The organism is Rhizobium sp. BR 315, from assembly GCF_050577975.1.
Lineage (GTDB): Bacteria > Pseudomonadota > Alphaproteobacteria > Rhizobiales > Rhizobiaceae > Rhizobium > Rhizobium miluonense.
Map to the genome: position 1 here is coordinate 1 of NZ_JARWKZ010000025.1, position 57,428 is coordinate 57,428.

General features: G+C 59.6%; 54 protein-coding genes. 28 read left to right on the plus strand and 26 right to left on the minus strand.

Annotated features, from left to right (window positions below):
- The 3 genes from QD409_RS21595 to QD409_RS21605 all read left to right on the plus strand — a co-directional run.
- Positions 1-451: anti-sigma factor family protein (locus tag QD409_RS21595; RefSeq protein ID WP_430763645.1), on the plus strand; the 451-nt coding region annotated here is incomplete at its 5' end.
- A 100-nt stretch (positions 452-551) separates the two neighbouring features.
- Entirely contained in the window at positions 552-755 is a 204-nt protein-coding gene (locus QD409_RS21600; RefSeq protein ID WP_430763646.1) for a hypothetical protein, read from the plus strand.
- A gap of 85 nt (positions 756-840) precedes the next feature.
- Positions 841-1,302, plus strand: coding sequence for a GNAT family N-acetyltransferase (locus QD409_RS21605; protein ID WP_430763647.1), 462 nt, complete (start codon positions 841-843; stop codon positions 1,300-1,302).
- A gap of 102 nt (positions 1,303-1,404) precedes the next feature.
- On the opposite strand, the gene leuA is transcribed toward QD409_RS21605, so the two are convergent.
- Positions 1,405-3,117, minus strand: coding sequence for a 2-isopropylmalate synthase (gene leuA, locus QD409_RS21610; protein WP_430763648.1), 1,713 nt, complete (start codon positions 3,115-3,117; stop codon positions 1,405-1,407).
- A gap of 328 nt (positions 3,118-3,445) precedes the next feature.
- A complete protein-coding gene (locus QD409_RS21615; RefSeq protein WP_430763649.1) occupies positions 3,446-4,630 on the minus strand; it encodes a benzoate/H(+) symporter BenE family transporter in 1,185 nt (394 codons plus the stop codon).
- Positions 4,631-4,821: 191 nt separating this feature from the next.
- Here QD409_RS21615 and QD409_RS21620 point away from each other — a divergent pair, with 191 nt between their 5' ends.
- Positions 4,822-5,607, plus strand: coding sequence for a DeoR/GlpR family DNA-binding transcription regulator (locus QD409_RS21620; protein ID WP_430763650.1), 786 nt, complete (start codon positions 4,822-4,824; stop codon positions 5,605-5,607).
- A 22-nt stretch (positions 5,608-5,629) separates the two neighbouring features.
- Positions 5,630-6,820, plus strand: coding sequence for an MFS transporter (locus QD409_RS21625; protein WP_430763651.1), 1,191 nt, complete (start codon positions 5,630-5,632; stop codon positions 6,818-6,820).
- Positions 6,821-7,111: 291 nt separating this feature from the next.
- Here the strand turns inward: QD409_RS21625 and QD409_RS21630 are convergent, their stop codons facing one another.
- Positions 7,112-7,699 carry an ATP-dependent Clp protease proteolytic subunit gene (locus tag QD409_RS21630; RefSeq protein ID WP_092853398.1) on the minus strand — a complete coding sequence of 196 codons (588 nt, stop codon included), beginning with the start codon at positions 7,697-7,699 and terminating at the stop codon, positions 7,112-7,114.
- A 232-nt stretch (positions 7,700-7,931) separates the two neighbouring features.
- Between QD409_RS21630 and QD409_RS21635 the strand changes: the two genes are divergently transcribed.
- On the plus strand, positions 7,932-8,747 hold the full coding sequence (locus QD409_RS21635) for a DUF2076 domain-containing protein (RefSeq protein ID WP_092853468.1): 816 nt from the start codon (positions 7,932-7,934) through the stop codon (positions 8,745-8,747).
- A 59-nt stretch (positions 8,748-8,806) separates the two neighbouring features.
- Here the strand turns inward: QD409_RS21635 and queF are convergent, their stop codons facing one another.
- Together queF and QD409_RS21645 are read right to left on the minus strand one after the other, a co-directional pair.
- On the minus strand, positions 8,807-9,271 hold the full coding sequence (queF, locus tag QD409_RS21640; RefSeq protein WP_092853400.1) for a preQ(1) synthase: 465 nt from the start codon (positions 9,269-9,271) through the stop codon (positions 8,807-8,809).
- Position 9,272: 1 nt separating this feature from the next.
- A complete protein-coding gene (locus QD409_RS21645) occupies positions 9,273-10,187 on the minus strand; it encodes a cation diffusion facilitator family transporter (protein ID WP_430763652.1) in 915 nt (304 codons plus the stop codon).
- Between the two features lie 416 nt (positions 10,188-10,603).
- On the opposite strand from QD409_RS21645, the gene bluB reads away from it, so the two are divergent.
- Positions 10,604-11,287, plus strand: coding sequence for a 5,6-dimethylbenzimidazole synthase (gene bluB, locus QD409_RS21650; RefSeq protein ID WP_092853470.1), 684 nt, complete (start codon positions 10,604-10,606; stop codon positions 11,285-11,287).
- 39 nt (positions 11,288-11,326) lie between these two features.
- Here the strand turns inward: bluB and QD409_RS21655 are convergent, their stop codons facing one another.
- The 5 genes from QD409_RS21655 to QD409_RS21675 form a co-directional block, all read right to left on the minus strand.
- Positions 11,327-11,962: a glyoxalase superfamily protein gene (locus QD409_RS21655; RefSeq protein WP_092853404.1), complete on the minus strand. Its 636-nt coding sequence runs from the start codon at positions 11,960-11,962 to the stop codon at positions 11,327-11,329.
- 119 nt (positions 11,963-12,081) lie between these two features.
- Positions 12,082-12,792, minus strand: a complete 711-nt coding sequence (locus QD409_RS21660; RefSeq protein ID WP_245298107.1) for a TIGR02117 family protein — start codon at positions 12,790-12,792, stop codon at positions 12,082-12,084.
- Between the two features lie 128 nt (positions 12,793-12,920).
- Positions 12,921-15,110 carry an anthranilate synthase gene (locus tag QD409_RS21665; protein WP_092853408.1) on the minus strand — a complete coding sequence of 730 codons (2,190 nt, stop codon included), beginning with the start codon at positions 15,108-15,110 and terminating at the stop codon, positions 12,921-12,923.
- Between the two features lie 256 nt (positions 15,111-15,366).
- Entirely contained in the window at positions 15,367-16,890 is a 1,524-nt protein-coding gene (locus QD409_RS21670) for an ABC-F family ATP-binding cassette domain-containing protein (RefSeq protein ID WP_430763653.1), read from the minus strand.
- A 422-nt stretch (positions 16,891-17,312) separates the two neighbouring features.
- Positions 17,313-19,544, minus strand: coding sequence for a TonB-dependent hemoglobin/transferrin/lactoferrin family receptor (locus QD409_RS21675; RefSeq protein WP_430763700.1), 2,232 nt, complete (start codon positions 19,542-19,544; stop codon positions 17,313-17,315).
- Positions 19,545-19,865: 321 nt separating this feature from the next.
- Between QD409_RS21675 and QD409_RS21680 the strand changes: the two genes are divergently transcribed.
- On the plus strand, positions 19,866-20,618 hold the full coding sequence (locus QD409_RS21680) for an extensin family protein (protein ID WP_430763654.1): 753 nt from the start codon (positions 19,866-19,868) through the stop codon (positions 20,616-20,618).
- On the opposite strand, the gene QD409_RS21685 is transcribed toward QD409_RS21680, so the two are convergent.
- Both QD409_RS21685 and QD409_RS21690 read right to left on the minus strand, forming a co-directional pair.
- Entirely contained in the window at positions 20,615-21,454 is an 840-nt protein-coding gene (locus tag QD409_RS21685; RefSeq protein ID WP_092853416.1) for a protein-L-isoaspartate O-methyltransferase family protein, read from the minus strand. The two genes, QD409_RS21680 and QD409_RS21685, sit on opposite strands and share 4 nt — an antisense overlap.
- Positions 21,455-21,638: 184 nt before the next feature.
- Positions 21,639-23,318 (minus strand): formate--tetrahydrofolate ligase, encoded by a 1,680-nt coding sequence (locus QD409_RS21690; RefSeq protein WP_430763655.1) that lies wholly within the window; start codon positions 23,316-23,318, stop codon positions 21,639-21,641.
- Between the two features lie 167 nt (positions 23,319-23,485).
- Here QD409_RS21690 and QD409_RS21695 point away from each other — a divergent pair, with 167 nt between their 5' ends.
- Positions 23,486-23,995, plus strand: a complete 510-nt coding sequence (locus QD409_RS21695; RefSeq protein WP_092853420.1) for a TIGR00645 family protein — start codon at positions 23,486-23,488, stop codon at positions 23,993-23,995.
- A 14-nt stretch (positions 23,996-24,009) separates the two neighbouring features.
- Here the strand turns inward: QD409_RS21695 and QD409_RS21700 are convergent, their stop codons facing one another.
- Complete coding sequence (locus QD409_RS21700; protein WP_245298108.1) at positions 24,010-24,915, minus strand: hypothetical protein; 906 nt, start codon at positions 24,913-24,915, stop codon at positions 24,010-24,012.
- 622 nt (positions 24,916-25,537) lie between these two features.
- Between QD409_RS21700 and QD409_RS21705 the strand changes: the two genes are divergently transcribed.
- Positions 25,538-26,269, plus strand: a complete 732-nt coding sequence (locus QD409_RS21705) for a helix-turn-helix transcriptional regulator (RefSeq protein ID WP_092853424.1) — start codon at positions 25,538-25,540, stop codon at positions 26,267-26,269.
- A gap of 102 nt (positions 26,270-26,371) precedes the next feature.
- On the opposite strand, the gene QD409_RS21710 is transcribed toward QD409_RS21705, so the two are convergent.
- From QD409_RS21710 to QD409_RS21725, 4 genes are all read right to left on the minus strand, one after another.
- Positions 26,372-27,511: a DUF2333 family protein gene (locus QD409_RS21710; RefSeq protein WP_430763656.1), complete on the minus strand. Its 1,140-nt coding sequence runs from the start codon at positions 27,509-27,511 to the stop codon at positions 26,372-26,374.
- A gap of 197 nt (positions 27,512-27,708) precedes the next feature.
- A complete protein-coding gene (locus QD409_RS21715) occupies positions 27,709-28,731 on the minus strand; it encodes a hypothetical protein (protein WP_430763657.1) in 1,023 nt (340 codons plus the stop codon).
- Between the two features lie 72 nt (positions 28,732-28,803).
- Positions 28,804-29,190 (minus strand): c-type cytochrome, encoded by a 387-nt coding sequence (locus tag QD409_RS21720; protein WP_430763658.1) that lies wholly within the window; start codon positions 29,188-29,190, stop codon positions 28,804-28,806.
- 96 nt (positions 29,191-29,286) lie between these two features.
- A complete protein-coding gene (locus QD409_RS21725) occupies positions 29,287-29,868 on the minus strand; it encodes a thymidine kinase (protein ID WP_092853432.1) in 582 nt (193 codons plus the stop codon).
- Here QD409_RS21725 and QD409_RS21730 point away from each other — a divergent pair.
- The 8 genes from QD409_RS21730 (at position 29,861) to ade (ending at position 37,821) form a co-directional block, all read left to right on the plus strand.
- Complete coding sequence (locus QD409_RS21730; protein WP_430763659.1) at positions 29,861-30,067, plus strand: hypothetical protein; 207 nt, start codon at positions 29,861-29,863, stop codon at positions 30,065-30,067. The two genes, QD409_RS21725 and QD409_RS21730, sit on opposite strands and share 8 nt — an antisense overlap.
- 35 nt (positions 30,068-30,102) lie before the next feature.
- Positions 30,103-31,059: a choline ABC transporter substrate-binding protein gene (locus tag QD409_RS21735; protein ID WP_430763660.1), complete on the plus strand. Its 957-nt coding sequence runs from the start codon at positions 30,103-30,105 to the stop codon at positions 31,057-31,059.
- Between the two features lie 184 nt (positions 31,060-31,243).
- Positions 31,244-32,089 carry a choline ABC transporter permease subunit gene (gene choW, locus QD409_RS21740; RefSeq protein WP_430763661.1) on the plus strand — a complete coding sequence of 282 codons (846 nt, stop codon included), beginning with the start codon at positions 31,244-31,246 and terminating at the stop codon, positions 32,087-32,089.
- Positions 32,086-33,135 carry a choline ABC transporter ATP-binding protein gene (choV, locus tag QD409_RS21745; protein WP_430763662.1) on the plus strand — a complete coding sequence of 350 codons (1,050 nt, stop codon included), beginning with the start codon at positions 32,086-32,088 and terminating at the stop codon, positions 33,133-33,135. The genes choW and choV overlap by 4 nt, the downstream gene beginning before the upstream one ends.
- Positions 33,136-33,171: 36 nt before the next feature.
- Positions 33,172-33,663 (plus strand): HugZ family protein, encoded by a 492-nt coding sequence (locus tag QD409_RS21750; RefSeq protein ID WP_430763663.1) that lies wholly within the window; start codon positions 33,172-33,174, stop codon positions 33,661-33,663.
- A gap of 367 nt (positions 33,664-34,030) precedes the next feature.
- Positions 34,031-34,348, plus strand: coding sequence for an ArsR/SmtB family transcription factor (locus QD409_RS21755; RefSeq protein ID WP_004116664.1), 318 nt, complete (start codon positions 34,031-34,033; stop codon positions 34,346-34,348).
- 353 nt (positions 34,349-34,701) lie between these two features.
- Complete coding sequence (locus QD409_RS21760; RefSeq protein WP_430763664.1) at positions 34,702-36,030, plus strand: aspartate aminotransferase family protein; 1,329 nt, start codon at positions 34,702-34,704, stop codon at positions 36,028-36,030.
- A gap of 93 nt (positions 36,031-36,123) precedes the next feature.
- Positions 36,124-37,821, plus strand: coding sequence for an adenine deaminase (gene ade / locus QD409_RS21765; RefSeq protein WP_430763665.1), 1,698 nt, complete (start codon positions 36,124-36,126; stop codon positions 37,819-37,821).
- Here the strand turns inward: ade and QD409_RS21770 are convergent, their stop codons facing one another.
- On the minus strand, positions 37,822-39,468 hold the full coding sequence (locus QD409_RS21770) for an alpha-glucosidase family protein (RefSeq protein ID WP_430763666.1): 1,647 nt from the start codon (positions 39,466-39,468) through the stop codon (positions 37,822-37,824).
- Positions 39,469-39,762: 294 nt separating this feature from the next.
- On the opposite strand from QD409_RS21770, the gene QD409_RS21775 reads away from it, so the two are divergent.
- The 8 genes from QD409_RS21775 to QD409_RS21810 all read left to right on the plus strand — a co-directional run bounded on the left by QD409_RS21775 (position 39,763) and on the right by QD409_RS21810 (position 48,379).
- Positions 39,763-41,343: a peptide ABC transporter substrate-binding protein gene (locus QD409_RS21775; RefSeq protein WP_092853446.1), complete on the plus strand. Its 1,581-nt coding sequence runs from the start codon at positions 39,763-39,765 to the stop codon at positions 41,341-41,343.
- Positions 41,344-41,394: 51 nt separating this feature from the next.
- Positions 41,395-42,318 (plus strand): ABC transporter permease subunit, encoded by a 924-nt coding sequence (locus QD409_RS21780; protein ID WP_430763667.1) that lies wholly within the window; start codon positions 41,395-41,397, stop codon positions 42,316-42,318.
- The gene (locus QD409_RS21785) at positions 42,315-43,232 is read left to right on the plus strand and encodes an ABC transporter permease (protein WP_430763668.1); all 918 of its coding nucleotides are present in this window, start codon (positions 42,315-42,317) and stop codon (positions 43,230-43,232) included. The genes QD409_RS21780 and QD409_RS21785 overlap by 4 nt, the downstream gene beginning before the upstream one ends.
- Position 43,233: 1 nt before the next feature.
- Positions 43,234-44,229, plus strand: a complete 996-nt coding sequence (locus QD409_RS21790; RefSeq protein WP_430763669.1) for an ABC transporter ATP-binding protein — start codon at positions 43,234-43,236, stop codon at positions 44,227-44,229.
- The gene (locus QD409_RS21795) at positions 44,222-45,208 is read left to right on the plus strand and encodes an ABC transporter ATP-binding protein (protein ID WP_430763670.1); all 987 of its coding nucleotides are present in this window, start codon (positions 44,222-44,224) and stop codon (positions 45,206-45,208) included. Before QD409_RS21790 ends, QD409_RS21795 begins: the two co-directional genes overlap by 8 nt.
- Positions 45,209-45,404: 196 nt before the next feature.
- Positions 45,405-46,319: a sugar kinase gene (locus QD409_RS21800; RefSeq protein WP_430763671.1), complete on the plus strand. Its 915-nt coding sequence runs from the start codon at positions 45,405-45,407 to the stop codon at positions 46,317-46,319.
- Positions 46,320-46,557: 238 nt separating this feature from the next.
- The gene (locus tag QD409_RS21805) at positions 46,558-47,670 is read left to right on the plus strand and encodes a glycosyltransferase family 4 protein (protein ID WP_430763672.1); all 1,113 of its coding nucleotides are present in this window, start codon (positions 46,558-46,560) and stop codon (positions 47,668-47,670) included.
- 268 nt (positions 47,671-47,938) lie between these two features.
- Positions 47,939-48,379 (plus strand): MarR family winged helix-turn-helix transcriptional regulator, encoded by a 441-nt coding sequence (locus tag QD409_RS21810; protein WP_092853456.1) that lies wholly within the window; start codon positions 47,939-47,941, stop codon positions 48,377-48,379.
- Between the two features lie 29 nt (positions 48,380-48,408).
- Here the strand turns inward: QD409_RS21810 and der are convergent, their stop codons facing one another.
- From der to QD409_RS21825, 3 genes are all read right to left on the minus strand, one after another.
- Positions 48,409-49,839, minus strand: coding sequence for a ribosome biogenesis GTPase Der (der, locus tag QD409_RS21815; RefSeq protein WP_092853458.1), 1,431 nt, complete (start codon positions 49,837-49,839; stop codon positions 48,409-48,411).
- 11 nt (positions 49,840-49,850) lie between these two features.
- Entirely contained in the window at positions 49,851-50,534 is a 684-nt protein-coding gene (locus tag QD409_RS21820) for a tetratricopeptide repeat protein (protein WP_430763673.1), read from the minus strand.
- 213 nt (positions 50,535-50,747) lie between these two features.
- Positions 50,748-51,329 carry an NnrU family protein gene (locus QD409_RS21825; protein ID WP_430763674.1) on the minus strand — a complete coding sequence of 194 codons (582 nt, stop codon included), beginning with the start codon at positions 51,327-51,329 and terminating at the stop codon, positions 50,748-50,750.
- 174 nt (positions 51,330-51,503) lie between these two features.
- On the opposite strand from QD409_RS21825, the gene QD409_RS21830 reads away from it, so the two are divergent.
- On the plus strand, positions 51,504-52,484 hold the full coding sequence (locus QD409_RS21830; RefSeq protein ID WP_430763675.1) for a polysaccharide deacetylase family protein: 981 nt from the start codon (positions 51,504-51,506) through the stop codon (positions 52,482-52,484).
- A gap of 187 nt (positions 52,485-52,671) precedes the next feature.
- Here QD409_RS21830 and sbmA read toward each other — a convergent pair whose 3' ends face one another.
- Positions 52,672-53,937 carry a peptide antibiotic transporter SbmA gene (gene sbmA / locus QD409_RS21835; RefSeq protein ID WP_092854420.1) on the minus strand — a complete coding sequence of 422 codons (1,266 nt, stop codon included), beginning with the start codon at positions 53,935-53,937 and terminating at the stop codon, positions 52,672-52,674.
- Positions 53,938-54,365: 428 nt separating this feature from the next.
- Between sbmA and QD409_RS21840 the strand changes: the two genes are divergently transcribed.
- Positions 54,366-54,935: a PadR family transcriptional regulator gene (locus QD409_RS21840; protein WP_004116719.1), complete on the plus strand. Its 570-nt coding sequence runs from the start codon at positions 54,366-54,368 to the stop codon at positions 54,933-54,935.
- Between the two features lie 24 nt (positions 54,936-54,959).
- On the opposite strand, the gene map is transcribed toward QD409_RS21840, so the two are convergent.
- From map to QD409_RS21860, 4 genes are all read right to left on the minus strand, one after another.
- Positions 54,960-55,712: a type I methionyl aminopeptidase gene (gene map / locus QD409_RS21845; protein WP_430763676.1), complete on the minus strand. Its 753-nt coding sequence runs from the start codon at positions 55,710-55,712 to the stop codon at positions 54,960-54,962.
- 131 nt (positions 55,713-55,843) lie between these two features.
- On the minus strand, positions 55,844-56,356 hold the full coding sequence (locus QD409_RS21850; RefSeq protein ID WP_430763677.1) for a GNAT family N-acetyltransferase: 513 nt from the start codon (positions 56,354-56,356) through the stop codon (positions 55,844-55,846).
- Positions 56,357-56,409: 53 nt separating this feature from the next.
- On the minus strand, positions 56,410-56,838 hold the full coding sequence (locus tag QD409_RS21855) for a DoxX family protein (protein ID WP_430763678.1): 429 nt from the start codon (positions 56,836-56,838) through the stop codon (positions 56,410-56,412).
- A gap of 30 nt (positions 56,839-56,868) precedes the next feature.
- Positions 56,869-57,339, minus strand: a complete 471-nt coding sequence (locus QD409_RS21860) for an SRPBCC family protein (RefSeq protein WP_430763679.1) — start codon at positions 57,337-57,339, stop codon at positions 56,869-56,871.
- Positions 57,340-57,428 lie beyond the last annotated feature (89 nt).

The following is a 57,428-nucleotide window of genomic DNA, read 5'->3' on the forward strand; positions in this document are numbered from 1 at the left end:
CCCTCCCACCCCGGCACAGGTGGCGATGCGCAATTGGCTTGATGATATCGCAGCATATCATCGCATCTATTCGCGGCAGCCGCGACACATGGTCGAGCTGCAGGCCAGCGAGCAGGATGAGATCAGCAAGTGGCTGTCGAACACCGTCGGCGTGAAATTCAATTTTCCGGACCTCGCTGCCGACGGCCTCGTCTTCCAGGGCGCCCGCCTGTTCATCGCCGGTGGCAAGCCTGTGGGCCAGCTGGTCTACAAAAATCTCGATGGCGAGGTCATTGCCATCTGCTTCACCAAGACCGACGGCGTTGCGAACAGCAACAATTTCGACGAAACCATTCGCGACGATGTCAGCATCGTCTCCTGGTATCGCGATGGCGCGACCTATGCCGTCGTCGGCCCATCCTCGGATGCGATGCTCGACCAGATCGCCAATAGGGTATCCGCCGAGATCTGATAGAACCTCCTCTCGCTTTGCAGCTTGCGGCTATCAGCCAGCCGATGGATAATGCTGCGCGATAATCGCACTGGATAGACATACTCGCTGGAGTTTCAACATGTCGGACGTTTTTCTGACCATTCCGGAAATCGACAGGCGCATAGCGGTGATCAGGGAAAATCTTCGCGAACTGATCGAACAGGCCACCGCCTTTTCCGGCGCGGCCGACGAAGAGCGGACGTCGGAGCGCATCTCGGAACAAGAGGAAGAGCTTGAGCGTCTGACGAAGCAGCGCGATGAGCTTGTCAATCAGAAGCCATGAACGCAGGGAGGACGGTGTCTCCGTCCTTCGGCGACGGCCAGCTTCAGCGCTGGTCGGCGTTCTTCTCTACGTGAACTAAAATGCAATGGCCGACGATTTTCTGATCCGATTCGTGACACAGCAAGACCATGAGCAGTGGCTTATCCTATGGGAAGGCTACAACAGGTTTTACGGGCGCTTCGAGGCAACGGCCCTTCAGGCCAACATCACGCAGATGACGTGGCAGCGCTTCTTCGACGCCTATGAACCCATGCATGCGCTCGTTGCTGAAAGAAATGGCCAGCTGCTCGGCCTGTCGCATTATCTCTTCCACCGCAGCACCATAGCCATCGAGCCAAGCTGCTATTTGCAGGATCTGTTCACCGACGAGGCAGCGCGGGGAACGGGCATCGGATCGGCATTGATCGAAGCCGTTTATGAACAGGCCCAGCAGGCGGGCTCGCATCGCGTCTACTGGCAGACGCATGAAACGAACACCAAGGCGATGCGCGTTTACGACAAGATCGCGGAACGCTCCGGATTTGTCGTCTATCGCAAGTCATTGTGAAACGGCTGACCCGCCTACCAAACTGCTCGCCATAAGCAGAACGAAAAATCCCCTCGACGATATCGAGAGGATCGATCTTCACTGAACTTAGTGGATTGGATTTCAGCCCTTTGCTGCCTTGATATCGAGCACGCGGTTTGCGGCCGAAACGATCGCCTCAAGGGAAGCGGCGACAATGTTCGTATTGATGCCGGCACCGAAGAGCTTGCCGTCCGGATAGGAAACCTCGACGTAGGAAATCGCCGCCGCGTTGGAGCCATGCTGCAGCGAATGCTCGGAATAGTCCTCGACGGACATCGAAACGCCGAGATAGATCGAAAGTGCGTTGATAAAGCCGTCGATCGGGCCATTGCCACGGCCTTCGATGCGCTTCACTTCGCCATTGTCGGAAATCTCGGCGGCAACGATACGCTGCCCCTTATGTTCGGGATCGGCGAAGGTGTGATGATCGCTAAAGCGAATCCGGCCGCCAGTCTGCGTCACATAGCGCTCGATGAAATGCTCATAGATGCGCTTGGACGGCAATTCCTTGCCTTCCTCGTCGGTGATGCGCTGGATCTCTTCGCGATACTCGACCTGGAGATTGCGCGGCAGGTTCAGCCCGTAATCCTGCTGCATGATATAGGCGATGCCGCCCTTACCTGACTGCGAGTTGATCCGGATGATCGCCTCATAGGTGCGGCCGACATCCTGCGGATCGATCGGCAGATAGGGCACTTCCCAGACCGGGTCGTTGGCAACCTTGGCGGCCTTCATGCCCTTATTGATCGCATCCTGATGCGAGCCGGAGAAAGCCGTATAAACCAGCTCGCCGACATAGGGGTGGCGCTCGCCGATCGCCATCTGGTTGGAATATTCGAAGACTTCTTTCATGCGCTCAATGTTGGAGCAGTCCAGCTCCGGATCGACGCCTTGGGTGAACATGTTCAGCGCCATGGTGACGACGTCGACATTGCCGGTGCGCTCGCCATTGCCGAACAAGGTGCCTTCGACGCGGTCAGCGCCAGCCATCAGCGCCAGTTCGGCGGCAGCGATGCCCGTGCCGCGGTCATTGTGCGGATGCAGGGAGATGATCAGGTTTTCGCGGTTGTCGAGATTGCGGCACATCCATTCGATCTGGTCGGCATAGATGTTCGGCGTCGCCATTTCCACGGTGGATGGCAGGTTGATGATCAGCTTGTTGTCCGGCGTCGGCTTCATGACGTCGATGACGGCGTTGCAGATTTCCAGAGCCACATCCAGCTCGGTGCCGGTAAAGCTTTCCGGCGAATATTCGAAGCGGTAGCCGCCGCCGGCCTTGGCCGCCATGTCGCTGATCATTTTGGCTGCATCGACTGCGATCTGCTTGATGCCTTGCACGTCCTTGGCAAACACCACGCGGCGCTGCAATTCGCTGGTGGAATTGTAGAAATGCACGATCGGCTTGTTGGCGCCTTCCAGCGCCTCAAAGGTGCGGGTGATCAATTCCGGGCGGCATTGGACGAGAACCTGCAACGACACGTCGGCAGGCACATTACCCTGCTCGATGCACCAGCGGGCGAAGTCGAAGTCGGTCTGGGAGGCCGAGGGGAAACCGATCTCGATTTCCTTGAAGCCCATATCCAGCAGCAACTGGAACATGCGCGCCTTGCGATCGTGGCCCATCGGATCGACCAGCGCCTGGTTGCCGTCACGCAAGTCGACCGAACACCAGATCGGCGCCTTGGTAATGACCTTGGACGGCCAGGTCCGGTCGGGAATGTTGATTTGCGGGTAGGCGCGGTATTTCACCGTCGCTTCGGGCATGCCTTTGGGGGAATGGCTGTTCGCGTCCATGGTCTCGTCTCTTCCTTTCCCGTCATTTCATCCCGCGTCTTAGCCGATCGGATGCGGCTTGGCGATGACAAATACGGACCCTTTGCGGGTATGCTGTCGATTTTAGGGTAAGTCGCGAGGAGCGATGGCCAGCGGGCTTTTCGGCCGCCGGGCGCTCCTCAAAGGACCCGGCAACCGCGCGTAAGGCCGAGGAGAAGAAGCGAGGTAAGGGCGCGCGTATTGTCACGCAGGGCAACGCGCCCACGTGCAATCTGTTCGGAAATCTTTGCGCCAGTCGTCTTCATGGCTGCGCTTATAGCCGCCGGATAGCAAAGAAGCAACCCCCTGCTCACTTCTTCAGCATCTGCACGCCGCGCGACAGCGCCATCATCAGGCCGCCGGCAATCAAGCCCCAGAAGGCGCCTGAGATACCTCCGAAGGAAACACCCGATGCAGTCACCAGAAAGGTGATGGCGGCCGCCTCGCGCGATTCCGGCTGCTGGAAAGCATTCAAGGCAGAATTCGACAGCGCGCCGACCAGCGCCAGACCGGCGACCGCCTCGATTAGGATCGGCGGTGCAAGCGCGACAAATGCGGTGACGGCACTCGCGAGCAAGCCCAGGACGACATAACCGATCCCGGCGATGATCGCGGCCCAGTAGCGCCGCTTGGGATCGTTATGGGCATCCTGCCCTGCACACATGGCGGCGGTGATCGCGGCGAGATTGACGGCATGGCCGCCGAAAGGAGCGGCGAGAAGCGAGAATACGCCGGTCAAGGCAAATAGCGGACCAGGCTTGGGATCGTAGTGATGCACCTTGAGTACGACGATGCCCGGTATGTTCTGCGACGCCATCGTCACGATGAACAGCGGCAGTGCGATAGAAACGATGCCGGCAAGGGTGAAGACCGGCTTCACGAATTCGGCTGTCGGCAAAAGCGAATGCTCGAGCGAGCCAAGCGCACCGTCCGGTATCTTCACACCGAAGGCCAGCACCAGGGCAAAGGCCGCAAGGGCCGCCGGCACCGCCCAAAGCCTCTTGAACGAACCGACGACGATCCAGGCAAGAATGATCGGCAGGCCGAACGCGGAATTGAAGGCAATCGCCTTCACCGGCGCGAAACAAAGACCGAGCAGAACGCCGGCGAGCATGGCATTGGCCAGCGGTGCCGGGATGGCGGCAACCGCGCGGCCGAACGGGCGAAAGAGCCCGGCTATGACGATCAATATGCCACAGACAAAGAATGCTCCGACCGCGGCGGAAAAACCGCCCTCGATCGCTCCGCCACTCGCAAGCAATGCCGCTCCGGGCGTCGACCAGGCAATGCTGATCGGCAATCTGGTGACCGTGCTGAGCACAATGGCACAAAGGCCCATCGCAACCGAAAGCGCCATCAGACCCGAAGCAGCCTGCGCGTCCGTCGCACCGACAACCTGCAGACCGTGAAAGACAACGGCGAAGGAACTGGCAAAGCCGACAAAGGCGGTCAAACACCCCATGAACAGGCTTTGAACGGAGAAATCTTTGAGCATGACGACGAAGACTCATACGAAGAGCGATTGAACCCGCATGGAGCATTACAAGCGTCAGGCGTGCAAGTGCAGTTTCGGAACGAAATGGCGGTGGTAGCAGTCAAATCGATCGCCATATGTATCGGCTCCGAAGCGGATCGCGCATAAACGTGCATATTGACTCTCTTGTTTATGCATGATAATGAGAGATCATGAGTAATTCACTTCCATTGTCTCGGCGGGATGTCATCGAAGCACGGCTCGCAGAGGGCCGGCAGATCGTCGCCGCATCGCTCGCCGTGGAGTTCAATGTTTCCGAGGACGCCGTGCGCCGCGATCTGCGGGCACTTGCCGCCGAGGGCAAATGCCGGCGCGTCTACGGCGGCGCACTCCCTCTCCTGACGCCCTCGCAACCCATGTCCGCACGGGTCGGACAGGAATCCGGGCGCAAAAGGATCCTTGCGCAAGCAGCCGTCGCAATGATCGAACCGGGCGAATTCCTCTTTCTCGACAGCGGCAGCACGAACCTTGAGATGGTGGCGCTACTGCCGAAGAACCTGGAAGCGACGATCGCGACGAATTCCATCGACATAGCCGCCGCGGTCATGAAGCGCGGCGACGTTCCGCTCGTGCTGATCGGCGGGGCGGTCAATCCCGTCGTCGGCGGCAGTGTCGACGCTTCCGCGGTCGCTGCCATCGAGGCCATGAACATTGACCGCTGCTTCCTGGGTGTCTGCGCGATTTCGGCAAGAGGCGGCATCAGCGTGTACGAACATGCAGACGCGATCTTCAAGCGAACGCTTCTTCGAAGAAGCACAGCACGCATCGCGCTGATCACATCCGAGAAATTTCACGAACGCGCGCCGCACCGGATCGGCGGCGCTGCGGATATCGACTGGCTTGTTGTCGAGGATGACCTGCCTGCTGATGACGAGAAGGCGGCCATCGAAGCCGGCTTCGCGCTCCTGCGGCTACGCGACGTCACTCCGTCCTCCTGATCTCGAAAGACGAGGAACCATCATGCAATCCACCGATCGGCCGGAAACCCGGCTGGCAACACGCCTTGCCTTTCTGGTCGCGGGTTTTGCCCTCGCCTGCTGGGCGCCGCTCGTCCCATTCGCCAAGGATCGTCTCGCGGTCGACGACGGCGTGCTCGGTATGCTGTTGCTTTGCCTGGGCCTTGGTTCCGTCGCTGCAATGCTTGCCACCGGCATGTTGAGTGCGCGCTACGGCAGCAAGCCGATCATCATCGCGGGTGGCCTAGGCCTCGCGCTCACTTTGCCGACGTTGACCGTGGCCAGCACGCCATTCACCCTGGGCATCGCGCTCGCGGCTTTCGGCGCCTGCTTAGGGTCGCTTGATGTCGCCATGAACATTCACGCCGTCGAGGTCGAGAAAGGCGCTGACCGACCGCTGATGTCCGGCTTTCATGCGCTGTTCAGCATAGGCGGCTTCATCGGCTCCCTGGTCGTCACGCTTCTCCTGTCCGTCAAGGCCGGTCCGCTTGTCGCAACATTGCTATGCTCGGTGCTGATGATCGTCGCCATGGTCGTTGCATGGCCGCGGCTGCTCCGCACCGTCCAATCGGAGGACACGCCGCTCTTCGTCATGCCCCGCGGGTTCGTGCTGCTGCTTGCGGCCCTTGCGGCCATCACCTTCCTCGTCGAAGGAGCTATCCTGGACTGGAGCGCACTGCTTCTCACCACTCAAGGGAGGGTCGATGCAAGTCACGGCGGTCTCGGCTACATGCTCTTCGCATTCGCGATGACAGCAGGCCGCCTAGCCGGCGATGCCGTCACCGCCAGGTTCGGAGACAAGGCGATCATGCTATGGGGCGGCGTGATCGCGGTGGCAGGCTTTGTCGTCCTCCTCGTCAGCCCGATTTCGATCCTTGCCATGAGCGGCTTCCTGCTGATCGGCCTCGGCGCCTCCAACATCGTCCCGGTTCTGTTCCGCAAGGGCGGCGCGCAGAAAGTCATGCCGGCTGGCCTGGCCGTCGCGGCGATCACCATGACCGGCTATGCCGGCGTCCTGGTCGGCCCCGCGGGCGTTGGCTTCGCGGCCGATCATCTGGGTTTGCCCGGCGCCTTCTGGATGCTCGCTTTATTGCTCTGCGTCGCGCCTCTCTGCGCCGGCATCGCGACCCGCAATCGAGATCAGGAAGAGGGAGAAGCCGATGCGCATCGCTCATACCGCTCTATGGACGCCTGAATCGGCACTGCAGCGGCGTTCCGGAGGCCATTTCGGTGTGACGGTCGGCGAGCCAGATCGAACCGGCAACCGGCCTCTGACATCCCCCCAAGCGCAACGATAATCTTTCGAGTTCGCCACCCCTGAAAACGTTGCACCCTCTCGAGTGGCGAAGGCTGGCGGCGGATTTTTCCGCCTCCAGCTTATTTCTTCCGATCGAAGCCGATCCGGATCGAAAACCTCAAAAACAAAAGCCCCCACCTGCCTTCCGGCAAGCGAGGGCGCTCAATGCAATCGGGAAAACCCGCTAGATCAGATATCCGCCTGGGACGTCACGATGCGCGAGACCAGGCCGTAAGCCTTGGCTTCCTCGGCGGAGAGCCAATAGTCGCGGTCCGTATCCTTGGCGATCTTTTCGATCGCCTGGCCGGTGGCTTCCGAGAAGATCCTGTTCAAGCGCTCATTCATCTTGATGATTTCGCGTGCCTGGATCTCGATGTCGGAGGCCATTCCGCGCGTGCCGCCGGACGGTTGGTGCAGCAGGAAGCGCGTGTTCGGCAGGCAGATGCGGCGCTCCTTTGGAGCGGAGACATAAATCAGCGCACCAGCGGAAGCGACCCAGCCAGTGCCGATCATCCAAACCTTCGGCTTGATGAACTTGATCATGTCGTGAATGGAATCGCCGGATTCGACATGGCCGCCGGGCGAATTAACGTAGATGCGGATATCATCGTCGCTGGCGGCGGCAAGCGCTACGAGCTGCGAGCAGACCTTCTGCGCCAGCTCCTGGGTGATACCGCCATAGATGAAGATCGAACGCGACTTGAAAAGATTCGCCTCCGCGTCCTTGCCCAAAGGCAGCTCGGTCTTCTTGTCTTCCTGTTCGTCTTCGTCGTTCATTCAACTCTCCAGCATGATGCGTCGTTCACCGCACATAGTGCGACTCAATGCGTAAAACAATGCCGGAAAAAGACAAGGCGGGAATAGCGACTGACAACATGGTGTTATGGTTGCGGATTACCGAAATGTAACTTGAATGGCTTTGAAAAGCCGAGATTGGATCCTACGTCAGGTCAGCGCGGTCAAGAATCGCGCCCCGAATTTACAGCAACAGATTGCCAAGGAGGCCATCATGTCGCCTGAAGAACGTCAACTGCTCGCGTCTCTCTTCGATCGCGTGCGCTCCGCTGCCAGCACCCAGCGCGACGCCGATGCGGAGACTTTTATCAACCAGTCGGTCCGCGACCAGCCCTATGCGCCCTATTTCCTGGCGCAGGCCGTCATCATGCAGGAACAGGGCATGAAGGCTGCGGCCGATCGCATCCAGCAGCTCGAGGCGCGTGTACACGAGCTCGAGCAGCAGAGCGCCCAAGCCAATCAGCCGCAGGGCCAGAGTGGCGGTTTCCTCGGCGGGATAGGCTCGCTCTTCGGCGGCGGCCAGCAACAGCAGCGCGCACCCGCGCCGCAAGCCGCCAGCCCGCAGCAGCAGGGTCGCCTCTATGACGACTATGCCCGCAATGCGCCGCAGCAGCAGCCCGGCCCATGGGGCGGCCAGCCGCAACCGCAGCCATCCGGCCCATGGAGCCAGCAGGCAGCGGCCCCTTCGGCGGGCGGTAGCTTCCTGCGCGGTGCGCTTGGCACGGCAGCCGGCGTCGCCGGTGGCGTGATGCTGGCGGAATCGCTCTCCAGCCTCTTCAGCCCGCATCTCGGCGGCACAGGCGGCGGTCTCTTCGGCGGCAATGCCGGCAGCGGCCTCTTCGGAGGCACGGCAGCCAACGCAGCCGAACAGCCGGTGCAGGAAACCATCATCAACAACAACTATTTCGGCAATGACGATCAGAATGATCAAAGTGCCGCCGATTACGCCCAGGATGCTGCCCAGGACGCTCAGGACGACGACAATGACGATTCGTTCGACAACAGCGACGACGACAGTTCGTTTGCCTGAGCCGGTACCAGCCCAACAAAAAAGCCGCAGCCGCCATCCTTGGATGGCGGCTTTTTCATTCAGCCTCGGCCGCGATAGGGCTGAACGCCCTGATCCGGCAGCCAGACGCCTTCCGGCGGCTTGCCGGTCTGCCAGAAAACATCGATCGGGATGCCGCCGCGCGGATACCAGTAGGCGCCGATGCGGAGCCACTTCGGCTCCAGCAGGTCCACCAGACGCTTGGCGATATAGATCGAGCAATCCTCGTGGAATGCGCCATGATTGCGGAAGGAATGCAGGAAGAGCTTCAGCGACTTCGATTCCACCAGCCATTCGTTCGGCACGTAGTCGATGACGATATGGGCGAAATCGGGCTGTCCCGTCATCGGGCAAAGCGAGGTGAATTCAGGCGCGGTAAAGCGCACGACGTAATCGGTGCCGGCATGGCCCGCCGGCACTTTTTCGAGAACGGCCTCTTCCGGATTGCTTGCGGTTTCCGTCTGGCTGCCGAGCATCGACAGGCCGGACACATCGGTCTTGGGCATCTCAGGTCTCCTTGATCACTTTGACGCGGAGACCATGGGCCTTCTCGCCCTCCGGCTCCACATGAATGGTTATTTCGGCACCCGCATGGATCGCCCTTATGGCGTCTTCAAGGCGGTCGCAGATTCGATGCGCGTCACGTACCGGCATGGCGGCAGGCACCACCATATGAAAATCGACGAAGGTCACCGCCCCTGCCCGCCGCGTCTTCAGATCGTGAACGCCAAGCGACCCCTCCGCATTCCTGGCGATCGCGTCCTTGATGGTCTCCTCCTCCTCCGGCAACACTGCCTTGTCCATCAGCCCGTCGATAGAATTGGAGATCACCTTCCAGCCCTGGTAAAGGATGTTGATGGCGACGAGAATGGCAAGCACGGGGTCGAAGATCGGGTGGCCGGTGCCGAGCGCCAGCAGCAAGCCGATCAGGACCCCGATCGAGGTATAGACGTCGGACATGATATGCTGCCCGTCCGCCGTCAAAGCCGGCGAGCGATGCGTCCGGCCGGCTCGCAGCAGAGTCAATGCCCACATGCCGTTGATGACGCCGGCGACGAAGTTGATCGCCAGACCGAGCACCGGCGCCTGCATCGGCTGCGGGTTGCCAAGGTGCCCGACCGCCTCCTGCACAATCATCAGCGCCGCAACGACGATCATCACCCCTTCGGTGACGGCGGAAAGATATTCGGCCTTGTGGTGACCGAAGGGATGGTCGTGGTCGGCCGGCTTCTGTGCGTAACGGATGACAAAAAAGGCAATGAAGGCCGCAACGACATTAACGAGCGATTCGAGCCCGTCGGACAGGAGCGCCACCGAACCTGTCAGCCACCAGGCCAGCATCTTCAGCCCCATGACGCCGAGCGAGAGCGGAATGCCCCAGAGGGCCAGCCGCCTGATCGTATCGTTTCCCTGACTGTTCATGCCCTTCTCCAGTATCCCGCGCCTGCTTATGCGAATGAATTGCAAGAAAGGCGCCGTTGAAATGCAAAACCGCCCGCGCGAATTTCGCGCAGGCGGCTCATTGACGGTTCATATGGGGCACGGCGCTAAAATTGTCAAAGGCAGCGTAGCCCTTAATGCACCGCAATTCATCCTCAAGGCTGGCGATCGTGATTGCGGCGGCGCATTGAAGCTTTCGCGTATCTGTGCTCGCTGCAACTGGAAACCAATGATACGCTCACCTTTAAGAGATCATGCCGATAGCTCACCTGGCAAACGGACTTCGAGGCGTTTGCTCGCCCGGCCGTTGACGCCGAACGGAAGATCTCCAAGAAACATGGTAGAATATGCCCATTCCTGACGACACCGCCGACACCATGACATCCACCCCAACAAACATGTCAGATCATCATATGGTCTCGGCTGGCGCTTTTTCGGAGGACGAGCGCAGGGCGGTCTATCGCGCTATCGAAACGCGGCGCGACGTACGCGACCAGTTCCGGTCTGATCCTCTGCCCGACGACCTCGTCCGGCGCTTGCTCGAGGCGGCCCATTCGGCGCCATCAGTCGGCTTCATGCAACCATGGAACTTCATCCTGATCCGTCAGCCGGAGACGCGCGAGCGCGTCTGGCAGGCATTTCACCAGGCCAATGAGGAAGCCTGCAGCATGTTCGAAGGTGATCGCCGCGCGCAATATCAGCGGCTGAAGCTGGAGGGTATCCGAAAGGCGCCGCTCAGCATCTGCATCACCTGCGATACCAAGCGCGGCGGCCCGGTCGTGCTCGGCCGCACGCATAACCCGGCAACCGATGTCTATTCGACCGTCTGCGCCGTCCAGAATCTCTGGCTTGCCGCAAGAGCCGAGGGCGTCGGTGTCGGCTGGGTCAGCATCTTCCATGAAGACGCCATCAAATCGATCCTCGGCATACCCGAGCATGTGAAGATCGTCGCCTGGCTCTGCATCGGCTATGTCGACGAGCTCTACGACATGCCGGAACTTGCCGTGAAAGGGTGGCGCGAGCGGCTGCCGCTCGACAAGCTTGTCTTCGAGGAAGGCTGGCAGGATTGCGATGATATGTAAGGGCCGCCGCTCTGCGGCAACCCTCGACGGATCAAGGTGTTACGATCTGAACGTAACAAACGAGATCACATTGCCATCCGGGTCACGCACATGAAAGTCCGTGCCGCCCCAGGCCTGCTTGGCGAGCGGTTGCGCGAACTCGACATCCCGCGCCTTGAACTCCTCGAACAATCCCTGAACATTCGAAACCTCGATAGAGGCGAGAATGAGCGACCCCTCCTTTGCCGCCGCAGCAGCAAAATAGGGCTCATAGACAAGCCGCAAGTGGATCCAGATGCCGTCGCGCGACACCGCTCCATAGAACGGCGGTGCGCCATGCAGAAATTCTGCTGCAAAGCCCAGCTTCTCCCGGAAGAAAGACGCGCTGGCGGTCACATCCCGCACAAAAAGGATCGGAATGACGCTCTTGAAAATCGGCGGTTCCGATGATGCCGCCGGCATCTTCGGCGCATCCACTGCCACGGCCTTCAACTCGGTCCAGTTCTTGTGCCCCGCTTCGACCGCAACGATCTCCTGCGCCAGGGTCAAAGGGAATTTCATCTCGAGGATCTCGCGATCCGTCAGCGCCTTGAAGCGGTCGAGCGTTCGTACTCTTCCGCCAATGGAATAATCACGATCACGGTGCCAGCGCATCAGCAGCTTGGCTTGTTTGCGATAGGTATCAAGGGTTGGCATGGGCAGACTCCTGCTGGGGATAATCAGCGGGCAGGCCTAGCCCTTTCGGCCCCAATGCCGATGTGCCCCACAGGAACGACCGAGAGGTTAGGGTACAACCTGCAGCAAGTCAAACTGCCTCACGGCAGAGCTTGGCTCGCAGCGAAACGCTCATCCTTATTGTGCAGGCGCAAGGACAATCGCAGCATCCACGGCAACGACGTCCAAAAGCCGGAGGTCAGTCCCGCCTGCCTCAGCGCGGCCGCGGTCCAAGTATTGCATCCCATCAGCGCGTTGAAATATCCCCGCGCCTCGAAGAACGCATCATTCGGTCCATAATTGCTGCCGATCAGCGGGCTTGGTCGATTATCCGTCTGCTCGAGACTGCCGAGAATGAACTGCTCGAGCCGCTCCAGCCCGTCGGCATCAATGCCGATCGCCGTGACGCCAGGCGCATTCAGGGGAATATCACCCGCTAGCTCCGCATGAATGACTGAACGATCCAGAGCGAAGCTCTTCAGAACAGGACCAGTCTTCAAATCAGCCCATGTCCGCGTCTCCGTATAGAAACTCCGGCCGCCCCAGCCGAAAACGAGATAGCGCAGGTTCGGATTGTCGAGATCGAGCCCGGCTGTCCGCAAGAATGCGAAACGGTCGATCAGATCGCCGTCGACGGGGATGGCAATATCCGTATGGATGGGATTGCTGAGCATGAGGATTTGTTGCGAGCGCTCGGCTTTTCCAACCGGCTCGTCATGCCAGAGTGGCCGCGGCACGACGATGCCAATGCCGACGACCGTCACGACGGTAAGCATGGCGAAGAAAACGCCCTTGACTATCCTTGAAATCACCGACCGAAGCCCCCGCCGACATTGAATGTCTTCCGCGGCTTGTTGGCTCTTTCAAGGCAAAAACGCCCCCATGCACTCTTTCTGAGCGCTGGGGGCGTTCAAACTGCGGAGCCGATGGCTCGCGCGCGTCAGGCAGCCTTCGTCTTCACTCGCCGCGCCAGATGCGCCACCACATTCTCGATCATCCGCATGCCGGCATCGCCGCCGAGCGTCATGATCGATTCCGGGTGGAACTGCACGGCCGCAATCGGCTCTTTCACATGCTCGATACCCATGATCGTGCCATCTTCGCTTTCGGCGGTGATGGTGAATTCAGGCGGCAGGCTCGACGGATCAGCAAAGATCGAGTGATAGCGACCGACCGTCACTTCACGGCCAAGACCGGAGAAGACCAGTCCGGGTTCCAGCACGCGAATGCGCGAGGGCTTGCCATGCATCGGGATCGCCAGATGGCGCAATTCGCCGCCATAGGCTTCGGCGATTGCCTGCAGGCCCAGGCAGACGCCGAAAATCGGCAGGTTGCGCGCCCTTGCCTTCTTGATAGTCGCCTTGCAATCGAAATCCTTCGGATTGCCAGGCCCCGGCGACAGCACGATCAAATCGGGGTCGAGCCGGTCGAAGACCTCTTCCGGCACCGGCGTGCGCACGGTCGAAACCGTCGCGCCCGTCTGGCGGAAGTAATTCGCCAGCGTATGGACGAAGCTGTCTTCATGGTCGACGAGCAGGATCTTCACGCCCTTGCCGACAGAAGCGACGTCACGTTGCTGTTTGCCGGAATTGCCGGTCTTGGCATCACGGATGGCGGAAAGCATGGCGGAGGCCTTCAGTTCGGTTTCGGCTTCTTCTTCTTCGGGGATCGAATCGTTGAGCAGCGTCGCGCCAGCCCGCACTTCGGCAATGCCGTCCTTAATGCGCACGGTGCGCAGCGTGAGACCGGTGTTCATGTCGCCATTGAAGCCGACCATGCCGATCGCGCCGCCATACCAGGCGCGCGGGCTCTTCTCGTGGTTTTCGATGAAGCGCATGGCCCAAAGCTTCGGCGCGCCCGTTACCGTAACGGCCCAGGCATGGCTCAAGAAGCCGTCGAAAGCGTCCATGTCGTCCCGCAGCCGGCCTTCGATATGGTCGACCGTGTGGATCAGGCGCGAATACATCTCGATCTGACGGCGGCCGATGACCTTGACCGAGCCCGGCTCGCACACGCGGCTCTTATCGTTGCGATCGACGTCTGAGCACATGGTCAGCTCAGACTCGTCCTTCTTGGAGTTCAGAAGCTTCAGGATCTGCTCGCTGTCGGCGATAGGATCATCGCCGCGCTTAATCGTGCCCGAGATCGGGCAGGTCTCGATGCGGCGGCCGGAAACGCGCACGAACATTTCGGGCGATGCTCCCACAAGATATTCCTGATTGCCGAGATTGATGAAGAAGGAATAGGGCGATGGATTGATCGCCTTCAGGCGTTTGGAAATATCGGACGGCTTGCTGTCGCAGCGCTCCATGAATTTCTGGCCTGGCACGACTTCGAAAAGATCGCCCTTGCGGAAGCTCTCCTTCGCCTTGACCACCAGCTCGGCATATTCACCCGGGCGATGATCGCTCTTCGGCGGAATGGCGTCGGTGTGGCGGAACGGCTCGGGCATGATCTCGCCGGACTTGCCCTCCGTCGATTGGCCGTCCTTAGCGAAGTCGTAGCGATCGATCCAGGCCTTGGCGGAATAGTTGTCCACCACCAGAATCTCGTCCGGCAGATAGAGCACCATATCGCGCTGGTCGTCCGGGCGCTTGAGCTTCAGGTTGATGGCGTCGAACTGGAACGCCAGATCGTAGCCGAAGGCGCCATAGAAACCGATGCTGGCATCGGCCTGCGAATAGAACAGCTCGGTGACAGCACGCAACACGGTGAAGACCGTCGGCATCTTCGAGCGTTCTTCCTCGGTAAAGACCCGATCCGGCGTCTTCACCGTCAGATCGAGCCGGCGCGGCGTCGAAGTGCCGATGATGACTTCGGAAACCGTCTTCAGCTTTTCCGCGACGAAGCCGAGAATGACCTCGCCCCGCTCGTTATAGGCTTCGATCCACACATCGCGCCCATTGCAGGAAAGACCGAGCGGCGGGTCGACGATGGCGGTATCCCAACGCGTATAGCGGCCAGGATATTCGTAGTTGGAGGAAAAGACCGCGCCACGGCGCTCGTCGAGCTTGTCGATATAGGACGATACGGCATCCGCATAGGGCGTCGGCCGGCGCTGCCGGGTGACGGTAATGCCGCCCTTCGTCTCGTAGATTTCCGCACCATCATCCCGAAGGATCGTTACCATTGTTCCTCACTCCGTTGTCAGGCCCGGATGACAGGCGGCCAATATAACAAAAAAGCCGCCTCGAAATCTCGGGCGGCTCACTCGTCGTCTTTGAACACGATTGGTCGAGGCCGCCTCAGCGCGCCCACCACCAAACTGCAATGTTGTTCAAGGACATGTTCATGGCGGGAATTGTTAGCGTGAGATGAGGTGATGCGCAAGCCGCAATCTCGGCAATGGGCAGAAACGATTTTGCGTCTCTGCCCATCCTATATTCCTACTCCTGCCCCCTCGCCGCCTCGAAGAACTCCTCCGGACTGTCCACCTCGACCAGTCGCTTCCGGTCGATGAGCCAAAATCGGTTGCCGACCGAGCGCACGAAACTGCGGTCATGGGAAACAAGCAGGCAGCTTGCCTCGCCTTCCGTCAACTCGCCCTCCAACGCCTCCTGTCCGTCGATATCCAGATGGTTGGTCGGCTCGTCCAATAGATAGAAGTTAGGATTGGTGAGCCGCAGCACCAGCATGGCAAGCCGCGCCTTCTGCCCGCCGGACAGACGGCCGATCTCCTTCCCCTGCATGTCGATGGCGATTCCGACGCCGGCAAGCACGGTGCGGGCACGCTGCTCACCGAGCTCGAACAGGCGCGTGATCATCCCGAGCGGCGCGTCGTCCTGGCCGAGACTGGAGAGCGCCTGGTCGCTATAGCCGAGCACAAGCGACGGCGTCGGCTTGATCGCTCCACCGCTCGACGGATCGGCGATGGCCCTGCGGATCATCTCGACAAAGCGCGTCTTGCCGGCGCCATTCTGCCCGAGCAGCACGATGCGATCGCCCTGGCAAATCCATTGCTGCCCTGTCTTGAACAGCAGCGCGCCGTCAGGCGTCGTTACCGCGGCATCCTCCAGCGTCAGAAGTACCTTGGCCTGGGTGCCGCGATTGGTGAGCTTGATCGAGCCGGAAGAGCGTTCGCGGTAGCCCGGCCTCGCGCCGTCCTCCAGCTTCTCGGCCCGCGCCTTCAGCTGCTTCGTCTTGACGGTCAGCAGATCGCTGCCGGAATTGACACCGAGATTATAGAGCTTGGCCGCCTGCTTGCGCAGCTGCTGCGCCGTCTTCATCTCCTTCTGATAACGGCGCTCATCGGAAGCATCGACCTCATCCAGCGCCGCCCGCGCCCGGCTATAGGGCAGCGCATAGCTCTGCGGCTGCTCCTGACGCAGGAAAAGCGTCCGGTTGCAAACGGCATCGAGGAAGGAGCGGTCGTGGCTGGCGATGATCACAGGCACGTCACGCGGCAACGCATTCAGCCAATCCTCCAGCAGCGCGATCTTGGCGAGATCGAGGTGGTTGGTCGGCTCGTCCAGTAGCAGCACGTCGGGCTCCGTTACCCATACGCGGGCAAGCATGGCAAGCCGCTGCCAGCCGCCGCTGAGCTGGGCAAGGGCCCTCTCCCGCATCGCCGCCGGCACATCAAGGGAATCAAGGGTGACGTCGGCGCGCCAGCTTTCGCTCGCGACCTGCTCTTTCGGCAACGCGCGGAGAACGGCATCGTAGAAGGAAACTTCCAGCAGGTTCGCCGGCACATTCTGCTCGACGTAACCGACGCGGAGACCTCGGGCGCGGGTAATATCGCCGGTCGTCGGCTCCTGCCTGCCCGCTATGCAGTTAAGCAGCGTGGTTTTTCCGCGTCCGTTCGCGGCCACGATGCCGACGCGATCACCGGCATCGACGGTGAAGTTGAGATTGGAAAACAAAGGCGCACTCATGGTGACGCCCAGATTGCGGAGATTGATCAGAGCCATGGTCTTTTCCGGTCTTGCTCGAGCATTCTCCCGACATCGCCGGCGGCTCCTCCTGCCGCGCTGCAGATGCGGTTGGCCATATGCCGGCCAATGCTCGAAAGATGTCATGACGCGGCCGCACAAAAGCGTGAGCCCGCGTCTCCCAAAAGGGCAGACCAGAAGAAATGAGTGAGTTACAGCCTCTGATCAGCCCTGCAAACGCATCTGCAGGGCACGATTCGGACCGAACTGGCGAATATGCCAGACTATCTTTGTCATACGGTCCTCCTCTCTTTTATCTGAATAGGTTTAAAGACTGCGCGCTTCCCATAACACCGGAGACTGCGATTTGCAATTGCGCAACCCCTCCCGCATCTCTTCAAAAGAGCAAAAAAGAGGCGGTGCCGAATCACCGCCTGAGTTTGCCGCGTCGATGTAACAGCTCAGAACCGCTGGGTCAGCGTCAGCTTGAAGGTCCGGCCGGGCTCGGAATAATAAGAAGCCCGCTGCGTTTGCGAACCTGCGTAGGACGGAGAATTGAGCGAGTCGTAGTAGGTCTTGTTGAAGATGTTGTAGATACCGCCGCGGATGGTGAGACCCTTCACCTGCTCCGGCTCCCACCAGCCCGTCAGATCGAAGATGCCGTAGCCGGGTGCGCGCAGGGTATCGCCGGTCTTCTTCGGCTCGCTGGTCGCAGTGACGAAGGTCAGATCCGTTCCCCAGACTTCGGTGGCATAGCCGACCGTGAAGGCCGCCTTTGCCGGGGCGACGGAGTCGATCCATTGGCCGGTGTCGGAGTCCTTGCCGTTGACATAGGCAAGAGCGCCCTTGATGTGCATGCCGTTGTCGAACTTCTTGTGCGCGTTCATCTCGACACCGTACATGCGGACATTGGCACGGTTGAAGTATTCAGTAATGCCGAGCGGGTAGGTGCCGGTCGGATCGTTCGACCGCGACGTGTCGATGAAGTTCTTGTATTTGTTGTAGAAGACGCCGACATGGCCGCCGAAATCGTCATCGCCGAGGTTGGTGCCGATTTCGATGCCGTTGCTGGTTTCGGGCTTTAGGTTGGGATTGCCATAGTTCACGTAACCGCCGGGCACGCCGTAGTTCACGTAGAGCTCGCTGACGTTAGGTGCACGGAAGGCCATGGCCCACTGCGCGTAAAGCTCGATATTGTCTTGCGGCTGGTACGAAGCGCGCAGCTTCGGCGAAATGCGGCTGTCCGACTGGCCGGCAGGCAGGCCCTGATAGTTGGCGCTGTCACGGAAGGCGGCCGTGTTCTTCGGCGAGTAGTCATACCAGTCAAAGCGCAGGCCCGGCGTCAGCGAGAAGTCGCTGGAGCCGAACTCGATCTTGTCGTCGATAAAGGCGCCGACGCGCTTGCTGTCCACATCGGGCATGTCGGACTGGTTGGTATGCAGGAACGAGCAAGAGAAGGCCCAACGCGGGTTGGCGCAGCTATCCTTGCCGGCCGAGTACTGATGTATCTTGCCGAAAGACGTATCGAGACCGAAGGTGACCTTGTGATGCAGGCCGCCGGTGTCGAACGACTTCGACGCATTGCCGCTAAACCCGATGCTGCGGTTCTCCATTTCGTTGCGGCGCCAATAGTCGCCGATGACGGAGGTGTAGCGGTAGCCTTTGACACCGTTTTCACGCAGGAGATTCTGCCAATAGAAGACAGCATTGGCGGTATCGACAAGAGAATCGGCGCTCTCTGCTTCATACTTGTAGTCGAGCGAGATGCGATTGCGCTCTACGTTGTCGGTCTGATCGTAGTTGCCGGGCCGGAAGTTGCCGGTCGGGCTCTGCAGATGCATCGCATCGATGGTCTTGTCTTTGTTGTAATGCTCCGCCGTAATGCCGAATGTGCCGATATCGGTATATTGCCGGATCTTGAAGAGGCCGCTCTTCTGATTGTAGTCGGCCGGATCCGCCTCCGTGCGCTTGGTCGAATAGCCGCCGATATCGCCGTTGTTCTGAAGCTCGTGACCACGCGTATAGCCACCCTCGAAAAGAACGGCTGTATTGTCGATGCGCTTGGCAATCGCCGCGGACCCGCCGATGCTCCGGTCATCACCGTTATAACCGAGCTTGAAGACGCCACCCCAGGTAGAACCGGGCGCGATCAGATCCTCAGGCTCCAGCGTGCGCAGCACGAAGGCGCCGCCGAGAGCCCTCGAACCGCCGCGGCTGGAATCGGCACCACGCACGATGTCGACACTGGAAAGCGCGTTGAAATCGAAGCTGTTGATACCGCCTTTGGCATCGCGGGACGCGTCGAGCAGATAGGGAATTTCGATGCCGTCGACCGTCGTCAGCACACGATCGTCGCCAAGACCGCGAATGTTGACGCCACCCGTGGTGCGATTGAAGCCGACGCCAACCTCGGTGCTCCGACCGAGATCCTCGATACGCGTGATCTGCTTGTCGTCGATTTCCTTTGCCGTCGTCTCGCTCGCGGTCGGTGAGTCGGCAAGCGCATCCTGCGTCGCCTTGGCCTTACCCTTGACGACGATCGGCTTCAGGTTGGTCACACGATCGCTTTTGGCAGCTTCGCCCGTCGCAGCATCAGCTTGGGTTGCTGTTTGCGCAAATGACGTCGTCGCCAGCCCAAGGGCGAAAAACGCAGTGCATGCCAATAGGGTCGAGCGGTAGCGCCGGACAACCATAACCATTCCTTTCGAACTGCTTCACCGGGCTGGCTGGTTGCTGCATCGGAAGCAGACAAGGGGCTGGCTGGGTTAGTTTTGTTAACAGGACGGAAATATTCCGCCTTCTTTCTGCCGCATAGAAAACATGACTATTATTGTCAATATATTCGGCGCGAATAATCATGAATAAAATTATCATGTTTAAAGCCAAACCGAGAAAGTTGCTGAATTGCAACGAAACGACCACCTCAGGCGTTCTATCGGCATCATCATTAGAGTTGGCTGATTTACTTGATGCTGTTCAGAATCGTTTCACTAAGCTCTACGATCTTTATGCTTATGGCCGCTGCCCTTCCGCAAACCGGTCCGATACCGGAACAAAAGCCGGACAGCGGACAGGAGCAGCCGGCCGAGACCCCGCCGATCCCTATGACAAAGCCGGCAGTGTCTTCGGAGGAGCCGGCGGCCCCCGAAGATCAGTCGGCTACTGGCGAGATGCAGGGGCCGCCTCGCCCGCCGTTGACGATTGCCTCGGAACCGGACGAAGAGCACATCGCCTGCATGACGAAACTGACCGCCATGGGCGCGACCCTTAAGGAAATCCCACGCATTGACGATGGCAATGGCTGCGGTATCGACAAGCCCATCGCCCTCGCCTCGCCGCTGCCAGGCATAGAACTCAAACCCGAGGGCAAGATGCGTTGCGAAACCGCGCTGGCGCTCGCTCAATGGATGAAGACAAGCGTCATCTCTTCCGCTGCCGCACTGGAGAACGGCAAGATCGTCACGATCAATCAAGCATCGACCTATATCTGCCGTCTGCGCAACAATGCTTCTGCCGGCAAGATTTCTGAACATGCCCGCGGCAATGCCATCGATATCGCCAGCTTCACTTTCGAAAATGGCAAAACCATCGGCGTCGAACCCAGGCGCGAAGATCCGACCCTAACGGGCGCATTCCAGCGCGCGGCAAGCGCTTCGGCCTGCCTCTACTTCACGACCGTTTTAGACCCGGAGAGCGACGCCGCCCACGAAACGCATTTCCATCTGGATGTGCTCGAAAGGAATGGCGGCTTCCGATATTGTCATTAGGCGAAGGCATCTGAAAACCACAGATCCCTATAGATCGCGACCGCGGTGTCATCGGGCGCGCGATCACGCGTCAGCCAGACCGATCGGATGGACCAGGCGCCTGGAACGGTTGGAACCTTGCTGCATTGAGCTGGATCCGATGCCCCGACGCAAGGAATGAAATAGGCAGGCATCAATGCCCGAGCATCATACCCCCACTCCGTGCGGGTAATGCGAACGGCAAGGCCGATCCTGTCATTGGCATGCCACGGTATGATGATCCGGCCTCCGGGCCGCAACGCCTGCAGCCACGACACTGGCGGCGCGACGACGCCGGCATTCACATAGATCAGGTCGGCATCCGGCAACTCCAAAGAGGTTGCATCGCCGTGAATGACGGAAATGCCCTCGAATGAAGCGAGATTTTTGCGCGTCCGCTTCGCCAATGCCCTGTCGATTTCGATAGCGTAAACATGGCCGCCCGGCGCCACGAGCGTCGACAGAAGAGCGGTATAATACCCCGTTCCCGTTCCGATATGAATGACCGTCTCGCCGGGCCCCGGAGCGACCGCACCAATGAAGGCCGCATGGAGGAACGGCTCGCCGTTGTTGATCCCCTTTGCTCTATCCAGCGCAACAAGCACATTCTGATAGAGAAAGGCGGGATCGTCGCCCGGCGTTTGGAGATAGCGCCTGTTGACCACGATCTGCCACGGCCCCGGGCCCATGAACGCTTCTCGCCTGATGATGTTGAAGGCCTGCTCCAGCCTCTCATCCGAGGAGTTGCTGGCGGCGGCCATCATCTTCGCATGGAAGGCGCGTATTTCGTCCAGACTGGCGCGGCTACCTGCGGTCACGATCTGCCTCCATCGTCACATGCGATGATGTCGATACCCGCCAATGATCTTGCTAGCGATTTCTGCCACGTCAACGGCGCAGATGCTTCGATGCGCCTGGCAATGACGATTCTTCTCGCCGACGACTTCGGTGCCGGCAAGCGCCAGCACCGGACTGTGCTGGGAGTTGAATCAAATTCTGAACTTAAAACAGTCCCTCGATGTAGCCCTGATCATTGAGGAAAATCCTCTCGGCTGCCGGTGCTTTCGGCAGGCCCGGCATTGTCATGATCTCGCCGGTAATGGCGACGACGAAGCCGGCGCCTGCTGACAACCGCACCTCGCGAACGGGCACGATATGCCCTTCTGGCGCGCCGCGAACGTTCGGATCCGTCGAGAAGGAATATTGCGTCTTCGCCATGCAGACCGGCAGGTGGCCATAGCCCTGGTCTTCCCAGGACCGCAACTGATCGCGCACGGCTTTGTCCGCGGTTACCTCACCGGCATGGTAGATCTTCGAGGCGACGATCTCGATCTTCTCCAGGAGAGGAAGATTGTCCGGATAGAGCGGCTGGAATTTCGCCTGGCCGGATTCGGCAAGCTCCACCACCTTATGCGCGAGATCAACGATGCCGGCCGAGCCCTCGGCCCAGTGACGGCACAGGATCGCTTCGGCGCCAAGGCGCGCGACATAATTCTTCAGCGCCTCGATCTCCGCCTCGGTATCCGAAACGAAGTGATTGATGGCAACGACGACGGGCACGCCGAACTTGCGGACATTGGCGACATGCCGGCCGAGATTGGCGCAGCCTTTGACGAGCGCCTCGACATTCTCATTGCCGAGACCCTCCTTCTTGACACCGCCATTCATCTTCAGCGCCCGCACAGTCGCGACGATGACCGCCGCATCCGGCGAGAGGCCGGCCTTGCGGCACTTGATATCGAAGAACTTCTCGGCACCAAGATCTGCGCCGAAGCCCGCTTCCGTCACCACGTAGTCGGCCAGCTTCAATGCCGTGCGTGTGGCGATCACCGAATTGCAGCCATGGGCGATATTGGCAAAGGGGCCGCCATGTACCAGCGCCGGATTGTTCTCCAGCGTCTGCACCAAGTTAGGCTGCATCGCGTCCTTCAAGAGCACGGCCATGGCGCCATCGGCTTTCAGGTCGCGGGCGTAGACGGGCGTACGGTCGCGGCGATAGCCGACGATGATGCTGCCGAGCCGCTTCTCCAGATCCTTGAGGTCGGCTGCCAGGCAGAGGATCGCCATGACTTCGGAGGCCACGGTGATGTCGAAGCCGCCTTCGCGGGGAAAGCCATTGGCAACCCCACCAAGCGAGGAAACGATATCGCGCAGCGCACGATCATTCATGTCCATAGCTCGGCGCCAGGTTATGCGGCGAATATCGATATTCTGCTCGTTGCCCCAATAGATATGGTTGTCGATCAGCGCGGCGAGAAGATTGTGGGCGGAGGTGACCGCATGGAAATCGCCGGTGAAATGCAGGTTGATGTCTTCCATCGGCACGACCTGCGCATAGCCGCCGCCAGCCGCGCCACCTTTCACGCCGAAGCAGGGGCCGAGCGAAGCCTCGCGCACGCAGACCACCGTCTTCTTGCCGATCCGATTCAGGCCGTCACCGAGGCCGACCGTCGTGGTGGTCTTGCCCTCACCCGCCGGTGTCGGATTGATGGCCGTAACGAGAATCAGTTTGCCATCCTTCTTCTGGGCCTGCGCCGCAATGAAGCCGGCACCGATCTTTGCCTTGTCATAACCGTAAGGCGCCAGATCTTCCGCCGGAATGCCGAGCTTGGCACCAATCTCGATGATCGGCAGCTTATTCGCCGCACGCGCGATTTCGATGTCAGATGCCACGGTCGCCATTAAACTTGCCCCCAACACACGGTCATTCGCATGTCGGGATAAACCAATAAGTTTCCGGTGTGAATAGGAGCGATGCGGTGTCTTCCGCGAAATGATCCGCCTTGTCGCGAGGCACCGGCACACCTATTTTCGGGATCCAAATTCAAAGCGAGAACAAAGGAAAAGATATGAAGTCCCTGGAATTGCTGGTCGAGCGCATCATTCTCTCCAGTCGCTGGCTTCTGGTGGTCTTCTATCTCGGTCTTGCCGCCTCGCTCGCCGTCTATGCGGTTTCGTTTATCTATAAGTTCTACAAGGTCGCGATCAACGCTCTTGTCTATGACGAAGCCGATATGATCCTGGCCATTCTCGGCCTCATCGACGCCGCCCTGGTGGCGAGCCTGATCGTCATGGTGATGATTTCCGGCTACGAGAACTTCGTCAGCCGATTCGATGAAGGCGAAGACCAGGTTTCCTTCCTCGGAAAACTCGATTCAGGCAGCCTCAAGATCAAGGTCGCCTCCTCGATTGTCGCCATCTCCTCGATTCATCTGCTGCAGATCTTCCTGAACGCCACTCAGTATGACAACGCCAAGCTGATGTGGTTCACGATCATTCATCTCGCCTTCGTCGTCTCGGCGCTGCTGCTCGGATTCCTCGAAAAGATCATGGCGAAAGCAAAAGCCAAGGATAGCTGAGGCCGGAACGGTCGCTATTGACCGACCATGGCCGATCGACCGGCCGGCGATGGCGGCGGCGCAACGCAATCCGAGATCGGCTGATCGCTCCCACAATTGCGTGCCGAAACCAGTACAATAGCGTCGGCGAGTTCCGTCGTCAGCTTCAGCTTGAGGGCATCCATCTGCGAAATGAGATGGATGCCGTTGGGGTCGGTTCCGAGCATCAGATCAACAAGCGATTTATCGATACCCATCTTGCCGAAGAATCCGACCAGCCGCGCCTTCTGCGCCCTGTCGAGCTTGGTCGTATCGTACTTGCCGACGAACTTGCGCCCGATCTCCCTCTTAGAAAGGATCTTGCGCTTGCCGTCCACCACTTCATATTCGGTACGATACTGGACGCGCACCTCGCTGTAGGTCGTCGTAATCTGATGAACGCCCATGAGTGCGAATGGGCTGTAGACACGCTGGATACCGCCGGTGAAAAACAGCGGGCAGGCGGAAAAACAGACCGCGCCCGCCGAATATGGTTCTCCCTTGATCGAGCCATCCTTGGCGATCGCAGCCGAGCAGATCGGCTCGGCATAGGGGCATAGGCGCGAGCGGGTGCGGCCAACTGCAATGGAGAGCTTCTGCTTGCGGATCGCATAAGCCATCTCCGTCGCCGCCTTCACGTCGCCGCCGGGCGAATTGACGACGATCGGCAGCTTTCGATTGCCGAGCTGCTTCAAGAGCTTCCGCAGCTTCCTTGGCGAATCCGCCATGATCTGCCCTTCCGCCGAGATCCAGTCGGGGCAAGTATCATCACCACGGCATTGGCCCATATCACCATGAACAAGCAGGAAACGCATGGGCTGGCCACTGGCAACCTCCGCCGCATCGACAGCCAAGGGCGACAGGACCAGTAGCGAAACGGCCGTCAAAAGCCACAACGCCATTTGACAACACCGCGTTGCAAGCTGCGGCAAGAAGCGAAAGTTCATAAGATACACGCCTGGAAGCGATTGCTTTGGCAAGACCGATAGCAACCGCTTTGGGCCTTCGCAAGGCACGGCCCCGCACCGCTATATTATTTAAGGAAAGACAGGTCGCTAGCACGCTTCAGGCGGATTTGACTGCTGCCGTTAGTCGGGGTCTTCGGCCGGCAAAGCTTGCTCGATGAGGGCTCAATTGCAGCCACAACCCATCATACCATATAAGCAGAAAATCACTCTACCATAAGCATGTCTAGGACACGATATCAAGCCCGTGAGTCAATATCGGTGACGATCCGCTTTTCCGGATAAACCGCCTCAGGCATGGTTTGAGATCATGGACACCTTCTTGCCAAATCCCATTTTGATGGCGTCCGCCGCATATTTTGGGCGCATTTGCCGGTATCAGAGGCGAGTTTTTCACTCAAAATTGCCGTTTGAGCAAAGCACGCGCAGCCCTAAATGTTATAATATTAAGATATATGAAAATGAATTTATTTCTGGTTCTGTGGTATTTTTGCGTCTAGCATTCACCCATAGATCAGGTATTTGATAGCGATAATACGCTGTGGGCGCCTCTACTCATATGTCCTATATCATTGCTGCTGAGAGACAATTGCTGCTTTCTGCCGAGTTGGCTGCTGCTCGGACACAGACAGCGTTCGCCCTGGCGCTCGAGCAGTCGGCAACTGCCTTTGGCTTCAGTCATGTGGCCCTCATGAACGCCCCGATTCCCGATGATTCGATGATGGCGTCGCTGCTCATTGCGGGATCGGTACCGGCGCAATTTGTGCGAGAATTCGATCGTCAACAGCTGGTTCGGCGCTGCCAGACATTGCTGCGCACACGCGATTCCGTGATGCCGCGCGCGTGGCATCTGCTGGAAAAGGAAAGCGCACCCGACATCGATCTGTCGCGCGAATTCCATGCCCTGCTGATCAACTACAATTGCCCGATGAACGTGATCATTCCGATCAATTCCTCGGACGGGCAGCGTCTGCTTTTCTGGTTCATGGGCAATCGCAGCACTCTCAGCCAGAGCGAGCTCAACGAGCTCACCATGATCATGATGCAGGCGCTCGATTCCTATAATTGCCTGAAGCGCAGCGACGGCTCAGCCCCGCACACGCTTTCGGCTCGCGAACTCGAAGTGGTTCGCTGGACGGCGCAGGGCAAGACTTCGGTTGAAATCGGCCAGATCCTTTCTCTCTCCGACCACACGGTCAACGCCTACATGATGAATGCGATCAAGAAGCTCGATTGTGTCAATCGCACGCAGCTCGTCGCGAAAGCCATTCGGCTCAAACTGATCAGCTAGTCCTTCCAAACCTCGTCCCGATATCAAGCCTCCCGCACGGCAGCGCTGGCCGATTGCGGCGGCATAATCGTGCCTTACGCCGACCGGCGACGAGGTTCACGCTTAGCGACCACCCAGAACCGTGCGGATTTCAACGAGATTCGACCGCACGCGCAGGACATGGAAGCCCATCGTCGCAAGATGGCTCGGCATGAAGGAACTGTCTTCGCTGCCATTGGAGATGATGAACGGCTGGATCCGCAGCGCCGTCCGCAGCATCGCGAGGGTGTCGGTCCAGAGCACGCTAGCATTGCGCTCGGCGATGACCTGCTGAAAGTCTGCACCGGCAGCACTCAGGATGCCGTAACTGGCGTAGAGCTGGCCATAAGCGAACCAGAAGCGATCGTCCGCACGCGTGTCGAACCATCCGTAACTGTAGTTCTGAGACCGGTCGGCCAGGATATTGACCGTGCTGCCGAGATCGCCGGCGATATGGTCGACAAACTGCAGCAGATTGTCGGCGCGTCCGTCGAAAATCGTCTTGCAGCTGCTCAGATCCGCATTGAAGCTACGAAGATTGGCAATTGCCGCGCGATAGTAGCTGGGTGACGGTGTTTTCGGCCCAAAGGGATGCAGCCCGAAATACCAGCTGGACTCGTCGAACTGCAGGTTGCCGCGCGCCTTCTGCAGGTCGCTGTTGATGCCGGAAGTCCCGCGCACGCGGCCAATCGTATCGACGAGTTCTGCCGATGTGCGACGGACAACCGAGTTCACGCCCCGCTGGAAGGAAGCCTTGTTATCGAGAAAAGGCGTATCGTCCCATGACATCCCGAAGAAGCCGAGCTTGTAAAGCAGCATCGAGGAGATCCAGGCGTTCTGGTTCACGTTGAAATCGGTCAGATCGGCCGCGACATCGACCACCGCCGAAGTTTGGCAGGCCTTCGGCGCGGTAGCGGCAGCCTGCTGCCCGCTTGTTGCCGGCAATTCCTGTCCGGCGGAGAATTTGCGCTCGGAGAATTTATAGACGTCGGGATAGGCTGTATTGAAGCCGGACCAGACCTGCGTCTGCCAGATGAAATAGATGTAAAGGACCGCGAGCAGGGCCACGAAGGCGGCGACCGGCAGCTTGATCATCCAATTGCGGTGCCGATACCAACCATGCGCCGCCAGAAAAGGCCAGGCAATCCCGACGAAGACGAGCCCCAGCCATCGCCCGATGGCGGCAGTCATCCGCTTCCAGAGTGCCGTGATCGAGTCAAGCATGGACACGTCTCCTAAACCGCACCGCGCATCCCGCCATCACGCGAAGGACACATCACACCGAACCTGCGCACTGGCCGTCTCGAAAATCTCTTTCGATTTCCGTGCTATAGGGCTTCGTCGCTATTCGTTTTCAGCAAATATGTGTTCTTGAGGAAAACGACAACAGCCCGCATGGAATTTTCGGCACTATGTGCCATTCATCCCTCCGGTTGCGTGTCATCGGAAGTCTCTTCCACCTCCGCAGGCGCTGGCAGCAGATGCGGTTCCAGCCGCCTGGCGAACACGAAGTCGACATGCGCCTTGCGTGCCGCGAGATCATGCCCGGCCAGCACATTCGACTCGAAAGCCTGGATCAGACTTTCGACCGCCGCCGGTCGAGCCGCCGCTAATGACGGTGGATCGACCTCCAGCGCCAATGCCTTCAATAAAGCGATCCGCTGCTCGATATCGACCGTAAGCTTGCCCGCCATGGCGCCGACGGCGGCGATCTGCGCATTCAGGACACCCGCCAACCCCTCATAAATATCGATAAGGCGCTGGCGCATCGTTCGATCGGACTGCAGTCTCCTCTCCCGCTTGCGAATTTCATCCTGCTCGGCCAGCAAATCGCGGTAGCCCTCCCCCAGCTCCGGATGAGCATCGGGATGAAACGTGGACGGCAAACTACGACGCAGGCTCGTGATCCTGGCGATCACGGCATCGGCATCGCGCTGCACCTCCTCGATCTCGAAATCGAGTTTCCGCCGTCGCTTGATCACCCCTTCCAGATGGATTTCGCAATCGTGAAAGCATCGCGACAATGCCGGCCGGGCCTGCTTGAACAGGAGATTGAGGGTCGCAGACGCACTCAGGGCCACATCGAGATCGGTCATGATTGCTTCGGGCTTCATCGGGCCGCGGGCGAGCTTCCGGCGAAGCAGGCTTGCATCCTCGAAGCCGGCGTTTTCGTCAAACCGCCGTCGATGCTGCAGATCCGCCTCCGCCGTCACGCGATCCAGATCCTTCACCAGCGACAGGGCAAGGGATTTCCATCGATCCAGCAATTCGACGGCCTCACGCACCAGCGTTTCCTCGACCGGGAAGTTGACGGTGTCGATGCGTTCCTCGCCCCTAGCGTGGCTGGCCAGCGTCGCCACTGCGGCGCCCATACTGCCGATGGCGTCGTCGAGCGTTGCCTGCGCCTTGTCGAGCACGCCGTCAAAGGAATGAGGTATGGCCATGAAAGCATCTCTCCCCTGCCTCTCGACACGAGACTAGCTGCTTCCGCATGACATGAAAATGCCCCGCCACATTTATTGGGCAGCGGCTGGATTCCGCAAATAGGCGATCAGATTGTCGAGATCCTTATCGCTCTTGAGGCCAGGGAAGGTCATTCTGATGCCCTTCACCAAAGACTGCGGTGCCGGCAGATATTTGCGCAGCAAGGCTTCGTCCCAGATCTTGCCGTCAGCCCCAAACGCCTTCATCGCCGGCGAGTAATTGTAATCCGGCACACTGGCGACCGGGCGGCCGACAATGCCCATCAACGATGGTCCGACACGGTTCTCCCGCGCGGTCGCCGTGTGGCAGGCGGCACATTTCCTGAAAACGGCAGCACCCACCACCGGATTTCCATCCGCAAGAGCCCCGGAACCAGAAGCGAGTATAATCGCCGCCAATGTCAGACAGAACAGCTTCATCACACCTCCCGATCCCGTCACTTTTTGCCAAATCCCGGCTATCGCGCGATTGACGGCGTCGCGACCACCCGTCCGAAGCGAAAACGACCTGGGGCTTCACTCGCCCGAGATCGCCTCTTCCCAATGATGGCGGCAGAGCGAAACATATTTGTCGCTGCCGCCGATCACTATCTGCGCACCTTCGCGCACCACCTCTCCGGCGGCATCCAGCCGCACGACCATCGTCGCCTTGCGGCCGCAGTGGCAGATCGTGCGCACTTCCCGCAATTCGTCAGCGATGGTCAGCAATTCCTGCGATCCCGGAAACAGCCTTCCGTGAAAATCCGTGCGCAATCCGTAGGCCATGACAGGCAGCCCAAGGCGATCGACGATATGTGCGAGCTGCCACACCTGCTCGCGCGTCAGGAATTGCGCCTCATCGATGAAGACGCAAGCCAGCGGATCACTTGCATGCATTTCATCGATCAGTGCATAGAGATCGTCACCAATCTCGAACGGTATGGCATCCATCGTCAGGCCGATACGCGAGGCTATCGTGCCGCGGCCGGCGCGATCATCGAGGGCCGCAATCAAGGCGGCTGTGCGCATGCCGCGCTCCTGATAATTATAGGCGGCCTGCAGCAACATGGTCGACTTGCCGGCATTCATCGTCGAATAATGGAAGTACAGCTTGGCCATGACATTCTCCTTGAATGCTTCATGGGTTCTGCGCGACGATAAGAAAAGACATCCTTCAAGAAAACCACAGGATTCAGGAGCGCGTATGGATGGCGTCAAAGGCCCCGGCAACGCTCGCGCAGAAAAATACGGGCGTCGCAATCAGCCCCCTCAAACCGGCGCAAATACACTGTGGTCGCTTGAAAATGTCAGTTATTGATGGTTGCTTGGGAACGTTACACTGGGAGTCACGCAATGATAAAAATGACCCTTACCGCAGTCGCTTTCGCTTCAGCTCTTTCGGCCCTGACACTGGGTGCTACCGCTGCTTCGGCAGCCGAGGCAGCGAGCTGTAGCACCGTACATTTTGCCGATGTGGGCTGGACCGATATCACCTCCACCACCGCGACGGCCTCCACTCTTCTGAAGGCCCTCGGCTACGACACCGACGTCAAGGTGCTTGCCGTGCCGGTGACCTATCAGTCTCTTAAGAATAAGGACATCGACGTATTCCTCGGCAACTGGATGCCTTCCATGGCCGAGAACATCAAGCCATTCGCAGAAGACAAATCGGTCGAAACCGTCCGTGCCAATCTCGAAGGCGCCAAGTACACGCTGGCGACCAACCAAAAGGGTGCCGCGCTCGGCATCAAGGACTTCAAGGACATCGCCGCCCACAAGGACGATCTCGACGGCAAGATCTACGGCATCGAGCCGGGCAATGACGGCAACCGCCTGATCATCGACATGGTCGACAAGAACACCTTCAGCTTGAAGGGCTTCGAAGTGGTCGAATCCTCCGAGCAAGGCATGCTGGCGCAGGTCTCCCGCGCCGACAAGGAAGGCAAGCCGATCATCTTCCTCGGCTGGGCGCCGCACCCGATGAACACCACCTACAAGATGACCTATCTGTCCGGCGGCGACGACGTCTTCGGACCGAATTTCGGCGGCGCGACCGTCTACACCAACGTCCGGGCCGGCTACCTGCAGCAGTGCCCGAATGTCGGCGCCCTCGTCAAAAATCTCGTCTTCTCGCTGCCGATGGAAAACGAAATCATGGGCAAGATCCTGAACGACGGTAAGGATCCGGAAGTGGCCGCAAAGGAATGGCTGAAAGCCAATCCGGCAGCTGTTACTCCCTGGCTTGCCGGCGTCACCACCAAGGATGGCGGCGATGGCCTGGCGGCGGTCAAGTCCAAGCTTGGCTTGTAATAACGTCGGTTGATTGAGGGGCGGCCAAACCGCCCCTTTCTCTTCCGTGGACGGACTGCTTCCTTCGCGTCCCGCCTTACCTAGGACAACGGTCCGTATGGCGTGACAGACCGTTATTCTTCGGCGGCGCTTTCCGGAACATGCGATACCATCGGAATAGCCGCCCCCAATCGTGGGCAAAGACGTGAACTGGTTAACCGATTACCGCCTCCCTATCGGGCCATGGGCCAAAGCCGCTGTAGATTGGCTGACGACGAATTTCATTTGGTTCTTCGACGGCCTTTCCTTCGTAGTCGCGCACGGAATCAATGGGCTGTTGTTCCTCTTGCAGGCGCCGCATCCGCTGATCGTCGTCGCCGTTTTCGCCGCCATCGCTTATTGGATGCGCCGAAGCGTTACAGTCACCGCCCTCACCCTCGTCGGCTTCCTCGTCACCATCAATCAGGGTTATTGGAAAGAGACGACTGAAACGCTTGCGCTGGTTCTGGCCTCGACTTTCGTTTGTATGCTCGTCGGCGTCCCTCTCGGCATCGCAGCTGCGCGACGTCCCTGGCTTTACGCTATCATGCGGCCGATCCTCGACCTGATGCAGACCATCCCAACCTTTGTCTATCTTGTGCCAGCTATGATCCTGCTTGGTCTTGGAATGGTGCCTGGCCTCGTTGCGACAGTCGTCTTCGCCATCCCAGCCGCAATCCGCATGACCCGCCTTGGCATCATCTCGACGCCGCCTTCCCTCGTTGAGGCGGCAGAAGCTTTCGGTGCTACGCAGCGGCAGGTATTGCGTAAGATCGAACTGCCCTTCGCTGCGCCGCAGATTATGGCTGGCCTGACACAAACCATCATGCTGTCGCTCTCGATGGTGTCCATTGCGGCTCTTGTCGGCGCTCCAGGTCTGGGCGTGCCAGTTCTGCGCGGACTGCAAGGCGTTAATGTCGGCAAAAGCTTTGATTCCGGCTCCTGCATCGTCATTCTGGCGATCATTCTCGACCGCATGTTCCGTGCCCCTGGCGAAGGAGATCGCTCATGACCGTCGCCGTCGGCTTCAACAATGTCAGCATCATTTTCGGCGATCGTCCCGATGCCGCACTGAAACTCGTCGACGGCGGCAAGTCGCGTGACGAAATCGGCAAGTCCACAGGCATGGTGCTCGGCGTCGCCAACGCCTCGCTGGAGATCGAGGAAGGCGAAATCCTCGTCCTCATGGGCCTCTCCGGCTCGGGTAAATCGACGCTGCTGCGCGCCGTCAATGGCCTCGCCCCTGTCGTGCGGGGCGAGGTCGTCGTCAATACCAAGAACGGCCCCGTCAATCCCTATGCCTGCAATCCCAAGACGCTGCGCGATCTGCGCATGCACACGGTCTCCATGGTGTTCCAGCAGTTCGCACTGCTGCCGTGGCGCACCGTCGCCGACAATGTCGGCTTCGGCCTTGAGCTTGCCGGCGTTCCGGAAGCCGAGCGCAAGAAACGCGTCGGCGAACAGCTCGAACTCGTCAACCTCACGCAATGGGCCAATCGCAAGGTCAACGAGCTTTCGGGCGGCATGCAGCAGCGTGTCGGCCTTGCGCGTGCCTTTGCGACCGGCGCCCCGATCCTGCTGATGGACGAGCCGTTCTCCGCGCTCGACCCATTGATCCGTACCCGCCTCCAGGATGAACTGCTCGAATTCCAGCGCCGCCTGAAGCGCACGATCCTCTTCGTCAGCCACGATCTGGACGAGGCTTTCCGCATCGGCAACCGCATTGCCATCATGGAAAGCGGCCACATCATCCAGTGTGGAACGCCGCAGGAGATCGTCAAGAACCCGGCCGATCAGTACGTGGCGGATTTCGTGCAGCACATGAACCCGATCAGCATGCTGACGGCGCGCGACGTCATGCAGCAGGGCGTCGGGCACTCGGCCAATGGCGGTTCCGTTACCGCCMCTGCAACCGCCGCCACGCCGCTCATCGATATCCTCGACGCCCTCACCCGCCAGCCGGGCAATATCGGCGTTGTTGACAACGGCACGATAATCGGAACGATCTCTGCACAAGACGTTGTCGCTGGTCTCACCAGCCACCGGCGAAGGGAGTAGCCGTTCGCGACTGCTCCTCAATTCATGGAGCAGTCAATGAACGATAAACCATCGGTAATCAGGGAAACGGACGAGGATGCGCGCAACCAAGCGCGCATCTTCATGCATACGGCCGCGCACGCAGCGCTGGCCGTCATCGACCCCGAGACCGGATTTCCGTCCGTCAGCCGCGTTCTGACGGCCATGGATACCGACGGCGCACCCGTCATTCTCGTGTCCGGCCTTTCCTCTCATACGAAGGCCTTGGTGAAAGACCCGCGCGCTTCGGCGCTATTCGGCGAACCCGGCAAGGGTGATCCCCTCGCCCATCCCCGCCTGACCGTGCGCTGCAGCGCCGAACGTGTCGACCGGCAAGGCGATGCCCATGCGCGCATTCGGGAGCTATTCCTCGAACGTCACCCGAAGTCCAAGCTCTATATCGACTTTCCGGATTTTTGCTTTTTCCGCCTCGTTCCGCTCGATGCCAGCCTGAATGGCGGCTTTGGAAGGGCCTATATTCTGTCCGCGGAGGACTTAGTGATTCTCTAAGCTGAAAAAATTTCTGTTGCAATAAGACCATACAATAGTGCGAGAATTAGTAGCCGAGCAGCCGGAGGTAGTGGCGACCATTATTGGTATGTTTCTATCCAACTACCCTGAAAGGGGGCCGATTTATGATCGATAAGCGATCATAACCGACCTATTTTGGGTTAATTGGTGTCCTGAAACGAGTCTCGGCCGCCCTTTATGACATCGCTTGACTGTCATACGTACATGCCTAAAACAGCATACCCGATACCTTAAATTTAGGTATATACAATCTTCGGCTCCTATTGGTATTGTTCAATATCGGTTTGGTACCGGCATAGCGATAGCACAATTTCTGATGTGCGCTCCGCACTGGGAAGTTTAAAACATGAAGACAAGAAATTTAGCCGAACACTCTAATGTTGCGGCGGCATTATTATCTGCAATGGCGAACCCAAAGCGTCTTTTGATTCTTTGCAGTCTTGTTAAAGGCGAGGTTCCCGTTGGCGTTTTGGCCAATCAAGTCGGACTGAGCCAATCGGCACTTTCCCAGCACCTTTCGAAGCTTCGCGCTCAGAAGCTGGTGAAGACGCGCCGTGATGCTCAAACGATTTACTACTCCAGCACGTCGGAATCGGTCATCCGGGTTCTCGAAACGCTGGAAGACATTTATTGTGAACCTGAAAAAAGTAGATCGGCTGCCTAAGGCTTCAACAAGCCCCCAGCTTTGCCGGCGAACGATCTTGCCGGGACACTTTCTACCCCGGAAGATCGACTTTCTTTCATCACCACACGTTTAACTGCTTCGGCCGGCAAATCAGTGATTTGCCGGCTTTTTCATTTGTATCTCGGTACCAGCTGCGGACGGGCTGCTCTTACCGGGATCAAGTCCGATCAGCCGCCCAAGCAGACGCGGCCTTTCATGGCGCCCCCCTCCCCGATGCCATCTTTGCCTTGACGCCAAAAGGCCGGCTGATAATTTGACCAGGCAGTAAATATAATCGCGCGACGCTGCGCCGCGGACGGGAAATGGCCCCCGAATGGCCATTGGAGAACAGCATGTCGGACCGTTTGAATGCCACCCCCAACGATTTGCGCGCCTTCTGGATGCCGTTTACGGCCAACCGTCAGTTCAAGAAGGAACCGCGCCTCTTCGTCAGCGCCAAGGACATGTACTACACCACCCATGACGGTCGTCAGGTACTGGATGGAACTGCGGGACTGTGGTGCGTGAACGCAGGACATTGCCGCCCGAAGATAACCGAAGCCATTGGCCAGCAGGCCGGCGAGCTCGACTACGCTCCTGCCTTTCAGCTCGGCCACCCGAAGGCCTTCGAGCTGGCGAACCGGCTGGTCGATATCGCCCCCGAAGGGCTGGACCACGTCCTCTACACCAATTCCGGTTCTGAATCGGTCGAGACGGCCCTCAAGATCGCGCTTGCCTATCACCGCGTGAAGGGCAACGGCTCACGCTTCCGCCTCATCGGCCGCGAGCGCGGTTACCACGGCGTCAACTTCGGCGGCATCTCCGTCGGCGGCATCGTCTCGAACCGCAAAATGTTCGGCACGCTGCTGACCGGCGTCGATCACATGCCGCACACGCACCTACCCGGCAAGAATGCCTTCACGCGCGGCGAGCCCGAGCATGGCGGCGATATCGCCAGCGAACTGGAGCGCATCGTCACGCTGCATGACGCCTCGACCATCGCGGCCGTCATCGTCGAGCCGGTTGCCGGCTCCACCGGCGTCCTCATTCCGCCGAAAGGCTACCTGCAGAAGCTGCGCGAAATCTGCACCAAGCACGGCATCCTCCTGATCTTCGACGAAGTCATCACCGGCTTCGGCCGCCTCGGCACCCCCTTTGCCGCTCAATATTACGACGTCAAGCCGGACATGATCACCACCGCCAAGGGCCTGACCAACGGCGTCATTCCAATGGGTGCGGTCTTCGTCACCTCGGAAATTCATGATGCCTTCATGCAAGGCCCCGAGCACATGATCGAGTTCTTCCACGGCTACACCTATTCCGGCAACCCGATCGCGTCGGCCGCAGCACTTGCAACACTCGACACCTACAAGGAAGAAGGCCTGCTCACCCGCGCAGCCGACCTTTCCGACTACTGGGCCGATGCCCTGCATTCACTCAAGGATTGCCCGAACGTCATCGACATCAGAAACACCGGCCTGATCGGCGCCATCGAGCTCGACCCCATCGCCGGCGAACCGACCAAGCGCGCCTTCACAGCCTTCCTCAAGGCCTACGAGAAAGGCCTGCTGATCCGCACCACCGGCGACATCATCGCACTCTCGCCGCCGCTGATCATCGAGAAACATCACATCGACGAGCTGTTCGGCAAACTCCGCGAGATCTTGCAGAATAATATCTAAGGCATAAGCTCGAACACATCTGCGCCCCTCACGCCTTCTTTTGCATCAGCAGAAGAGCCGGCATGAGGGGCGATCCATATGCGAGGGACGAAGATGACCACCAAACTCGAACGCTACATCGACCAGGGCGTCGGCCGCGAGCCTGCGGATATCGTGCTGAAGAACGGCCGGTTCTTCGATCTGGTCACGGGGGAGCTGGTCGCCTCGGATATCGCCATTTGCGGCGACCGCATCGTCGGCACTTGCGGCGACTATCAAGGGCGCCGGGAGATCGACATCTCCGGCCGCATCGTCGTGCCCGGCTTCATCGACACCCATCTTCACATCGAATCCTCTTTGGTGACGCCGCTCGAATTCGACCGCTGCGTCCTGCCCTATGGCGTCACGACGGTCATCTGCGATCCGCATGAGATCGCCAACGTGCTGGGCACCGAAGGCATTCAGTATTTTTTGGATTCCTCCCTCGAAACGATCATGGACATCCGCGTCCAGCTCTCCTCCTGCGTGCCGGCAACGCATCTGGAAACCTCCGGCGCCGATCTGCCGATCGAAACGCTCTTGCCATTCCGCAACCATCCGCAAGTAATCGGCCTTGCCGAGTTCATGAATTTCCCCGGCGTGGTCCACAAGGATCCCGTCTGCATGGCGAAGCTCGAAGCTTTCCAGGGTGGCCATATCGACGGCCACGCCCCGCTGCTACGCGGCAACGATCTCAACGGCTATCTCTCAGCCGGCATCCGCACGGAGCATGAATCGACGACCGCCGAGGAAGCGCTGGAGAAGATCCGCAAGGGCATGCATGTGCTGGTGCGCGAAGGCTCCGTCTCCAAGGATCTGCATGCGCTGATGCCGATCATTACCGAGCGCCTGTCGCCCCATCTCGCGCTCTGCACCGACGACCGCAACCCGCTCGATATCGCCGAGCAGGGCCATCTCGATTACATGATCCGCACGGCAATCGCGCATGGCGTGGAGCCCTTAGCGATCTATCGCGCTGCCTCCATCTCGGCCGCCCGCGCCTTCGGCCTGCGGGATCGCGGCCTGGTGGCGCCCGGCTGGCGCGCGGATCTCGTCGTCATTGACAGCCTGGAGAATTGCAAGGCCGAGATCGTCTTTTCCGCAGGAAGGCACGTGACGGCAGAGCTCTTCGCGACCCGCAATTCCGTCGCCCCGGTCGGTCTCGACAGCGTCAAGGCGCGCCCGATCAATGCCGCCGATTTCGGCGTGCCGGTGACAGAAGGCGAATGCTCCGTTATCGGCGTGACGCCCGGCAAGATCATTACCGAACATCGCCGCTATCGCCTGCCAACCAAGGGCAACCAGACCGATATCGACCTCGGCAACGATGTCATCAAGGTCGCCGTCATCGAGCGGCACGGCAAGAACGGCAACCACGCCAACGGCTTCGTCCAGGGTTTCGGGCTGAAGAAGGGCGCGATCGCCTCGACCGTCGGCCATGATAGCCACAATATCTGCGTCGTCGGCGTCAACGAGGACGATATGGCGCTTGCCGCCAATCGGCTGAGCGAAATCAATGGCGGCTTCGTCGTCGTCGAAGATGGCGTCATCACCGGCGAGATCGCCCTGCCCATAGCCGGCCTGATGAGCTTGGAGCCCTATGAAAGCGTGCGCGACACGCTGCATCATCTGCGCCAGGCTGCCTATGCCCTCGGTGCGACTCTGGAAGAGCCCTTCCTGCAGCTCGCCTTCCTGCCCCTGCCCGTCATCCCGCATCTGAAGATATCGGACAGAGGTCTTGTCGACGTCGACAAGTTCATGCTGATCGGCTGATCAGGCGAGTTTGCCGCAATAAACATCCAGTGCGGCAAGCGCCACCGTCGATCCTGCGTCGGCGGTGGTGAACCCCGGCATGGCGATCGTCTTGCCCAGCTTGAGATCCTTGGGCAAAGCGACCTTCACCGGCTTGCGGGACAGATTGAAGACGAATAGCACCGTCTCGCCATCCTTGGAGCGTGTGAAGGCAAGGACATCCTCCTCGGTATCGAGGAAAGTCATGTCGCCATCACGCAGCGCTGCATGCTCTGCACGGAAGGCCAGTGTCTCCCGATAGTGATGCAGCACCGAATCCTCGTCCGCCTCCTGCTTGTCGACCGCAAGCGCCGCATGCTGATAGGGAACCGGCAGCCATGACTTGTCGGCGGTCGTAAAGCCCGCATGGGCGCGGCTGGCCTCCCACGGCATCGGCGTGCGGCATCCGTCACGCCCCTTGAAAGCCGGCCAGAAGCGAATGCCGTAGGGATCGCGCAGATCCTCAAAGGCAAGCTCCGCCTCGGGCAGCCCGAGCTCCTCGCCCTGATACAGGCAAATCGAGCCGCGCAGGGTGGAGAGCAGCGAAATAGCGAGTTTTGCGACGCGCGGCTGCTCTTCCTCGCTCTCAGCAAAGCGGCTGACATGGCGCTGGACGTCATGGTTGGAGAAAGCCCAGCAGACCCAGCCGTCGACGACATTGTCCTGGAAATCGCTGACGCAGCGGCGGAAGTGCGCCGGCGTAAAATCGGGGCTTAGCAGGTCGAACGTATAGCACATATGCAGCTTGTCGCCGCCGCTGGTATAGGCCGCAACCGTCTGCAACGAGCGCGCACCGTCGCCCACTTCGCCGACGGTCGCGCGGTTTTCGTATTGATCGAGCAACGCTCGGAACCGCTTGAGGAAGCCGATATTCTCCGGCTGCGTCTTGTCGTAGAGATGGTTCTGCATCCCGTAAGGGTTGCTCTCGGGCGCATCGAGCCCGCTCGTCGCGACAAGAGCCGCCGGATTGTCCCGCAACTCCTTATCGCAGAAATAGTAGTTGACAGTGTCCAGGCGGAAGCCGTCCACGCCCCGGTCGAGCCAGAATTTCACGGCCGCCAGCACGGCATCCTGAACCTCGGGATGATGGAAATTCAGGTCGGGCTGCGACGTCAGGAAGTTGTGCTGGTAATATTGCCGACGCACGCCATCCCATTCCCAGCCAGGCCCGCCGAAAATCGACAGCCAATTGTTCGGCGCCGTGCCATCCGGCTTCGGATCGGCCCAGACGTACCAATCCGCCTTGGCATTGTCGCGACTTGCCCGGCTCTCCACGAACCAGGGATGCCGATCCGACGTGTGCGAAATCACCTGGTCGACAATGACCTTCAGCCCCAGCTCGTGCGCTGCCACCATCATCTCATCGAAATCGGCCAGCGTGCCGAAAATCGGATCGACATCGCAATAATCGGCGACGTCATAGCCCATATCGGCCATCGGCGAAGTGAAGAAAGGCGCCAGCCAGATCGCATCGACTCCGAGTGCGGCAATGTGAGGCAGGCGTCGGGTAATCCCCTTTATGTCGCCTAGCCCGTTGGCATCCGTGTCTTGAAACGACCGCGGGTAGACCTGATAGATTACCGCCCCGCGCCACCAATCGGCTTGCGCCGCTTTATTCGTCGATTTCATCAAGCCGCCTCGATATCGCACAAGACCTCTCAGTTTGCATACTCGGACGCAGGCGGCAAGCCGCAATCGGCGGCAGGCCCGAATGCTACTGGCGAGCGTGTAAATTCGCGCTATCAATTTTAGAGATTTATCAACATGGAAGTTCGCACCTGGATCATGTCCGTCTCTTTTGGGCTTGAATGCGACGCGGCTTCGGATAACTTCCGCCACTGACCTGCAAGGACAGGTCGCCTTAGGGATCAAAAATACCCCTGTAAAATCAGGGACAATAACTCCAGAAAGGTGGGAAAACATATGACTCATATCGCCAGAAAATTCCTAGCGACGGCTCTCGTCAGCACGGTATTGAGCTTCTCCGCACATGCCGCGACCCTCAATATCCACAATGGCGGCGACCCGACTTCGCTCGACCCGCAAAAGATTTCCGGCGATTGGGAAAACCGCATCGACGGCGATATTTTCGAAGGTCTGGTGACTGAGGATCCCAAGGACAACCCCATTCCGGGCCAGGCTGCGAGCTGGACCATTTCCCCCGATCAGAAGGTCTATACCTTCAAGCTGCGCGATGGCATCAAGTGGTCCGACGGCCACCCGGTCACCGCCCAGGATTTCGTCTTTGCGTTTCAGCGCCTGATGGATCCGAAGACTGCCGCCCAGTACGCCTACCTGCAATACACGATCAAGAACGCGGAAAAGATCAACAAGGGCGAGATCAAGGATCTGACCCAGCTCGGCGTCAAGGCAATCGACGACAAGACGCTGGAAATCACGCTCGAGAACCCGACGCCTTACTTCCTCAACGCCCTGATGCACTACACGGCCTATCCGCTGCCGAAGCATGTCGTCGAGGCCAAGGGCGACCAATGGGTCAAGATCGAGAACATCGTCACCAATGGCGCCTACAAGCCGGTGGAGTGGGTGCCGGGCTCGCATGTCGCCAACGTCAAGAACGATCAGTATTATGACGCCAAGGACGTGAAGATCGACAAGGTGAACTTCTACACGCTGGAAGATCAGGCGGCCGCGCTGAAGCGCTATCGCGCCGGCGAATTCGATGTCGTCACCTCGTTCCCCGCCGATCAGTATGAATGGCTCCAGAAGAACCTTCCCGGCCAGGCGCATGTCGTGCCGTTCCTTGGCACCTATTATTACGTCCTGAACGCCACCAAGCCGCCCTTCAACGACAAGCGCGTTCGTCAGGCTCTCTCCATGGCCGTCAATCGCGAGGTCATCGGTCCGAAGATCCTCGGCACCGGCGAGTTGCCGATGTATTCCTGGGTACCGCCGGGTACGGCCAATTACGGCGAGCCGGCCTATGTGAGCTGGAAGGACGAGCCTTACAAGCAGAAGGTCGAAGAGGCCAAGAAGCTGCTGAAGGAAGCAGGCTTCGGCCCCGATCACCCGTTGAAGGCACAGCTTCGCTACAACACCAACGACAACCACAAGCGCATTGCAGTTGCGATCGCTGCCATGTGGAAGCCGCTCGGCGTCGATGTTGAACTCTACAATACCGAAACCAAGGTGCACTACGATGGAATGAAGCGCGGCGAAGTGGAGATCGGTCGTGCCGGCTGGCTGGCCGACTACAACGACCCGATCAACTTCCTCAGCCTGCTCTCGACCGGCGTCGACATGAATTACGGCCGCTGGAGCAATCCGAAATACGATGCACTGATCACTCAGGGCAATGAGCAGACGGACCTGAAGAAGCGCGCCGAGATCTACAAGCAGGCCGAGCAACTGGCCCTTGACGATAGCGCCGCGATCCCGATCTACTACTACGTTTCCCAGAACATCGTCGCCCCGAAGGTCCAGGGCTTCGTCGACAACATTCAAGACATCCACCGCACTCGCTGGCTGTCGATCAAAGAATAATTGGGAACAGCCTCCCTCCCGGGCAAAAGCGGGAGGGAGGCGTCTAAAACCATGTTTGGCTATGCTCTCCGTCGTCTGCTGTCGACAATCCCGGTCATGTGGATTGCCGTAACAGTATGCTTTTTCATTTTGCGTCTCGCTCCCGGCGGCCCCTTCGATGGCGAAAGGCCATTGCCGCCGGAAGTCAAAGCCAACCTCGCGGCTCACTACAACCTCGATAAGCCCCTGGTTGAGCAATACCTGATCTATGTCGGCGATGTCATGAAGGGCGACCTTGGCCCCTCTTTCGCCAATCAGGATTTCACCGTCACCCAACAGATCATGTCCGGCTTTCCCTATACGCTGACCATCGGCGGCGCTGCCTTCGTGCTCGCAACCATCGTCGGCGTGTTCATAGGCTGTCTCGGGGCGCTCTATCAAAACCGCGCGGCCGACTATTGGCTGGGTGGCGGGCTCCTCATCGGCCTAGTGATGCCGAGCTTCCTGATCGCGCCGATCCTTCAGCTCGTCTTCGGCAACACGCTCGGCTGGCTGCCGGTCGGCGGCTGGGGCGACGGCTCGATCCGGTTCCTGATCCTGCCCATCATCGTCCTGACACTCCCACATGCGGCTCGCATTTCGCGGCTGATGCGCGGTTCGATGATCGAGGTGATGGGCCAGAACTTCATCCGCACCGCCAAGGCCAAGGGTATCGGCCCACGGCTCACCGTGATGCGGCACGCATTGAAACCAGCCATGATGCCGGTCGTCTCCTATCTTGGACCGGCGGCAAGCTATCTGCTCACCGGTTCGCTGGTCGTCGAAAGCATTTTCGGCCTCCCCGGCGTCGGCCGCTACTTCGTCGGCGCGGCGCTGAACCGTGACTACGGCATGGTGCTCGGCACGGTCATTTTCTACATGGTCCTGATCGTGGTCCTCAACCTACTGGTCGACATCGCCTATGCCTGGCTCGACCCGAAAGTGAGAATGCGATGATCCTCAATTCCGCCAAGAGAGAACTGCTGGAAGCAGAATTGCTTTCGGCAGAAGGGCTTGCACCCAAAGGACGGTCCCTGACCGGCGATGCGATGCGTCGCCTCCTGCGCAACAAGGCAGCAGCACTTTCGCTGATTGTGCTGGCGTCATTGGTGCTGATCGCCATTTTCGGCCCCAGCTTCCTTCCCTTCAACTATGAGGATCCTGACTGGACGTCCTTCCGTGGCGCTCCGGACTTCGCTGCCGGCCACTACTTCGGCACCGACGGCAACGGTCGTGACCTGCTGGCGCGCACGCTCTACGGCACCCGCGTCTCACTCACCGTCGCGCTCGTGGCAACGCTCGTCTCGGTGGTTATCGGCGTGCTGTACGGCGCTGTCGCCGGCTATTTCGGCGGCCGCGTCGACGCCATCATGATGCGCTTCGTCGATATCATGTACGCCTTGCCCTACGTCCTGTTCGTCATCCTGCTGATGGTGATCTTCGGCCGTAACGTCTATCTGCTGTTCGCAGCGATCGGCGCGCTCGAATGGTTGACCATGGCCCGCATCGTGCGCGGCCAGACCTTGTCGATCAAGCAGCGGGAATTCATCGAAGCTGCGCGAGCGTCCGGGCAAAGGTCGTTCAAGATCATCCTCAAGCACATCGTGCCGAACCTCGTCGGTCCGGTGGTCATCTATGCGACGCTGACCATTCCGGAAATCATCGCCACGGAAAGCTTCCTCTCCTATCTCGGCTTCGGCGTACAGGAGCCGCTGACATCGCTCGGCACGCTGATTGCAGAAGGCTCGGCCGGCATGGAGACGACGCCCTGGCTGCTGCTCTTCCCGGCCGGATTCCTGGTCGCGCTGCTGATGAGCCTGCTCTTCATCGGCGACGGTCTGCGCGACGCTTTCGATCCGAAGGATCGCTGACATGACAGACACACTTCTCGAACTCAAGGACTACTCCATCACCTTCCGTACGCCGGAAGGCGAAGTGGCGGCGGTCTCGAAAATGAACCTCAAGATCGGCCGCGGCGAGCGTATTGCCGTGGTCGGCGAATCCGGTTCCGGCAAAAGCCAGACCTTCCTCGGCCTGATGGGCCTGCTCGCCAAGAACGGCCGCACCAGCGGCCAGGCCCTGCTTGACGGCAAGGACCTGTTGACGCTGAAACCGCGCGAACTCGACCATGTCCGCGGCAAGGACATGGCCATGGTCTTCCAGGACCCGATGACGGCGCTTAATCCGTCCCTGCGCATATCGCGACAGCTGACGGAGCAACTCGAGGTTCATGGTGGCCTTACGGCACGCGCGGCGTCATCGGCTGCGCTGGATATGTTGAAGCGTGTCGGCATTCCTGACCCGACACGCCGCTTCAACCTCTACCCGCACGAACTCTCGGGCGGCATGCGCCAGCGCATCGTCATCGCCATGGCGCTGCTCACCAAACCGAAGCTTCTCATTGCCGACGAGCCGACCACTGCGCTCGACGTGACGATCCAGGCGCAAATCCTCGATCTTTTCAACGAGTTGACGGCGGAAATGCACACCGCGCTTGTCATGATCACCCATGACCTCGGCGTCGTGGCCGGTCTCGCCGACCGCGTCGCCGTCATGTATGCGGGCCGCATCGTTGAGGAAGCCCCGGTCGAGGAACTGTTTGAGGATCCGGCGCACCCCTACACGGCGGCGCTGCACGCCTCGATCCCCCGCCCTGATCAGGATGTCGACGATCTCGCCGTCATCCCCGGCCGACCGCCGAACCTGATGCACCTGCCGCGCGGCTGCGCCTTCTCGCCGCGCTGCGCCCATGTGGAGGACGACTGCCTCGACGCGGCGCCGCCGCTAAGCCAGCTCGCGGCACGTCGCTGCACAGCTTGCTTCCACCCCCTTTCGGCTGATCAGGAACGGAGCCTCGTCCATGGCTGAACAAACGCTTCTGAAGGTCGAACATCTGACCACCGAATTCGAACTACCGTCGAAATCCTTCTTCAAGCCGCCATTGGTTCTGACGGCGGTCAACGACGTCAGCTTCGAGCTGAAGACCGGCCGCACGCTCGGCATCGTCGGCGAGTCCGGTTGCGGCAAGTCCACGCTCGGCCGCTCCATCCTGCGGCTGATCAAGGCGCAGAAAGGCCGCATCCTCTGGCAGGGCAGCAACCTTCTGGATCTCACTGAGGAGGAGATGCGTGCCGCACGTCGCGACATGCAGATCATCTTCCAGGACCCGATCGCCTCGCTCGATCCGCGTATGACCGTCGGCGACATCATCGCCGAGCCGCTTACCGTCTTCGAACCGAAACTGACCCGCGCACAGCGGCAGGATCGTGTCCGCGATATCATGTCGGCAGTTGGTCTCGTTCCCGAGATGATCAACCGCTACCCGCATGAGTTCTCGGGCGGGCAGGCGCAGCGTATCGGCATTGCGCGGGCGGTCATCACCCGGCCGAAGCTCATCATCTGCGACGAGCCGGTCTCCGCGCTCGATGTCTCGATCCAGGGCCAGGTCATCACGCTTCTGCGCCGCCTGCGCAAGGAGTTCGGCCTGACGCTGATCTTCATCAGCCACGACCTTTCGGTCGTGCGCCTGATCTCGGACGATGTGCTCGTGCTCTATCTCGGCAAGGTCGTGGAAGCCGGCGATGCCGCCACGGTCTTCGACCATCCGGCTCATCCCTATACCCAGGCATTGTTCTCTGCGGCCCCTATCCCGGACCCGAAGCTGGCACGGAACCGCGAGCGCATCCGCCTGCAGGGAGATCCGCCTTCGCCGCTCAACCCACCACCGGGCTGCGTCTTCTCGCCCCGCTGCTGGAAGGCGACGGATATCTGCCGCACGAAGATGCCGCCGACCCAGCAGGTGCGCCCCGGCCAGACGGCGGCCTGCTACCATATGGATAGGCCGTAGAGCAATTCCAGGAAAACTGTGCGGCGGTTTTCCGTCCGGAATTGCGAAAAGACAAAGAGGTAGAACGGTTCAGAGATACCGTGAGGAAGCGAACTGTTCTAGAATGTCAAAAGTGGGCGGCGGCGACCGCCGCCTACCCTTGCTCAAGCCGCTGCTTACGCGTATGCAGCAGCCGGATAGAATGCAGGAGGCAGTCTTGAGCGGGCATTTTCTTTCGATCGGCGAATGTATGGTGGAACTGTCGCAGGCCGATGACGGACACCTGCGCAAGGGCTTTGCCGGCGACACCTTCAACACTGCCTGGTATGCCCGCGCCTGCCTGCCCGCCGACTGGTCGATCGACTATTTCACCGCGCTTGGCGACGACGCCATGTCCGATGAGATGGCAAGCTTCATGAGCTCTGCCGGCATCGGCACGGCAAGCATCCGCCGCCTTCGCGGCAAGACGCCCGGCCTCTATATGATCAACCTGAAGAATGGCGAGCGCTCCTTCAGCTATTGGCGCGACAGCTCTGCCGCCCGTCAGCTCGCAGCCGACGGCGACGCGTTGCGCGCGGCGATCGAAGCCTCCGACGTGCTTTATTTTTCGGGCATCACCCTGGCGATCCTGCCGCGCGAGGATGCCTATACGCTGCTGGCCGAACTTCGCCGTGCCAAGGCGGTCGGCAAGCTCGTCGCCTTCGATCCCAATCTGCGCCCTCGCCTGTGGTCCAGCCTTGACGCGATGCATACCCTGATCGCCGACGGCGCCCGCGCCTCGACCCTTGTCATGCCGAGTTTCGATGACGAGGCTGCGCATTTCGGCGACGATTCCATCTCCAGCACCATCCGTCGCTACCACCAGTACGGAGCCAATATGGTCGTCGTCAAGAACGGCCCCGAAGGCGCGACGATCGGATCTGGCGCAGACGAAACGCTTGTCCCCGCCGTCAAGGTGAACAAGGTCGTAGACACCACCAGCGCCGGCGACAGCTTCAACGGCGGATTTCTCGCCCACTATCTGCAACATGGCGATCCGCTCGCCGCCGCCGCTTTTGCCGCCGAAATCGCCGCGAAAGTCATTCAGGAACACGGCGCGCTCGTCTCGCCCAAGAAGCTGAAGATCGCCTGATCGGCACTGTAATATTTCCATCATGGACACCCCCCACAATAGAGTGGGCGCGGGAATCATGTTTGAAGCACCGCAATCGCTAGAGCCGGATGATTTTAGGTCTGCTCGACCTAAAATCTGAATCCGCTCTAGATTCAAACAAGTAGAGCATGAAGTCGCCGAAAACCGCATACACTTTTCGGCATCATGCTCTAGCACCGTCATCATGAGGATGCGGTGCGGATGGGCTGTTTTGGGCATGTTGCAACGCTTGTCGGACATCGAAGACAATATTTGGGCGCAGGCGGCGACGCCTATCGCGATACCGGAGCGGTTGCTCATCGTCAGCGATGCATGGCATCCGCAGGTCAACGGCGTCGTCCGCTCCATCGAGAACACCAATCGCGAGCTGATACGCCGGGGCGTGGAAGTGTCCATGATCACCCCGGACGGCTTCCGCAATATTCCCTGCCCGACCTATCCGGAAATCCGGCTTTCGATCGCGTCCTATCGCAAGGTGGCAGCCAAGATCGAGGCGGCGCGCCCGACATATATCCACATAGCCACGGAAGGCCCCCTTGGGCTCACTGCGCGCCGCTGGTGCATCCGAAACGGAATGCCCTTCTCGACCAGCTACCACACACGGTTTCCTGAATATGTCGCAGCGCGCCTGCCCATACCGGAAAGCTGGCTCTATGCCTTCGTCAAATGGTTCCACAATGCCGGCTATGGCTGCATGGTGGCCACGCCCAGCCTCGCCGATGAGCTCAAGCAGAGAGGCATCCGCAATCTGCTCTCCTGGAGCCGCGGCATTGATTCGACACTTTTCCGGCCCTACCCTCTGGAAGACAATCCCTTCGGCCTGCCGCGCCCTATCTTCATGACCGTCGGTCGTGTGGCGCTTGAGAAGAATCTGCCGGCTTTCCTCGATCTCGACCTACCGGGATCAAAAGTCGTCGTTGGCGACGGGCCGGCACGCGCAGAGTTGCAGAAGCTTTACCCGGACGTGCATTTTCTGGGCGCCAAGTTCGGCGAGGAGTTGGCACACGCCTATTCCCAGGCCGACGTCTTCGTCTTTCCGTCGAAGACCGATACGTTCGGCAATGCGATCCTGGAGGCGCTGGCGAGCGGCGTCCCGGTCGCCGCCTATCCTGTTACCGGCCCGGCCGATATTCTTCACGGCAACGCGAAAGCCGGTGTGGTGGATACAGATTTGGCAAAAGCCTGCCTTGCCGCCCTCTCCTGCTCCCGCGAAGCCGCGCGTAGTGTCGCCCTTAACTATTCCTGGGAAGCCGCCACCACGCAATTCATCGGCAATGTCCGCGTTGCCAATCATCGCGGCCGAAAGCAGACGCATGCGGTAAGCCTGTAGCCGGGCAAGACTCGATATTGATTTCTTGACACCTATTTTCTCCAGCTATTGGATAGCAGCGCGCTCAAACGCCGGTGCCGGTCAGAGCATGTCGCGTGACATGCGATGCCTTCGACACGAAAGTCTCGATGGCATCCGTAGCGTTCAGCCGAGTGGCCGCCGAAAATTGGCTCTCCCGAAAAGCGCAAGAAACCCGTAGCCGCTGCACGCTTTTTGGCGTACAATTATTTATCGCACGATTTAGATAATCTCCTAGGGAGTATTGGAAATGGCGGACGACCCGCTGAAATTGGACACCTTCATCTGCTTCGCCCTCTATTCGGCGAACCATGCGATGAATCGACTGTACAAACCCATGCTCGACGCATTGAATCTGACCTACCCGCAATATCTCGTCATGGTGACGCTGTGGGAAGAGGACGGACAGACCGTGGGCGGTATTGGCGAAAAGCTCTTCCTTGAATCGAGCACTCTGACGCCGCTGCTGAAGCGCCTGGAAGCGGCAGGATTCATCCAGCGCATCCGCAGCAAGGAAGATGAGCGTCAGGTGCTGATCCATCTGACCGGCGAAGGGGTGGCCCTAAAGAAGAAGGCCGCAAGCATTCCCGCCTGCATTCTCGATGCCTCGGACCATACCGTCGAGGAATTGACGCGATTGAAGGCGGAGATCACCACATTGCGCGCTGCATTGAGCAAGAACGCGGCCTGATCAAACCTGCCCTTGGGCGGGCGAGTGCATCAGGTCCGCTTCTTCTTGTTCTCGAAGGGATTTTCCGACGAACGGAAATGGATGCGGATCGGCACGCCGGGTATGGAGAAATCTGCGCGCAGGCCGTTGATCAGATAGCGTACATAGGAATCCGGCAGGGCGTCAGAGCGCGTGCAGGAAATCATGAAGGCCGGAGGCCGCGCCTTCACCTGCGTCATATACTTCAGCTTGATGCGGCGGCCGGAAACGGCCGGTGGCGGATGCTGGACCTGCTGCGTTTCGAGCCAACGGTTGAGGCGCGCGGTCGACACGCGCTTGTTCCAGACCTTGTCGGTATCGACGATCGCCTGCATCAGGCGGTCGAGCCCCTCGCCGGTCTGCCCGGCAATCGGTATGGCGCGGATGCCGCGCGCCTGCGGCAAGAGCCGGTCGGTCTTCTCGCGCAAATCGGCAAGCACGGCTTGACGGTCCTCGATCATGTCCCACTTGTTGAAGGCGAGCACGGCGGCGCGGCCTTCACGGATCACGAGATCGACGATCTGAAGATCCTGCTTCTCGAAGGGAATGGTCGCATCGAAGACGATGACGACGGTTTCGGCGAAGCGGATGGCACGCAGCGCATCGGCAACGGAGAGCTTCTCGAGCTTTTCCGTGACCTTCGCCTTGCGACGCATGCCGGCGGTGTCGAACATCTTTATGGTGCGCCCGCGCCAGCTCCAGTCCACGGAGATCGAATCGCGCGTGATCCCGGCTTCGGGGCCAGTCAGCAGCCTGTCCTCACCGAGGAAGCGATTGATGAGCGTCGACTTGCCGGCATTCGGGCGACCGACGATGGCGACGCGCAGCGGCCGCGTGTCGTCATAGGCGGGTTCTTCGTCGGTCTCCTCGCCATCTTCGCCGGCAGCGGGACGCGGGATGGAAACATTGATCTCCGCCTCGTCGTCCGCCTCCGGGAAGGCGCGTTCATGGCCGATCGCGTCGATGATCGCGTCGCGCAGATCCATCATGCCCTGGCCGTGCTCTGCCGAAATCGGGCAAGGCTCGCCAAGGCCGAGCGTATAAGCATCGTAGAAGCCGCTATCGGAACCGCGCGCCTCGGACTTATTGGCGACGAGGACGACGGGCCGACCGTGCTTGCGCAACATTTCGGCCAGCGTCTTGTCGACATGGGTCAGCCCCGTCTTGGCATCGACGACGAACAGCGTCAGATCGGCCTCGTCGATCGCCGCTTCCGTCTGGGCGCGCATGCGGCCCTGAAGGGATTCATCCTGGGCCTCTTCAAGACCGGCCGTATCGACGATGCGGAAGCGAAGATCGATCAGCTTGGCGTCGCCGGGGCGGCGGTCACGTGTGACGCCCGGCGTATCGTCGACGAGCGCCAGCTTCTTGCCAACCAGACGGTTGAACAGCGTAGACTTGCCGACATTCGGGCGACCGACGATCGCGACCGTGAAGCTCATTTGGCGATCCTTCAGCCTTTTGCGACCGGAGCCTTGCCGGATGCGGTGATGAGATCAAGCAGCATCTGCGCACGATTGGCGACATTGCGCGGGCTCTGCGGATCGTCGACGATCGCCTGGAACCACTGCCGGGCCTTGGCGAAATCGCCGGCCTTGTAGGCGGCAAGACCCAGAACGTCACGCGCCGAATGGCGGAAAGCATTCGCCGGCACGGCCAGTTCCTGGGCTTCGGCCGCAACCTGATCATAAGTGCCGGTATCGACGAGCATGTAAGCTGCGCGCAGGCGTGCCGCGTCGCGAACGACGACCGGAACATCCGTCTGCTTGCCGACGGCGGAGAAGACGGCAATCGCACCGGCCTTGTCACCCTTCTGCGCCTGCAGCGTGGCCGCGCGCAGACGTGCAAGCAAAGGATAGGAACCCGGGCCGCTCTTTTCGATCGTGGCCAACGCGGCAAGCGCATCATCCGTCTTGCCCTGATCGGCCAGCGTCAAGGCAGCGAGGAACTGATCGCCACCGGCACCGGCCTGGTTTCCTGACCAATAGCGATAGCCGCTAAAGGCTGCCGTACCGACAACGATGAGCACGGCTCCCCCAATGATGAGCCGGCCAAAACGGCGCCATACGAACCGCAACTGGTCCGAACGCAGTTCCTCGTTCACCTCACGGATGAAGCTGTCGTCATTGAATGCCATTCTCGTCTCCGGCCCAGGCCAAATAGTTCCAAAAAGCTTAGAGCATGACGCCGAAAATCGTCAGCGGTTTTCGGGCGACATTATACTCTATCTCTTAAATTCCAGAGCGGATCCAGATTTCTGGTCGATGCGACCTGAAATCATCCGGCTCTAGCGTCAGTGGGGCCTTCTACTCCATTTTGCGGCCGTTGTAAGGGGGAATGGCAGAAATCGTCACATAACCAGCGGCGAAACCCCGATAATCCACGCATGAAGCTTCCAAATGATCAGGGCCCAGGCGACGGCGCCGATAACGATCGCATAGAGATCGTATGTCGCCGAAACGAACGGACGCAGGGTGATCTCGCCGGCGCGCTCGCGCCGCTTCAGCGAAATGCGCAGGATCACGCCCCAGGCGAGAAAGGCCGCAAAGAGCAGGATGGCAGCGCCATCGCCATTCGACAGAAGGTGCGCCAGCGCCCAGATTTTCACCGAAAGCACCATCGGATGCTTCGTTCTGACCGCGATGTGCCCCGCCGGAAGCAGCGAGGCGGCCAGACAGATCAGCGCAAACAGCATCAGCAGAATGGTGATGTGGCTCATCCAGAACGGCGGTGACCAGATCGGCGTCATGTCCCGTGCCTGTCCAAAGCCGTAGATCAGGACGACCAGCGCGACGATGCTTACGATCGAATAGGCGATCTTCCAGCCGGCTTCGCCGAGGCCTACGATCAAAGAGGTTCGAAATCCGGGTGCGACGACGCGGATCAAATGGATGCCAAGAAAAAGAACAATACCGAGAACGAGCAATGACATGGATGAAATCCCCTACGTGTAGCAATATCCTTATCGGCAGCCGCAAGAAATTGCCAGCTTCACCGCAGCTTCGCCGCATTTGCGCGAAAGGAAGGAAACGACCCCGGGGCGTGCCGTCCAAGATTACTGGATGATCTTTGGCAAGGCATGCTCGATCAAGCAATATCGGTGCCCATGTTTCGCTTAGCTTCCTGCCTCTCACTTGCGTTTTCCCTCGCCCTGCCGGCCATCGCCCAGGCCGATGAAAAACCCAAGCAACTTGTCATGATTTCCTTCGACGGCGCGCATGACAATGCGCTCTGGACCAAGAGCCGCGAGATCGCTTCGCGCAACGGCGCGCATTTCACCTATTTCCTGTCTTGCACTTTCCTGATGAACAAGGCGCAAGCCAAGGCCTATCAGGGGCCGATGCAACGCGCTGGCAAGTCCAATGTCGGCTTCGCCAAGAGCGAAGACGATGTGCGCACCCGCATCGCCAATATCTGGGGCGCCCATCTGGAAGGACACGATATTTCCAGCCACGCTTGCGGCCATTTCGACGGCAAAGGTTGGAGTGCTGGCGACTGGAAACAGGAGTTCGTGAACGCCCGCACAGCCCTTCGTGATGCCTGGAAGAATGTCGGCCTGGCCGACAAGGAGCCGCAGGGCTGGGGAGATTTCGCCACGCATGACGTCAAGGGCTTTCGCGCCCCCTACCTTTCCGTCAGCGACGGCCTGATGCCGGCGGAAAAGGAGATGGGCTTCCAGTATGATGCAAGCCTGGTGACGAAGGGGCCCGCCCTGCCGCAAATGGTCGACGGCATCTATCGCTTCGGCCTGCCATTGATCCCCGAAGGCCCCGAGCATCGCCCGGTCATTGGCATGGACTACAATCTCTATGTCCGCCATTCCAAGGGCGCCGAGGACAAGGCCAACGCCAAGACCTATGAAGACCGCACCTTCGACGCCTTCGAAGCGGCCTTCGACAAGCAATATGACGGCGAGCGCATTCCACTGCAGCTCGGCTTCCATTTCGTCGAGATGAATGACGGCGCCTATTGGCGTGCGCTCGACCGCTTCGTCAGCGATGTCTGCCACAAGCGGGATGTCGCCTGCGTCAGCTATTCCGAAGCCATCCCGCTGATCGCCGCCCGAGGCAAGCCTCAGCAGGGGTGAGGAGCGGTCCGGCAAAGCCGGAGCAATCGACCCGGTGGGTCGATTGCAGCGACGAACGCCCTGAGCCAAAGCGAAGGGCCGGTGGTGCGGCCAACGCTGGTTTCTCGGTTACCCTAAAAGCTCAGAGATCCCCGGCTTCCCTGCCGTTGCCGTGATAAAAAGGATCCGTTTCCGGAGCCTTTTTTCGTCAGCCGTCGGCTTGGATCACGCCCGCTTCGCGCTCCAGATAGCGCTGATCGATCGATGGCAGCGGCACATTGTCGATCGCCGCCTCGAATGTCTTCAGGCGCTTATGGATCGACAGAAGCTCGATGATCGTCGTCCAGGAATTGACGAGATACTGGAAGGAGTTGCTAACCTGCCCGAACGCGGTGGCGATCTGCTGATAGATGCCGTAAGTGATCACGCCCGCAACGAAGGTCGGCACCAGCATGAACAGGACGAACATCGTATCGGCCTGCAGATAGAAATACCGGGCGACGTTGAAATAGACGTAGTGGAAATAGATGCGGAAATAGTTGCGCCGCACATTGGCGAACAGCTCCTTGACCGTTGCCGGCTGCGCACGCTCTTCATGATCCTCGCCATAGACGAGTTCCTTGCGATAGGCGGCTTCGACACGCTGGTTCTTGAAGTTGAGCCCCGGCAGCTTGATCCCGGCGACAGCAAGCAGGACGGTGCCGAAAATCGACCAGAAGAGCGCGAGCCAGAAGAGCGAGTGAGGAATTTTGCCGATGATCGGCAATTCGGTGACGTAGGTCGAAAGCGCCAGCAGGATCGGCAGGAACACGATCAAGGTCATCACGGAATTGATCAGGCTGATACCCAGGCCTTCCAGCACGCTGGAAAGGCGCATCGTATCTTCCTGAACACGCTGCGAGGCACCCTCGATGTGACGCAGTCTCTCCCACTTCGACATGTAGAAGTCGTTCATCGCCGTGCGCCAGCGGAAGATGTAGTGGCTCGTAAAGAAATCCGTCAGGATCGAGACGAACATGCTGAGGAACGCAATCTGCGCGAAGATGATCATCAGCGAATAGAAACTTTCGGTCGTCACCCCCGGCTGCTTCGTCAGCGCGGCCTGCAATAGATCACCAAACGGACGGCGAAAATTATTGATGACCACGCTTACCTGAACACCGAAATAGGTGACCAGGATGATGAGCGCCGAACCCCAGAGCGACCAGATTTTCCAGGGATGGTTCCAGGCACGAATGTGCCATGCGCTGCAGAAGACGAGGATACAGACAAGGAAGAACCCGTAAAACCAGAGATTTCCCCAGAGTAGGAAATAGCTGAGGTCGTACGGCTCCTTTCCCTCCCCCGGCATGACAAAGCCTAACTGAGTTCCCAAGCCGGAAAAGAACGAATACCAGGCTGCGATGCAGGCAAGCGTCCAGACCGCCATCGAGATGAAGAACAATTTGGGCTGAGGGAAGAAGGAGTGGAACACGGCAGGTAAGCTTCCTTGATCGGGTTCTGAGCGGAACCGCAATGACATCAGTACCCGGGGAACCTAAGACAGTTCGCCAGGAGCGGCAACCGGCAGAGAGCTATTCTTACGTAGATGTAATCGCTTATCCCGCGATCGTGATGCAGTTGTTCAGGATCAAATCTTCACTCATTGAGTGAATTCATCCTTCTCTGAGCGCCGCTCTCCTCAACCATCTCCTCCCGGAAATCGCCCCTCTTGCAGAATGCTATCTTACGACATATATCTTACGACATTACTAACGATATAAACCCTCGCACCTCACAAGGAGAAACGAAATGAGAGGTTTCAGAGATCGCATGTTCGGAGATAGCTTTGACATCGTCGAGGCATATATCCTACGACATGGCCGAGGCCGTGAATCGCACGGCGAGCACAGGAGAGACTTCATGAGAGGCTTCAAGGGCGGCATGTTCGGCGGCGGGTTTCGTACCGGCCGCAAGTTCGACGCAGCCGACCTGCAGCTCATCATCCTCGCCCTGCTCTCCGAGCAGCCGCGCCATGGCTATGAACTGATCAAGACTTTTGAGGAGCGCTCCGGCGGCTTCTATGTGCCGAGCCCGGGCGTCATCTACCCCGCCCTCACCTATCTCGAAGAAACGGGGCAAGCCGAAGTCGAGGTGAGCGGCACGAAGAAGCTCTACCGCATCACCGAAAGCGGCCAGAAACGTGTCGACGACAACCGTGATCTGGTGGAAGCGACATTCGCCAAGCTCACGGCGATCGGCGAAAAGATGGCCCGCGTCCGCGAGGTTTTCGACGGCGGTGAGGATGATGGCCGCGACAGCCCATTCGATCGCCATGGCGCCGGCGACGTGCATCGCGCTCGCCACCTGCTGCGCTCGGCACTTCGCTCGAAATTCCCCTGGAGCAAGGCCGAAGGTGCACGCATCGCCGCAATCCTGGAACGCGCTGCCGCCGACATCATCCGCGGTGAACCGAAAAACGGCGAAGAGTAGAAATCTGGCGATTAAGCCGGAACGTCAATTGTCCGGCAATGTCAGGATGACCGGCCCGTTGCGGGTGGTAACGATCGTGTGTTCGTACTGAACCGTAGGCGCCTGCGGATCGGCATAGAGCGTCCATGCATCGTCGCCACCCTCTGCCCAGGTCGCGCCGAGCGACAGAAACGGCTCGACGGTGAAAACCAGGCCGTCTTCCATGATCCGGGTCTCGGAAGGGTCCGCGCAGGTAGAAACTTCGCCGGGCTCTTCATGCAGGGAGCGGCCGATGCCGTGGCTGGCGAGATTGGCGATCAGCGTATAGCGGTTCTTCTGCGCGAAAGCGCCGACGGCCTGCCCGATCTTCGCAAGCGGCGCACCACTGCGCACCTGATTGAGACCGACCCAGAGCGCCCGCTTGCCGTCACGGCAGAGGCGCTCGATCTTCGGCTTGACCGGCGGCACGGTAAAGGATGCGCCGGTATCGGAAAAGAATCCGTCCTTCTCGGCTGATACGTCGAGATTGACCAGATCCCCAGCCCGGATGATGCGCGGGCCGGGAATTCCGTGGGCCACTTCCTCGTTGACGCTGATGCAGGTGGCGCCGGGAAACTTGTAGACCAGCTCCGGCGCCGACTGCGCGCCGGCATACTCCAGCACCTTGCGGCCGATCGCATCGAGCTCCAGCGTGGTGATGCCCGGCTCAAGTGCCGCCGCCATGGCCTGCAGCGCATTGGCGCAGATACGGCCGATATCTTTTAGCTTGGTCAGTTCTTCTTCAGTCGAGACGATCATTTACGGCTTCCGGCAGGCTCGCGCTCTCGGCAATGGGTCGGCAAGAGGTTAAGATCTGGCTTTCGCCTCTTCACCCCGCACAGTCAACGGCTTTCTGACCACCGGCGCGACTTTCGCCCTTCGAAGGCAGATCAAAGGCGCGGATCGTCGGCAAGCAAGGCCCAACGCTCGTGATCGCACCAGACGCCGCCGATCTTCAGATATTTCGGCGAGAACCCTTCTTTCCGAAAGCCGAGCCGCTTGACCAGCGCGATCGAAGGCTGGTTGCCGGGTTGAATATTGGCCTCCACTCGATGCAGGCCAACCGCATCGAAAGCATGTGCCACGGCCAGCCGAACGGCCTCCGTCATGAAGCCCCGACCGGCAAAACCCACCATGCCGTGATAACCGAGAAAGGCGCTGCGAAAGCCGCCCCAAACCATCTGGCTGATATTGACGACGCCGACGATGCCGCCGGAACAGGGATCTCGCGCCACCAGACCAATGTTCGGCCCCGTCACCGTCTGACCGAACCAGGCGTCGAAACCCGCCCGATCAAGAAAAGGATGGGCCCACGGCACATGATGGATGCTGCTCGCGATATTGGCGGCGATCAGTTCGTCCGCATCCGATTGCCTGACAGGCGCGATGATCACTTGCGGCATGGCTCGCCCCCTCTTTTCTAAAGGGAGCGAGCTTTAGCAAATCGAATCCGAAATCAAAAGCTTCGATCAGAAAACGGAATCATTCTGCGAACCGCTTCATAACGAAGATAAAGTCCGCCCCAGGCCATCACGCCGACATAGACGCCGAACAGCAGATGCGAAAAGATCGGACTGCCGACGCGCAGATGAGTGGCGATTGCGCCACCGAGAAGACCCGTCAGCAGGATCGCGCCGAGGACCGACGTCCTCGGAATGGCATAGAGAATGGCGCAGCCGAGCGTGATGACGCCGAGAAGCCGCGCCAGCGCCGGATCGGCGGAATAGCCGAGCCCCGCCATCGTCTCCTTGACGACAGGAAGTGGAATGAGCTTGATCGCGCCATCGAAGACAAGAAAGGCGATGATCAGCCCACTGAGGATCATGCCGGCCACGCGCTGAGCTCGCGTGACTGACGAGGTAGATGAATCGACTGCATAAGACATGTTCGTATCCCCCGGAATTGAATCGGAAATTCAGATCTTCGCCGCCAATGCGGCAAGCTGCTCGGCGCCCTGGGCCCACCCCCGATGAAAGCCCATCTTCTCGTGCACCTCGCGATCCTCAGCCGCCCAATGCAGGACGGTTGCCGTATAGCGGGTCTTGCCGCTGCCGAGATCGTCGAGCTGGGTCGTCACCACCATGAAGGGCTTTGCCGACGGCACCCAGGCGCTGGCGAAGGCATCGGTGAAAACGATCCGTTCGTTGGGAACCACTTCCAGATAGACGCCATTGCCCGGATATTCCTCGCCTTCAGGGCTGCGCATGGTAATGGAGCTTGAGCCGCCGGCGCGAACGTCGATCTTGGCAGCCGACACCGTCCATGGCAGCGGAGCAAACCACTGCTTCAGCAGCTCTTCCTCCGTCCAGCAGCGGAAGATCTTTTCACGCGGTGCGTCGATGACACGGGAGAACGAGAGTTCGCGGCGTTGGGTCTGCTCAGTCATGCTCCTGTTCCTCTTTGCAATTTGACGCGGCCTGCGCCGCCTATACTCTAACGACGTTCGGGACCGCCGCTTTCAGACAGCGCAGGTAC

Bases quoted from the DNA above. Each gene is read 5' to 3' on its own strand.
- QD409_RS21795 (WP_430763670.1), top strand. From the start codon at position 44,222: ATGGCTGAACAAACGCTTCTGAAGGTCGAACATCTGACCACCGAATTC.
- QD409_RS21840 (WP_004116719.1), top strand. From the start codon at position 54,366: ATGAGAGGCTTCAAGGGCGGCATGTTCGGCGGCGGGTTTCGTACCGGC.
- QD409_RS21705 (WP_092853424.1), top strand. From the start codon at position 25,538: ATGTCCTATATCATTGCTGCTGAGAGACAATTGCTGCTTTCTGCCGAG.
- bluB (WP_092853470.1), top strand. From the start codon at position 10,604: ATGTCAGATCATCATATGGTCTCGGCTGGCGCTTTTTCGGAGGACGAG.
- ade (WP_430763665.1), top strand. From the start codon at position 36,124: ATGACCACCAAACTCGAACGCTACATCGACCAGGGCGTCGGCCGCGAG.
- QD409_RS21775 (WP_092853446.1), top strand. From the start codon at position 39,763: ATGACTCATATCGCCAGAAAATTCCTAGCGACGGCTCTCGTCAGCACG.
- QD409_RS21665 (WP_092853408.1), bottom strand. From the start codon at position 15,110: ATGGTAACGATCCTTCGGGATGATGGTGCGGAAATCTACGAGACGAAG.
- QD409_RS21600 (WP_430763646.1), top strand. From the start codon at position 552: ATGTCGGACGTTTTTCTGACCATTCCGGAAATCGACAGGCGCATAGCG.
- QD409_RS21680 (WP_430763654.1), top strand. From the start codon at position 19,866: ATGGCCGCTGCCCTTCCGCAAACCGGTCCGATACCGGAACAAAAGCCG.
- QD409_RS21605 (WP_430763647.1), top strand. From the start codon at position 841: ATGGCCGACGATTTTCTGATCCGATTCGTGACACAGCAAGACCATGAG.
- QD409_RS21780 (WP_430763667.1), top strand. From the start codon at position 41,395: ATGTTTGGCTATGCTCTCCGTCGTCTGCTGTCGACAATCCCGGTCATG.
- QD409_RS21695 (WP_092853420.1), top strand. From the start codon at position 23,486: ATGAAGTCCCTGGAATTGCTGGTCGAGCGCATCATTCTCTCCAGTCGC.
- QD409_RS21790 (WP_430763669.1), top strand. From the start codon at position 43,234: ATGACAGACACACTTCTCGAACTCAAGGACTACTCCATCACCTTCCGT.
- QD409_RS21710 (WP_430763656.1), bottom strand. From the start codon at position 27,511: ATGCTTGACTCGATCACGGCACTCTGGAAGCGGATGACTGCCGCCATC.
- QD409_RS21820 (WP_430763673.1), bottom strand. From the start codon at position 50,534: ATGGCATTCAATGACGACAGCTTCATCCGTGAGGTGAACGAGGAACTG.
- QD409_RS21670 (WP_430763653.1), bottom strand. From the start codon at position 16,890: ATGGCTCTGATCAATCTCCGCAATCTGGGCGTCACCATGAGTGCGCCT.
- QD409_RS21810 (WP_092853456.1), top strand. From the start codon at position 47,939: ATGGCGGACGACCCGCTGAAATTGGACACCTTCATCTGCTTCGCCCTC.
- QD409_RS21755 (WP_004116664.1), top strand. From the start codon at position 34,031: ATGAAGACAAGAAATTTAGCCGAACACTCTAATGTTGCGGCGGCATTA.
- QD409_RS21735 (WP_430763660.1), top strand. From the start codon at position 30,103: ATGATAAAAATGACCCTTACCGCAGTCGCTTTCGCTTCAGCTCTTTCG.
- QD409_RS21750 (WP_430763663.1), top strand. From the start codon at position 33,172: ATGAACGATAAACCATCGGTAATCAGGGAAACGGACGAGGATGCGCGC.
- QD409_RS21700 (WP_245298108.1), bottom strand. From the start codon at position 24,915: ATGGCGTTGTGGCTTTTGACGGCCGTTTCGCTACTGGTCCTGTCGCCC.
- QD409_RS21825 (WP_430763674.1), bottom strand. From the start codon at position 51,329: ATGTCATTGCTCGTTCTCGGTATTGTTCTTTTTCTTGGCATCCATTTG.
- QD409_RS21770 (WP_430763666.1), bottom strand. From the start codon at position 39,468: ATGAAATCGACGAATAAAGCGGCGCAAGCCGATTGGTGGCGCGGGGCG.
- QD409_RS21630 (WP_092853398.1), bottom strand. From the start codon at position 7,699: ATGAACGACGAAGACGAACAGGAAGACAAGAAGACCGAGCTGCCTTTG.
- QD409_RS21615 (WP_430763649.1), bottom strand. From the start codon at position 4,630: ATGCTCAAAGATTTCTCCGTTCAAAGCCTGTTCATGGGGTGTTTGACC.
- QD409_RS21620 (WP_430763650.1), top strand. From the start codon at position 4,822: ATGAGTAATTCACTTCCATTGTCTCGGCGGGATGTCATCGAAGCACGG.
- QD409_RS21850 (WP_430763677.1), bottom strand. From the start codon at position 56,356: ATGCCGCAAGTGATCATCGCGCCTGTCAGGCAATCGGATGCGGACGAA.
- QD409_RS21715 (WP_430763657.1), bottom strand. From the start codon at position 28,731: ATGGCCATACCTCATTCCTTTGACGGCGTGCTCGACAAGGCGCAGGCA.
- der (WP_092853458.1), bottom strand. From the start codon at position 49,839: ATGAGCTTCACGGTCGCGATCGTCGGTCGCCCGAATGTCGGCAAGTCT.
- QD409_RS21625 (WP_430763651.1), top strand. From the start codon at position 5,630: ATGCAATCCACCGATCGGCCGGAAACCCGGCTGGCAACACGCCTTGCC.
- QD409_RS21675 (WP_430763700.1), bottom strand. From the start codon at position 19,544: ATGGTTGTCCGGCGCTACCGCTCGACCCTATTGGCATGCACTGCGTTT.
- QD409_RS21860 (WP_430763679.1), bottom strand. From the start codon at position 57,339: ATGACTGAGCAGACCCAACGCCGCGAACTCTCGTTCTCCCGTGTCATC.
- QD409_RS21690 (WP_430763655.1), bottom strand. From the start codon at position 23,318: ATGGCGACCGTGGCATCTGACATCGAAATCGCGCGTGCGGCGAATAAG.
- QD409_RS21720 (WP_430763658.1), bottom strand. From the start codon at position 29,190: ATGAAGCTGTTCTGTCTGACATTGGCGGCGATTATACTCGCTTCTGGT.
- QD409_RS21855 (WP_430763678.1), bottom strand. From the start codon at position 56,838: ATGTCTTATGCAGTCGATTCATCTACCTCGTCAGTCACGCGAGCTCAG.
- QD409_RS21805 (WP_430763672.1), top strand. From the start codon at position 46,558: ATGTTGCAACGCTTGTCGGACATCGAAGACAATATTTGGGCGCAGGCG.
- QD409_RS21760 (WP_430763664.1), top strand. From the start codon at position 34,702: ATGTCGGACCGTTTGAATGCCACCCCCAACGATTTGCGCGCCTTCTGG.
- leuA (WP_430763648.1), bottom strand. From the start codon at position 3,117: ATGGACGCGAACAGCCATTCCCCCAAAGGCATGCCCGAAGCGACGGTG.
- QD409_RS21785 (WP_430763668.1), top strand. From the start codon at position 42,315: ATGATCCTCAATTCCGCCAAGAGAGAACTGCTGGAAGCAGAATTGCTT.
- map (WP_430763676.1), bottom strand. From the start codon at position 55,712: ATGATCGTCTCGACTGAAGAAGAACTGACCAAGCTAAAAGATATCGGC.
- QD409_RS21655 (WP_092853404.1), bottom strand. From the start codon at position 11,962: ATGCCAACCCTTGATACCTATCGCAAACAAGCCAAGCTGCTGATGCGC.
- queF (WP_092853400.1), bottom strand. From the start codon at position 9,271: ATGCCCAAGACCGATGTGTCCGGCCTGTCGATGCTCGGCAGCCAGACG.
- QD409_RS21725 (WP_092853432.1), bottom strand. From the start codon at position 29,868: ATGGCCAAGCTGTACTTCCATTATTCGACGATGAATGCCGGCAAGTCG.
- QD409_RS21830 (WP_430763675.1), top strand. From the start codon at position 51,504: ATGTTTCGCTTAGCTTCCTGCCTCTCACTTGCGTTTTCCCTCGCCCTG.
- QD409_RS21645 (WP_430763652.1), bottom strand. From the start codon at position 10,187: ATGAACAGTCAGGGAAACGATACGATCAGGCGGCTGGCCCTCTGGGGC.
- QD409_RS21635 (WP_092853468.1), top strand. From the start codon at position 7,932: ATGTCGCCTGAAGAACGTCAACTGCTCGCGTCTCTCTTCGATCGCGTG.